Origin of the sequence: Palleronia sp. THAF1, assembly GCF_009363795.1 — a bacterium.
In the GTDB taxonomy this organism is placed as follows: Bacteria; Pseudomonadota; Alphaproteobacteria; order Rhodobacterales; family Rhodobacteraceae; genus Palleronia.
Window position 1 is genome coordinate 1,561,992 of sequence record NZ_CP045420.1, and the last position, 56,191, is coordinate 1,618,182.

The 56,191-nt window shown below is 64.0% G+C and carries 55 protein-coding genes and 2 pseudogenes (2 of these 57 only partly in view); 33 read left to right on the forward strand and 24 right to left on the reverse strand.

Annotated features, from left to right (window positions below):
• Positions 1–585, reverse strand: the beginning of a protein-coding gene (locus tag FIU81_RS07825; RefSeq protein WP_124113071.1) for an N-acetylmuramoyl-L-alanine amidase. It extends 696 nt beyond the left edge of the window; the window shows 585 of its 1,281 coding nt (coding positions 1–585); the start codon lies at positions 583–585; its stop codon lies beyond the left edge, outside the window.
• An 85-nt stretch (positions 586–670) separates the two neighbouring features.
• Positions 671–1,813, reverse strand: a complete 1,143-nt coding sequence (locus FIU81_RS07830) for a pyridoxal phosphate-dependent aminotransferase (protein WP_124113073.1) — start codon at positions 1,811–1,813, stop codon at positions 671–673.
• 128 nt (positions 1,814–1,941) lie between these two features.
• Between FIU81_RS07830 and FIU81_RS07835 the strand changes: the two genes are divergently transcribed.
• From FIU81_RS07835 to FIU81_RS07880, 10 genes are all read left to right on the forward strand, one after another.
• A complete protein-coding gene (locus FIU81_RS07835) occupies positions 1,942–2,676 on the forward strand; it encodes a DsbA family protein (RefSeq protein ID WP_124113075.1) in 735 nt (244 codons plus the stop codon).
• Between the two features lie 418 nt (positions 2,677–3,094).
• Entirely contained in the window at positions 3,095–4,138 is a 1,044-nt protein-coding gene (locus FIU81_RS07840; protein ID WP_124113077.1) for an AraC family transcriptional regulator, read from the forward strand.
• Positions 4,139–4,232: 94 nt separating this feature from the next.
• Positions 4,233–5,180, forward strand: coding sequence for a hypothetical protein (locus FIU81_RS07845; protein WP_124113079.1), 948 nt, complete (start codon positions 4,233–4,235; stop codon positions 5,178–5,180).
• A 67-nt stretch (positions 5,181–5,247) separates the two neighbouring features.
• A complete protein-coding gene (locus FIU81_RS07850) occupies positions 5,248–5,889 on the forward strand; it encodes a 2-hydroxychromene-2-carboxylate isomerase (protein ID WP_124113081.1) in 642 nt (213 codons plus the stop codon).
• An 84-nt stretch (positions 5,890–5,973) separates the two neighbouring features.
• Positions 5,974–7,749 carry an arylsulfatase gene (locus tag FIU81_RS07855; RefSeq protein ID WP_124113083.1) on the forward strand — a complete coding sequence of 592 codons (1,776 nt, stop codon included), beginning with the start codon at positions 5,974–5,976 and terminating at the stop codon, positions 7,747–7,749.
• Positions 7,750–7,816: 67 nt separating this feature from the next.
• Positions 7,817–8,650, forward strand: a complete 834-nt coding sequence (locus FIU81_RS07860) for a type 1 glutamine amidotransferase domain-containing protein (protein WP_124113085.1) — start codon at positions 7,817–7,819, stop codon at positions 8,648–8,650.
• Between the two features lie 41 nt (positions 8,651–8,691).
• Complete coding sequence (locus tag FIU81_RS07865) at positions 8,692–9,192, forward strand: hypothetical protein (RefSeq protein ID WP_124113087.1); 501 nt, start codon at positions 8,692–8,694, stop codon at positions 9,190–9,192.
• Positions 9,193–9,252: 60 nt separating this feature from the next.
• Positions 9,253–10,173, forward strand: a complete 921-nt coding sequence (locus tag FIU81_RS07870; RefSeq protein WP_124113089.1) for a formylglycine-generating enzyme family protein — start codon at positions 9,253–9,255, stop codon at positions 10,171–10,173.
• 38 nt (positions 10,174–10,211) lie between these two features.
• Positions 10,212–10,601, forward strand: coding sequence for a DUF4345 domain-containing protein (locus tag FIU81_RS07875; RefSeq protein WP_254696029.1), 390 nt, complete (start codon positions 10,212–10,214; stop codon positions 10,599–10,601).
• 206 nt (positions 10,602–10,807) lie between these two features.
• Entirely contained in the window at positions 10,808–11,794 is a 987-nt protein-coding gene (locus FIU81_RS07880) for an alpha/beta hydrolase (RefSeq protein WP_172971428.1), read from the forward strand.
• Positions 11,795–12,210: 416 nt separating this feature from the next.
• Here the strand turns inward: FIU81_RS07880 and tpiA are convergent, their stop codons facing one another.
• Positions 12,211–12,972, reverse strand: coding sequence for a triose-phosphate isomerase (tpiA, locus tag FIU81_RS07885; protein ID WP_124113095.1), 762 nt, complete (start codon positions 12,970–12,972; stop codon positions 12,211–12,213).
• A 99-nt stretch (positions 12,973–13,071) separates the two neighbouring features.
• On the opposite strand from tpiA, the gene FIU81_RS07890 reads away from it, so the two are divergent.
• Positions 13,072–13,977, forward strand: coding sequence for an isopenicillin N synthase family dioxygenase (locus FIU81_RS07890; protein ID WP_124113098.1), 906 nt, complete (start codon positions 13,072–13,074; stop codon positions 13,975–13,977).
• Positions 13,978–14,025: 48 nt separating this feature from the next.
• On the opposite strand, the gene FIU81_RS07895 is transcribed toward FIU81_RS07890, so the two are convergent.
• Together FIU81_RS07895 and dksA are read right to left on the reverse strand one after the other, a co-directional pair.
• Positions 14,026–15,132, reverse strand: coding sequence for an FAD-dependent oxidoreductase (locus FIU81_RS07895; protein WP_124113100.1), 1,107 nt, complete (start codon positions 15,130–15,132; stop codon positions 14,026–14,028).
• 69 nt (positions 15,133–15,201) lie between these two features.
• Entirely contained in the window at positions 15,202–15,624 is a 423-nt protein-coding gene (gene dksA, locus FIU81_RS07900) for an RNA polymerase-binding protein DksA (RefSeq protein ID WP_124113139.1), read from the reverse strand.
• A 204-nt stretch (positions 15,625–15,828) separates the two neighbouring features.
• Here dksA and FIU81_RS07905 point away from each other — a divergent pair, with 204 nt between their 5' ends.
• The 5 genes from FIU81_RS07905 (at position 15,829) to FIU81_RS07920 (ending at position 19,914) form a co-directional block, all read left to right on the forward strand.
• A complete protein-coding gene (locus FIU81_RS07905) occupies positions 15,829–16,671 on the forward strand; it encodes an AAA family ATPase (protein WP_124113101.1) in 843 nt (280 codons plus the stop codon).
• Positions 16,668–17,096: a GNAT family N-acetyltransferase gene (locus FIU81_RS07910; RefSeq protein WP_124113102.1), complete on the forward strand. Its 429-nt coding sequence runs from the start codon at positions 16,668–16,670 to the stop codon at positions 17,094–17,096. The genes FIU81_RS07905 and FIU81_RS07910 overlap by 4 nt, the downstream gene beginning before the upstream one ends.
• A 102-nt stretch (positions 17,097–17,198) precedes the next feature.
• Positions 17,199–18,566 carry a DUF2927 domain-containing protein gene (locus FIU81_RS07915; protein ID WP_413816229.1) on the forward strand — a complete coding sequence of 456 codons (1,368 nt, stop codon included), beginning with the start codon at positions 17,199–17,201 and terminating at the stop codon, positions 18,564–18,566.
• Positions 18,563–18,730 carry a hypothetical protein gene (locus FIU81_RS16695; RefSeq protein WP_172971429.1) on the forward strand — a complete coding sequence of 56 codons (168 nt, stop codon included), beginning with the start codon at positions 18,563–18,565 and terminating at the stop codon, positions 18,728–18,730. The genes FIU81_RS07915 and FIU81_RS16695 overlap by 4 nt, the downstream gene beginning before the upstream one ends.
• Entirely contained in the window at positions 18,730–19,914 is a 1,185-nt protein-coding gene (locus tag FIU81_RS07920; protein ID WP_124113106.1) for a vWA domain-containing protein, read from the forward strand. The genes FIU81_RS16695 and FIU81_RS07920 overlap by 1 nt, the downstream gene beginning before the upstream one ends.
• On the opposite strand, the gene FIU81_RS07925 is transcribed toward FIU81_RS07920, so the two are convergent.
• Positions 19,911–20,360 (reverse strand): MarR family winged helix-turn-helix transcriptional regulator, encoded by a 450-nt coding sequence (locus FIU81_RS07925; RefSeq protein WP_124113108.1) that lies wholly within the window; start codon positions 20,358–20,360, stop codon positions 19,911–19,913. The two genes, FIU81_RS07920 and FIU81_RS07925, sit on opposite strands and share 4 nt — an antisense overlap.
• 158 nt (positions 20,361–20,518) lie before the next feature.
• On the opposite strand from FIU81_RS07925, the gene FIU81_RS07930 reads away from it, so the two are divergent.
• The 3 genes from FIU81_RS07930 (at position 20,519) to FIU81_RS07940 (ending at position 22,505) form a co-directional block, all read left to right on the forward strand.
• A complete protein-coding gene (locus FIU81_RS07930) occupies positions 20,519–20,950 on the forward strand; it encodes an OsmC family protein (RefSeq protein ID WP_124113110.1) in 432 nt (143 codons plus the stop codon).
• 103 nt (positions 20,951–21,053) lie between these two features.
• Positions 21,054–21,740, forward strand: a complete 687-nt coding sequence (locus FIU81_RS07935; protein ID WP_124113112.1) for a M48 family metallopeptidase — start codon at positions 21,054–21,056, stop codon at positions 21,738–21,740.
• Positions 21,741–21,818: 78 nt separating this feature from the next.
• Complete coding sequence (locus FIU81_RS07940; protein ID WP_152460908.1) at positions 21,819–22,505, forward strand: hypothetical protein; 687 nt, start codon at positions 21,819–21,821, stop codon at positions 22,503–22,505.
• 1 nt (position 22,506) lies between these two features.
• Here the strand turns inward: FIU81_RS07940 and tal are convergent, their stop codons facing one another.
• The gene (gene tal / locus FIU81_RS07945; RefSeq protein ID WP_124113116.1) at positions 22,507–23,436 is read right to left on the reverse strand and encodes a transaldolase; all 930 of its coding nucleotides are present in this window, start codon (positions 23,434–23,436) and stop codon (positions 22,507–22,509) included.
• Between the two features lie 74 nt (positions 23,437–23,510).
• Between tal and xylB the strand changes: the two genes are divergently transcribed.
• Positions 23,511–24,935: a xylulokinase gene (gene xylB, locus FIU81_RS07950; protein WP_124113118.1), complete on the forward strand. Its 1,425-nt coding sequence runs from the start codon at positions 23,511–23,513 to the stop codon at positions 24,933–24,935.
• Here the strand turns inward: xylB and FIU81_RS07955 are convergent.
• Positions 24,932–25,345 carry a VOC family protein gene (locus FIU81_RS07955; protein WP_124113120.1) on the reverse strand — a complete coding sequence of 138 codons (414 nt, stop codon included), beginning with the start codon at positions 25,343–25,345 and terminating at the stop codon, positions 24,932–24,934. The two genes, xylB and FIU81_RS07955, sit on opposite strands and share 4 nt — an antisense overlap.
• A gap of 70 nt (positions 25,346–25,415) precedes the next feature.
• Here FIU81_RS07955 and FIU81_RS07960 point away from each other — a divergent pair, with 70 nt between their 5' ends.
• Positions 25,416–26,705 carry an O-acetylhomoserine aminocarboxypropyltransferase/cysteine synthase family protein gene (locus tag FIU81_RS07960; RefSeq protein WP_124113122.1) on the forward strand — a complete coding sequence of 430 codons (1,290 nt, stop codon included), beginning with the start codon at positions 25,416–25,418 and terminating at the stop codon, positions 26,703–26,705.
• Between the two features lie 54 nt (positions 26,706–26,759).
• Here the strand turns inward: FIU81_RS07960 and FIU81_RS07965 are convergent, their stop codons facing one another.
• Positions 26,760–27,452: an SIMPL domain-containing protein gene (locus FIU81_RS07965; RefSeq protein ID WP_172971430.1), complete on the reverse strand. Its 693-nt coding sequence runs from the start codon at positions 27,450–27,452 to the stop codon at positions 26,760–26,762.
• Between the two features lie 135 nt (positions 27,453–27,587).
• Between FIU81_RS07965 and FIU81_RS07970 the strand changes: the two genes are divergently transcribed.
• From FIU81_RS07970 to FIU81_RS17155, 3 genes and pseudogenes are all read left to right on the forward strand, one after another.
• Positions 27,588–30,602 (forward strand): hypothetical protein, encoded by a 3,015-nt coding sequence (locus FIU81_RS07970; RefSeq protein WP_152460909.1) that lies wholly within the window; start codon positions 27,588–27,590, stop codon positions 30,600–30,602.
• A 133-nt stretch (positions 30,603–30,735) separates the two neighbouring features.
• A pseudogene (locus FIU81_RS07975) lies at positions 30,736–32,244 on the forward strand (cation:proton antiporter); the annotation flags it as partial.
• Between the two features lie 179 nt (positions 32,245–32,423).
• Positions 32,424–32,573 (forward strand): annotated as a pseudogene (locus tag FIU81_RS17155) (hypothetical protein); the annotation flags it as partial.
• Between the two features lie 154 nt (positions 32,574–32,727).
• Here the strand turns inward: FIU81_RS17155 and FIU81_RS07980 are convergent.
• The 7 genes from FIU81_RS07980 to FIU81_RS08010 form a co-directional block, all read right to left on the reverse strand.
• Positions 32,728–33,246 carry a CarD family transcriptional regulator gene (locus FIU81_RS07980; protein ID WP_124112483.1) on the reverse strand — a complete coding sequence of 173 codons (519 nt, stop codon included), beginning with the start codon at positions 33,244–33,246 and terminating at the stop codon, positions 32,728–32,730.
• A gap of 181 nt (positions 33,247–33,427) precedes the next feature.
• A complete protein-coding gene (fdxA, locus tag FIU81_RS07985; protein WP_124112484.1) occupies positions 33,428–33,763 on the reverse strand; it encodes a ferredoxin FdxA in 336 nt (111 codons plus the stop codon).
• Between the two features lie 55 nt (positions 33,764–33,818).
• Positions 33,819–34,928 (reverse strand): Hint domain-containing protein, encoded by a 1,110-nt coding sequence (locus FIU81_RS07990; RefSeq protein ID WP_124112485.1) that lies wholly within the window; start codon positions 34,926–34,928, stop codon positions 33,819–33,821.
• Between the two features lie 185 nt (positions 34,929–35,113).
• A complete protein-coding gene (locus FIU81_RS07995) occupies positions 35,114–35,485 on the reverse strand; it encodes an RNA-binding S4 domain-containing protein (protein WP_124112486.1) in 372 nt (123 codons plus the stop codon).
• Positions 35,486–35,487: 2 nt separating this feature from the next.
• The gene (locus tag FIU81_RS08000; protein WP_124112487.1) at positions 35,488–38,382 is read right to left on the reverse strand and encodes a helicase-related protein; all 2,895 of its coding nucleotides are present in this window, start codon (positions 38,380–38,382) and stop codon (positions 35,488–35,490) included.
• A 66-nt stretch (positions 38,383–38,448) separates the two neighbouring features.
• A complete protein-coding gene (locus FIU81_RS08005) occupies positions 38,449–39,189 on the reverse strand; it encodes a hypothetical protein (RefSeq protein WP_124112488.1) in 741 nt (246 codons plus the stop codon).
• 136 nt (positions 39,190–39,325) lie between these two features.
• Positions 39,326–39,883, reverse strand: a complete 558-nt coding sequence (locus FIU81_RS08010; protein WP_124112489.1) for a tetratricopeptide repeat protein — start codon at positions 39,881–39,883, stop codon at positions 39,326–39,328.
• Between the two features lie 72 nt (positions 39,884–39,955).
• Between FIU81_RS08010 and FIU81_RS08015 the strand changes: the two genes are divergently transcribed.
• Positions 39,956–40,240: an SCP2 sterol-binding domain-containing protein gene (locus FIU81_RS08015; protein WP_124112490.1), complete on the forward strand. Its 285-nt coding sequence runs from the start codon at positions 39,956–39,958 to the stop codon at positions 40,238–40,240.
• Positions 40,241–40,269: 29 nt separating this feature from the next.
• Positions 40,270–41,172 carry an alpha/beta fold hydrolase gene (locus FIU81_RS08020; RefSeq protein ID WP_254696030.1) on the forward strand — a complete coding sequence of 301 codons (903 nt, stop codon included), beginning with the start codon at positions 40,270–40,272 and terminating at the stop codon, positions 41,170–41,172.
• 39 nt (positions 41,173–41,211) lie between these two features.
• Here the strand turns inward: FIU81_RS08020 and FIU81_RS08025 are convergent, their stop codons facing one another.
• The 5 genes from FIU81_RS08025 to FIU81_RS08045 all read right to left on the reverse strand — a co-directional run bounded on the left by FIU81_RS08025 (position 41,212) and on the right by FIU81_RS08045 (position 45,903).
• A complete protein-coding gene (locus FIU81_RS08025; RefSeq protein ID WP_124112492.1) occupies positions 41,212–41,802 on the reverse strand; it encodes a VOC family protein in 591 nt (196 codons plus the stop codon).
• Positions 41,803–41,812: 10 nt separating this feature from the next.
• Positions 41,813–42,529: a peptidase gene (locus tag FIU81_RS08030; RefSeq protein ID WP_124112493.1), complete on the reverse strand. Its 717-nt coding sequence runs from the start codon at positions 42,527–42,529 to the stop codon at positions 41,813–41,815.
• 164 nt (positions 42,530–42,693) lie between these two features.
• The gene (locus FIU81_RS08035) at positions 42,694–43,530 is read right to left on the reverse strand and encodes a transglutaminase family protein (RefSeq protein WP_124112494.1); all 837 of its coding nucleotides are present in this window, start codon (positions 43,528–43,530) and stop codon (positions 42,694–42,696) included.
• Positions 43,527–44,483, reverse strand: a complete 957-nt coding sequence (locus FIU81_RS08040) for an alpha-E domain-containing protein (RefSeq protein ID WP_124112495.1) — start codon at positions 44,481–44,483, stop codon at positions 43,527–43,529. Before FIU81_RS08040 ends, FIU81_RS08035 begins: the two co-directional genes overlap by 4 nt.
• 4 nt (positions 44,484–44,487) lie before the next feature.
• Positions 44,488–45,903 (reverse strand): circularly permuted type 2 ATP-grasp protein, encoded by a 1,416-nt coding sequence (locus FIU81_RS08045; protein WP_124112496.1) that lies wholly within the window; start codon positions 45,901–45,903, stop codon positions 44,488–44,490.
• Positions 45,904–46,075: 172 nt separating this feature from the next.
• Here FIU81_RS08045 and FIU81_RS08050 point away from each other — a divergent pair, with 172 nt between their 5' ends.
• From FIU81_RS08050 to FIU81_RS08080, 7 genes are all read left to right on the forward strand, one after another.
• Positions 46,076–47,095, forward strand: coding sequence for a ligase-associated DNA damage response exonuclease (locus FIU81_RS08050; protein ID WP_124112497.1), 1,020 nt, complete (start codon positions 46,076–46,078; stop codon positions 47,093–47,095).
• Positions 47,092–47,931 (forward strand): alpha/beta hydrolase, encoded by an 840-nt coding sequence (locus FIU81_RS08055; RefSeq protein ID WP_124112498.1) that lies wholly within the window; start codon positions 47,092–47,094, stop codon positions 47,929–47,931. Before FIU81_RS08050 ends, FIU81_RS08055 begins: the two co-directional genes overlap by 4 nt.
• Before the next feature lie 133 nt (positions 47,932–48,064).
• The gene (locus FIU81_RS08060; RefSeq protein WP_124112499.1) at positions 48,065–49,660 is read left to right on the forward strand and encodes an ATP-dependent DNA ligase; all 1,596 of its coding nucleotides are present in this window, start codon (positions 48,065–48,067) and stop codon (positions 49,658–49,660) included.
• A 76-nt stretch (positions 49,661–49,736) separates the two neighbouring features.
• Positions 49,737–50,237 (forward strand): fasciclin domain-containing protein, encoded by a 501-nt coding sequence (locus FIU81_RS08065; protein WP_124112500.1) that lies wholly within the window; start codon positions 49,737–49,739, stop codon positions 50,235–50,237.
• Between the two features lie 122 nt (positions 50,238–50,359).
• A complete protein-coding gene (locus FIU81_RS08070; protein WP_124112501.1) occupies positions 50,360–50,857 on the forward strand; it encodes a fasciclin domain-containing protein in 498 nt (165 codons plus the stop codon).
• Between the two features lie 123 nt (positions 50,858–50,980).
• Positions 50,981–52,771, forward strand: coding sequence for a M3 family oligoendopeptidase (locus tag FIU81_RS08075; RefSeq protein ID WP_124112502.1), 1,791 nt, complete (start codon positions 50,981–50,983; stop codon positions 52,769–52,771).
• A 96-nt stretch (positions 52,772–52,867) separates the two neighbouring features.
• Positions 52,868–53,803, forward strand: a complete 936-nt coding sequence (locus tag FIU81_RS08080) for a calcium-binding protein (protein ID WP_124112503.1) — start codon at positions 52,868–52,870, stop codon at positions 53,801–53,803.
• Here FIU81_RS08080 and FIU81_RS08085 read toward each other — a convergent pair.
• The 3 genes from FIU81_RS08085 to FIU81_RS08095 form a co-directional block, all read right to left on the reverse strand.
• Complete coding sequence (locus FIU81_RS08085; RefSeq protein ID WP_124112504.1) at positions 53,800–54,786, reverse strand: Gfo/Idh/MocA family protein; 987 nt, start codon at positions 54,784–54,786, stop codon at positions 53,800–53,802. The two genes, FIU81_RS08080 and FIU81_RS08085, sit on opposite strands and share 4 nt — an antisense overlap.
• Positions 54,787–54,837: 51 nt before the next feature.
• Positions 54,838–55,737 (reverse strand): RNA polymerase sigma factor RpoH, encoded by a 900-nt coding sequence (gene rpoH, locus FIU81_RS08090; protein WP_124112505.1) that lies wholly within the window; start codon positions 55,735–55,737, stop codon positions 54,838–54,840.
• A gap of 138 nt (positions 55,738–55,875) precedes the next feature.
• Positions 55,876–56,191 carry the end of an RluA family pseudouridine synthase gene (locus FIU81_RS08095; RefSeq protein ID WP_124112506.1) on the reverse strand. The gene runs 704 nt beyond the window's last position, so only the last 316 of its 1,020 coding nucleotides appear in the window; the start codon falls outside the window, past its right edge; it ends in the stop codon at positions 55,876–55,878.

A 56,191-nucleotide genomic window follows, 5' to 3' on the forward strand; every position in this document is an offset into this window, starting at 1 on the left:
CGGACGCTCACCGCGTTGGCGCGTGACCGGCGCGGGATGTTCGGATGGCAGCGGCAGAGAGAACAGTGCGCTTTCCGGCACCCCGGTTCCGGCAGTGAACTCTGCCTCGCTGACAGGCGCCAACTGCAACTTCAGCGCCGTGACGCCACCGCTGGTGCTTAGGCCCGCCGTCTCGATCGCCATGGGTTGTGCCAGATCGATCACCATCCGCGACCAGCCCTCGCGGAAGCGCCCGCGATACAGGTTAGACACCAGATCGGAAGACAACAGCGCCTGCAGGTCAGTGCCCGCGAAATCCACTTCGGAAAAGTCCAGAACCAACCGCCTTGGCGCATCCAGCGTGAAGACCCGCCACGGCACCGGCTGGCTAAGCGCCAGTTCCACCAGCAGATTGTTTCCGAAATCCGCGATTCGGCTGGACGCGGGATCGATACGGGCCAGCGCGGTCAGCGGCCCGTGGTCGGACCCTGCGCCCGCGCTGGGCACCTCGACGCCCCAATTTTCAGGGCTCCATTCATCGGCCGCACCTGCGCCATTCAGCAACAGAGCAGCCGTCAGGCCAATCGCCAGTCTTCGGAAATCCATCCGCCCATCGCCTCTTCCGCCTCGGTCGGGATCTTTGCGTCCCGGTTTGGATCACCATAGCAGAACAGGCCGAATCGCGAAAGGATTATCCGCCGCGCCGCGTCCACTCTGCCAGACGCTCCAGCCCTTCGGCGATGTCGGCGGTGCTGCGGGCGTAGGAAAACCGCAGATGCCGCCCACCACGCGCAGGATCGAAGTCCAAGCCCGGCGTCACCGCGACGCCCGCTTCGTCCAGAATACGGCCAGACAGGGCCAGCGCATCATCCGACAAATGGCTGCAATCGGCATAGACGTAGAACGCCCCGTCGGGCGGCGCGAAGCTGGGGAAACCGGCGCGCGCCAGACCGTCGATCATCAACTGACGGTTCGCCGCATAGACCGACAGATTGCCGCGCAACTCCTCGTGACAGTCAAACGCCGCCAGCGCAGCAATCTGGCTGGCATGGGGCGGGCAGATGTACAGGTTCTGCGCCAACCGCTCGACCCGGCGCACCATTTCCTCGGGCACCACCATCCAGCCGATCCGCCAGCCCGTCATCGAAAAATACTTGGAGAAGGAATTGATGACGATGCAGTCGTCGTCGATCTCCAACGCCGACACAGCAGGGCGGTCGTAGTGCAAACCGTGGTATATCTCGTCCGAGATGAAGGCCGTATCCGTCTGGCGGCAGCGCGCCATCAGTGCCGCCATCGCCTCCTGGTCCAGCATCGTGCCCGCCGGATTGCCCGGAGACGCCACGATCAGCCCGTCCAAGGCGTTGTCGATCTGGTCGGGGCGCGGCTGGTAGCGATCCTCTGGTGCGGTCTCGATTCCCCTCGCCTGCAACGACAGGGCCGTCAGAATGTGGCGGTAGGACGGATAGCCGGGCAGGCCCAGCCCCACTGTTTCGCCCGCGTCGAACAAAGCGGTGAACGCCAGAACGAACCCGGCCGACGCGCCGGAGGTCACCACCACCCGCGCCGGATCAAGCTCCACGGCATGCCAGTCGGCATAGTGCCGCGCGATCCGCGCCCGCAGTTCCGGCAAGCCCAGCGCCACCGTATAGCCCAGCGGACCCGCCGCCATCGCCGCCGTCAATGCTGCGCGCGCGCCCGCTGGCGCAGGCGTCCCCGGCTGGCCCACTTCCATATGGACGATGCGGCGGCCTGCCGCCTCTGCCGCACGGGCGCGCTCCATCACATCCATCACGATAAAGGCGTCCACATCGCCCCGGTTCGATTGTCGCATGGCCCCTCCTGCGTTCCGGTCAGACGTGGCCCCACGCGCGGCCCGGGTCAATCACGTTCCCGCGCCCGCCCTTGCGCTGAGCCGCCCCCTGCCCCACGATCTCGCGCGACACATTTCCGGAGACGACCATGTTCAAGCCCCTTGCCCTTGCGGCCCTGCTCGCCACCCCAGTCGCCGCCGATGGGCTGACCGACATGACAGACGCCGAGCGCGCCGCCTTCGGGGACGAGGTGCGCGCCTACTTGCTGGAAAACCCGCAGGTTCTGATGGAAGCGCTCTCTGTTCTGGAACAGCGCGAGCAGCAGGCACAAGCCGCCAGCGACCAAGAGCTGGTCGCCCAATTCTCCGAGCAACTGTTCAACGACGGCTATTCCTGGGTCGACGGCCCGGCCGATGCCGATGTGACCGTGGTGGAATTCATGGACTACCGCTGCGGCTACTGCCGCCGCGCCCACCCAGAGGTGCAACAGCTGCTGGACAGCGACGCCAACGTCCGCCTGATCGTCAAGGAGTTCCCGATTTTGGGCGAAGACTCGGTGCTCGCCAGCCGCTACGCCATCGCCACGCAGATCGCACTGGGGGATGAGGCTTACGGCACAATTCACGACGCGCTGATGACCCAAAACGTCGAGATGTCGGAGGCCGGTCTGTCCGCCCTCGCCACCGACCTCGGCCTTGACGCCGACGCCATCGCCGCTTCAATGGACGACCCCGAAATCGCCCGCCGCATCGCCGAAACCCGCGCCTTGGGCCAAGCCATGGGCATCAACGGCACGCCTTCCTTCATCATCGAAGACCAGATGCTCCGAGGCTACGTGCCGCTGGAGGGGATGATGGAAATCGTGGAGGGCGTGCGGGGGTGATATGCCGTGATCGCGTGCCGCTGAGCTACTGCAGCTCACGGCAGGGTCGAGCCCCTTTGCCAAATGCCATCCCGCAGCATCCTGCCGCTACAGAAAAGCCAGCCCATAACTCTCGGCCCGACGCTGCCCTGCGAGCGATAAGATGTCGCTGCGGCACGCCGAATGTTTGGGATGGAAGTGCCGGAATTTTGACCCCAACGCGAAAATGATGCGTCACTAGGAGCGATCCTTTGAAGGCTATTGCAGGAATTCGAACGCATCTCGTGCCGGACTCGATGCGCGTGAGTCGTTTCGGTTCACGGTGTCGGTCTAGACAGGTATAAGATCAGACTCGCATGAGCCGCGACGTCCTTCGGTCACGATACTGTCCAGCGCGCGGTCCGACGTCACTGTGTTGGGACACAACCGAGGCTTTTGGATGATGCGCATTCCCTCGCCTGTCGATGACTCGGGTCTGACCATGACCTATCCGGGTTTCGTCTTCCGGACGCTTCTAGAGGGAGGCTATCCGGCTGACACACTTCTGGCAGGGACGGGCCTCGATAGTCTGCAGCTTCAGGATCCGCAGTTCAGATCGGGATTTCCGCCACTGCGTCAGCTGCTGCTGAACGCCATCGCCGCAACCGGCGATCCGCATCTGGGCGTGACGCTCGCGCAGTCGTTTCGGCCGACCTATATCGGTCTGCCCGCCTATGCAGCAATGAACGCGGCACGGTTCAAAGCCGGGTTGGAGGTGCTGGAACGCTATTTCGCACTGAGTTTTCCGGCCATCGATCTGCGGCTTCTGGATCGTCTGCCCGGCGGCATGGCGGCGATCCGGGTGCGGTCCCGGTTTCCCTTCGACGACCTGGAATATTTCGGCATCGGCAGTGCGGTTGTGGCCATCGACGGTCTTCTGAAGGCGATGCTTGGAGAAGAGACCGTGACCGACAACGTCGAGATGGCGTTCGCGCAGCCCGATGGGTGGTTCGATATCGTGCCTCGTATCGCCTTCCCGGTCAGGTTCGGCACCGAGCGGACCCGCGTCGTGTTCCATGCAGAGCTGCTGGATCGGCCGCTGCCCGGGTCTGATCCCTTGAACCACGCCCGTCTGACGGCGCTCTGTGCGCAGGCGATGGCCGAAATGGCCCAAGCGGCCTCTCCCGTCGGGCAGGTCGAGGCGATCCTGACCAAGGCGGATCCCCTGTGCCCGTCACTGTCGCAGATCGCGGCAAAGCTTGGTTATTCCGAACGCAGTCTGCGGCGACACCTTCAGCAGTCCGACACAACTTTTCGTGCAATGCTCGATGAAATACGCGAACGGCGCGCCCGCGCGCTTCTGTCCGAGACCTCGATGCCGGTAAAGGGCGTCGCGGCCACGCTTGGCTTCGAATCACCGTCGAACTTTGCGCGGAGTTTCAAGCGGTGGACGGGCCTGACGCCGAATGCGTTCCGCGAACGGGTCGATCTTGGCCGAAATTGAATGACCTTTGGCCAAAGGTGATCCGACGCGACCGTCGCCGCTTCAACTGACAGAGATGTAATCTCTTCCCGAGGTGTTTCCGGGAGAAGGCGTGATGGCACGACGGCAATTCCGAGCGAAATCGGTGATCCATGGGTTATGCGCCCGTGCGGCGTTGTGCGGTCTGGTAAGCTGCGTGACGATGGGGGTCGCGCCCGCGGTGGCCGAAGTTACCAACAGCGATCTGATCGATGCCACGCCCGATGCGGGCCTGCCGCGCGCAGCCAACGGGCGGTCCGCCGATCTATTATCGGCCTTCTTCGGACTAGACGACTCTCTGCCTTTCCTGGCGCGGCTGATCTGCCGCGGCGCACTGGGCAAGGACGGAATGCCGGTCATCTTCTCGACCGAGATCGACCACGAGACGTTGGAGGCGGGGGATTTTCGCGTCACGACCGCATCGGGCGCGGAAGGCCAGATGCATTGCGTGACACTTCTGCCGGCGACCGATGCGGGCGAGTTGCGCACCGTTCTGTTGGTAGGCGCGTTCGGCGATGCAAAGACGGACCCGCCAGTCGCGGTCGAAGTCGTAGGTCATCTGCGGTCACTCGACGGTGCGCTGGAGTACCGTGGCGCGCGGGTGGACGTGACCCCTCTCGCACCCGGACCCACGCTGGTGCTGGCCGAGATCGTGGACGACAGCGCGCGCGATCTGGGGCTTGGTCTGCGCCGCACGCAGGGCAGCCGCTGCCCGACCGGGGACACCCTGCAGGCCGTGCGGGCGGTCTGGGCCGGAGGTGTGACATTGGAAAACGGCGATGAGCCGGGCGAATCCGAGCGGGACTTGTACCGGGTTACGGTGCGCGCAGCCGACGGGACCGAGCGCGAAGTTACGCCCGCCGCGCTCGCCGACCTGGGAGACGGAGACAACAACCACCTTCTGTGCCTCGATACCGCGGATACGCCCCTGTCCGTTTCGTTTCCCGCAGGCGTGCTGACCGATCCCAACCACGACCTGAACCCTGCAACTTCGGTCGCCGTATCCAACCCATCGAGAAACTAACTCGCGGCGTGCGCGCACATCCGTTCTTCCAAGCACAGCCACCGACCCATTTTGCGGAGACAACCCCATGACCCGAACCGTCGATGTCTTTTGGTCGTTCAGAAGCCCGTTTTCCTATCTTGCGACCCCCGATCTTCTGAAGCTTCGGGACGATTACGACGTATCCGTGCAGTTCCGACCAGTTCTGCCGATCGCGGTCCGCGCGAAGGAGTCGCTGTTCACCGATGATCCGCGGCGTGTGCGATACATCATGCTGGATATGGTGCGGAGGGCCGAATTTCTGGGCATGCCGTTCGGGCGGCCCTCGCCCGATCCGGTGGTGCAGGACCTGAACACCTTCGAGGTCGCAGACGAGCAACCGTACATCTATCGACTGACCGGTCTGGGCATCGAGGCAGAGCGGCGCGGCAAGGGGCTGGACTTCGCATTTCATGTCGCCGCCCTGATCTGGAGCGGAACGCCAGGCTGGAACGAAGGCGATCGGCTGGGCGAGGCGACTGCGAAAGCGGGTCTGGACCTGGCCGAGATGGAGGCGGCGCTCGCAGCGGAGGATCCCATGCCGCAGATCGAGGCCAATCAGGCTGCGCTGGATGCTTCGGGCCATTGGGGCGTTCCGACCATGGTGTTCGAAGGCGAACCTTTCTTCGGCCAGGACCGGGTCGAGACCCTGCGCTGGCGCTTGGACCAAGCGGGACTGGCAAAGGGATGATCCGCAATGCGCAGTTTGAAACAGATCGCTGGCAGGAACAGCCGCTCGCTATTCCTCTTTCGCGACGTACCGGGGGCATTTGACATGAACAGATCCATCAGAACCGTGCTTGTCGCGTCGGCCGCCTTGGCCTTCGCGGTCCCGGCGGCCCTGGCGCAGGAAAGTCGTCCGAACATCCTTGTGGTGCTGTTCGACGACGTGGGTTTCACTGGGTTCGGGGCTTACGGCGGGGATGCGAATACACCGCGAATCGACGCTCTGTCGCAGTCGGGAACGCTCTTCTCGCGCTACTATTCGTCTCCGTTCTGCGGGCCCAGCCGGGCGATGCTCATGACGGGGCAAGACAACCACGAGACCGGGATGGGCACTTTGGTCGAGACGGTGACCCCCGGCCAGCGAGAATTGCCCGGATATTCCATGATCTGGGACGACGGCCAGCAGACCATCGCGAGCCGTCTCTCCGAGGCAGGTTACCGTACCTATGTCAGTGGCAAGTGGGGGATCGGCGCGAAGGGGGCGAACCTGCCCAATCGGTTCGGTTTCGACCGGTCCTACGTGATGGATTCCACCGGCGGCAGTAACTACGATCATTCGCACTACCTGCCCGGATACCAGGACGTGGCGTGGTACGAGGATGGCGAGCCTGTGCGCTTGCCCGAGGATTTCTATTCTTCGCGCAACCTCGTGGATCAGATGATCGAATACATTGATGAAGGCGGCACGGATCAGCCCTTCTTCGGCTTTCTATCACTGCAAGCCGTCCATATCCCGGTGCAGGCTCCCCTGGAATTCATAGATCGATACGACGGCATCTTCGATGTCGGCTGGGATGTGATGCGCGAGGAACGGTGGCAGCGCGCCATCAATCTTGGCCTTGTTCCCGACAGCACGACCTTGGCCCCCGTGCATGAGGATCATCGCGCTTGGGACGACCTTACTCCGCAGGAGCAGCGGATCGCCGCGCGCGAAATGCAGGTGAACGCGGGCATGATCGAGGCTGCGGATTACCACATCGGCCGCCTGCTGGATCATCTGGAAGAGACAGGCCAGCTGAAGAACACCATCGTCGTCGTGACCTCGGACAACGGACCCGAAGGCGGCGTGACCCGGCTTGAAAACCCTGTCGCCAATCTGGCGCTGAACGGGATCCGCGCGCTCGAGGGCTATGATACCTCACCCGACAATGCCGGTCTGCCGGGCAGTCTTGTGGCCATCGGGCCGGAGTGGGCGTCGGTCTCGGCCTCTCCGTTCAACCTGTACAAGTTCTATTCCAGCGAAGGCGGGCTGCGCGTTCCGCTCGTCATCGACGGACCGGGCATCGCGGCGATCGGCGTGCAAGACGGTCTGGTTCACGTAACTGACCTGATGCCGACGCTTCTGGACGCCGCAGGGGTCGCCTATGACCCGGCTGCGATCTACGGGCAAAGCATGCTGCCGTTGCTGGCAGGGGACACCGTTGAGGCACGCGGCCCCGAGGACAGTTTCGGCGTCGAGGTCAGCGGCAACGCGGCGCTTTATCGTGGCAACTGGAAGCTGGTGCGCCCGGCGCTGCCACGAGGAGACTTCACTTGGCGGCTGTTCGACCTGCCCGTCGATCCGGGTGAGACCACGGATGTCGCAGACGAAAATCCCGAACTTTTCGCCGAACTGCGCGCCGAATACGACGCCTATTCCCAAGAGAACGGCGTACTGGACCTGGGAGCAGAGGATTACGCCGAAAAGCAGTTGTTCAGCAATCTTCTGGACAAGGTGATCGGCAAATACTGGGCCTATCTGGCCGCCGTCGTGCTGATGCTGCTGCTGTCGGTCTTCGCCCTGTACCGGCTGGTCCGCGTGCTCATGCGACGTCGGACCGCCTGATGGAATTTTAGAACCGATGGACCCGCCTCGGGACCGTCACCCACCCCCTTACCTTGGAGAGTCTGTCATGACCTGGATCGTCGTTCCCATTCTTGTCCTGGCCCTTCTGGCCATCCTGATCTACCTGTATCTGCCGCGCATCCTGAACATGCTGGGCATCCACAAGCATTATACGATCCCCGATTTCGACCTGAAGGGACGCCGTGCGCTGGTGATCTGCACCAACCACGACAAGCTGGATCCGTCGGACAAGAAGACCGGCGCGTTCGGGTCCGAATTCACCGTGCCTTACTATGCCTTCGTCAACGCGGGACTGGAGGTGGACATGGCGTCCCCCAAGGGTGGTGAGATCCCGATCCAGCCGGGCTCGTGGTCCTGGCCGTTGGCAAGCGACGACGACAAGCGTTTCATGGCCGACAAGAAGGCGATGCACGATCTGCACAATTCGAAGGCGGTCGCTGACTTGGACCCCGCGGATTACGACGCGATCTTCATGGCCGGTGGCTGGGGCGCCGCCTACGACCTGATGCAGAGTGAGGAACTGAGCGACTTCGTGACCCGTGCGAACGCCCAAGGCAAAATCCTGGGCTCGGTCTGCCACGGCGCGCTGGGGCTGTGTGGCGCCACCGGTGTAGACGGTGAGCCGCTGGTAAAGGGGCGCCGCGTTACGGGGGTGACCAACAACCAGATCAACACTTTCGGCATCGCGATCACCCCCAAACACCCCGAGGAAGAGCTGCGCAAGCTGGGCGCGATCTATGAGTGCCAGCACGCTTTTCGGGACCCGTTTGCGACGCATACCACCATCGACGGCAACCTGATCACCGGCCAGAACCAGAACAGCGGATACGAGGCGGCACACCGTATTCTGGAAAAGATGGCCACGCAGCGCAACGTCTGACATGGGCCTGCACGTTCAGATGCCGAGGGCGAAGCCATGGCATGGACCGCACCCCCAACTTCGCGTGGGGACCCGTGCAGCGCGCTTCTTTCGGGCTGATCTATGGCGCGATCCTTGTCCTCAGCCTCTTGATGGCGATGGACGAGGTCCGCGACGGCGCATTCGAGGCGGCCCTTGTCCTGTTCGGTTCGGTCCTTGCAGTGACCCTGGCCAAGATCTTCGCCGAGGTGTTGTCGCACGCGATGGAGACGGGCGAGCGCATCCTTACAGCCAAGGCCTTCCGCACCGCCTGGCGGCACAGCCATCCGACTCTGCTGGTCGCGAATGTGCCGACGGCGATCTTTGCTGTGGCCGGCCTTGACTGGCTGGACGTTTCGACCGCCACCGCACTGTCGCAAGCCTTCTGCATACTGGTTTTGGTCGTGCTGGGCGCGCGTGTCGGTTGGGTCATAAATCATAGCTGGTGGCTGCCCATCGGCGGTGCGGCCTTCGCAGGCAGCGTCGGTGTCGGGCTCGCCGCGATGAAATACGCCATTCACTGAAGCCTGCGCGGCCTTGCACCAGCCACACCGGTTCAAAGTGCCATTTTATGGAGCGTTTGAATGAGACGGGTTCGGAAATCACTCATAGGCGGGGGTATCCTGACCGCGGTTCTTGCAGCCACCGCAGTTCTGGCGCTTTCGCCGCGCGGGGGCAGTTCATCCGGGTCGGGGTCCACGTGCGGATTAAGCGCGTCCCAACTCGGCGGCTTCGTCACTATTCCCGGCGGCGGCTTTGTCATGGGGGTTGATCCGCACTATCCCGAAGAAGGGCCGCCACGGCGTGTGCTTGTCTCGCCCTTCTTGTTACAGGAACACGAAGTCACGAACGCCCAGTTCGCAACCTTCGTCGCCGACACGGGCTACTTGACCGAAGCCGAGCGCAACGGCGGATCGGCTCGGTTCAGCGAGACCGATACACCCCAGCGGATTTTGTCCTGGTGGTCGCTTGATCCCGCCGCGACCTGGCGCACGCCGGACGGTGCTGGATCGGACCTGACAGGGCGAGATCTGCACCCCGTAACGCACGTCACGCTGAACGACGCCCGGGCCTATGCCGACTGGGCGGGCGGTCGCCTGCCGACCGAGGTGGAGTGGGAATACGCCGCGAGCCACGGTCTGTTCGATCCCATGGACCCCGAATCCGGCGTCCGCGCGCCCGACGGCACCCCTCGGGCCAATGTGTGGACGGGTCTCTTCCCGATCATGAACTCGCGTCGCGATGGGTTCGCGGGCACCGCGCCGGTGGGGTGCTACGAGGCTGGTCTGACCGGAGCCTTCGACATGATCGGCAATGTCTGGGAATGGACGGATACGCCCTTTGGCGCCGCCCAGCCCCGGGTCACGATCAAGGGTGGGTCGTTTCTGTGCAGCGAGGACTACTGCCAGCGGTATCGCGTTGCCGCGCGCGAAGGCATGGAACGCGACTTCAGTACCGCGCATGTCGGATTTCGGATCGTGAAGGACATGGGACAAGGGAAATGAAGGAAGGGCCGCGGATATCGATTGATCTGGCGAGGCGGATGTTCCTGATGGCCTTCGGCGTCGGACTTGTGCCGGTCGCCTTGGCCTACGGGGCCGTGCCGGAGCAAAGCCTGACGTGGCTCTACGGCCTTGACGCGCCGGATTCGACCACGCGGCATTTCTTCCGCGCGATCATGGGTCTTTACCTGGCGATGATCGCCTTCTGGCTGGCCGGCGCCGCACACGCTGCCCTGCGGATGGCAGCCCTGTGGTCGGCCTTCGTCTTCGTCACCGGCATTGCCAGTGGCCGTTTGCTCAGCCTTGCACTGGACGGATGGCCGCGGCCGATCCTGCTGATCTATCTGGTCTTAGAAATCGCGCTGGCCGCCGTAAGCCTGACGCTCATCCTTTGCGGGCCCGGACGCGCGACCGCTGAGGACGCGGGGTGACCGGCACATTCGCGATCCCCGAAAGAGGAATGACATCAGTCTGACAATGTAGCGGAATCGTCAGCGGAGGTATTTTCGAGATGATCCTACGTCGCCTCCTTACTTTGTGCCTATCCCTTGCTTTTCTTTCGGGGTGTGCGGGCAGTCCTAAGCAATTCCTCGCTCCAAATGCGGAGGTCGGACGGGCCGATATCCAGAGGATCTACTTGGCGACGGACCGCATTCTGGCCCCCGATCTGTCGGGCACGACGCAGCGCGGCGGCGCGCTGTCCTTTGCGCAATATGATGACACGATACCACCGAGCCATCGACCGGGACTTGTGGAATATTCGGCGGCCAACCCAGATCCGAACACCAGCTTTACTGTAGCCGGGGCTCGGTCGATCGGGTCGCTGCCAGAGCTTGCGGGCAAGGTGCAAGACGCGGCGGGCCCGCTCGGGCGTCCGATCGACAGTCCGGTGGTCTTTGTCCATGGCTTCAACACATCCATGCAGGACGCTGTCTACCGCCATGCGCAAATCGCCCATGATTACGGCCTGAATGGTCCGCAGGTGACCTTTTCATGGCCGTCGATTCAACGGCCCTTGGGCTATGTGCGCGACAAGGACAGCGTCCTGATCGCCCGAGATCATCTTGCGGAACTGCTGATCGCACTGGCGCGGGAAAATCAGAATGTCTTCGTCTTCGGCCATTCCATGGGCACGCAACTTGTCGTCGAAACCTTGCGGCAACTGTCGATTTCGGGGAAGCGCGACGTTCTGGCCGGGATCGGCGGCGTCATCCTCGTGTCGCCGGATATCGACCTTGATCTGTTCGAAGCCCAGCACGAACGCATCGATCCGCTTCCCAGTCCATTCGTGGTCATGACATCCGAAAACGACTACGCGCTGCGCTTCTCGTCCTTGCTGACGGCGCAGCCCGAGCGGCTGGGGTCGGCCCGCGACCGCAGCCGTCTCGCCGCGCTGGATCTGCTGGTTCTCGATCTGTCGGGCCTGCCCAATTCCCGCGACCACTTCCTGGCGGCCACGTCGCCTGCCGTCATCGACATCGTCACCGGTGCGCGCACAGATGTTCTGACTGGGCGGATCGCACGTAGCGGGGTAATCGACATCGCTGCGTTTCAGACCGCGACCCAAGACGACGTTTTACATGCAGGCGCTTTCCTGAAACCACCCGAGGCGCCTACCGACTAGGCCTTCGCAGTAAACGCGCCCGCGCATCGTTTTCCTCTTCGCCATCTCGTCAGTTCTCTTATCGAAAACGAGGATGACCTTGGATTCCAGCTTCCATCAGTTTCCGATTTCTCAAGGAGAGCCGCATTGCCTTGGTCGACCGAGTAACTCGAAGTTTCCTTGCTTAGACGGATAGCCTGCAGACTACCTTCTCGTGGGGGGGCTGGACCCGCCGAGATGGTTCGACGCTTGAAACGGGACGACCGCTACCCACTCTTTCATCCGCCTTACCTCGCAGATACCGTGTAGATCGCGCACGTGCGGCTGACGGCGGCTCCGCCCCGCACAGCGGACCCTCTCTCCTCTGACAAAACCGCAATCGCTTTTCACCCGCGTCCCACTTACAGGTCCAAAACCTGCGCCGTCAGTATCTCAGCCTACCCCTTCGCCGTATCCAGCGCCGCGATGATCCCGCCGAAGTCGTCGGCCTTCAACGATGCACCGCCCACCAACGCCCCATCCACGTTCTCGACCGCGAATATCTCGGTGGCGTTCGACGGCTTCACCGACCCGCCATACAGCACGCGCACGGACTTGCCGACGCCTGCGCCGAAGCGTTCGATCAGGCGGGAGCGGATCATGTCGTGGACCTCTCCGATCTGGTCCGTGGTGGGGACCTTGCCGGTGCCGATGGCCCAGACGGGCTCATAGGCGACGACCAGATTGTGGCCCGTCGCCTGTTCGGGCAGCGATCCGGCCAACTGCCCTTCGATGATGGCGATGGTGTTCGCCGCCTCGCGTTCGGCCAGCGTTTCACCGACGCAGACGACGGCCATCAGACCGGCCTCCCACGCGGCCTTCGTCTTGTTGCGCACGATCTCGTCGGTCTCGGCGTGGTCCGCACGCCGTTCCGAATGGCCAAGGATCACGGCGGTGGCGCCAGCGTCCTTCAGCATCGCAGCCGACACGTCTCCGGTATGCGCGCCGATCTCGTTCCAGTGGCAGTCCTGACCACCCACACTGATTTTAGTGCCCTCTGCCGCCTGCGCCATCCTCTGCAACAGCGTCGCGGGCGGGCACAGCAGGATGTCGGACGCGGCGCTGCCCTGAGCGTCGGCCAGGGCCTTCACCTGATCCAGCGCGGCGGCGGTGCCGTTCATCTTCCAGTTTCCGGCGGCAAGGGGGGTGCGGTCGGCCATGACGTTTCTCCTGCAAATGTCCCTGACTGACCTAGCCGCTTTCGCCCGAAGGCAAAACGGATTATCGCGGGCCCAAGTCCGACCGCGACAGGAGCCGCCATGATCCCCGCCATCGACGCCACCCGCCTGCACGCCCCCGATACGCTGCAAGCGATGCACCGCGCCGCGACCGAAACCGGGTTTCTAACGGTCACGAACACCCGCATCGGGCGCGACGGGGTGGATGCCGTGATCGCTGCGTACCTCGACTTCTTCCGCCTGCCCCACGCTGAAAAGGCGAGGATCGACATGGCCGCGACAGGTTCGAACCGCGGCTGGGGCGCGCCGGGGGCCGAGCGTGTCGACCCAACCGCCAACCCCGATTACAAACAGGTCTTCGACATGGGGCTGGAGCTGGACGCGAACGATCCCATGGCCGCGCATGGGCTCAAATACTACGCTCCCAACCGTTGGCCCGAGGGGATGCCCGCGTTCCAGGCGACGGTGGAAGCCTATTATGCACAAGCCCGCGCCACCGCGCTGGACCTGCTGCGCGCGCTCGCCGCCGCCATCGGCCAGCCGTCGGATTACTTCGACGACAAGTTCGACCGCCCAATGGCCCTGCTGCGCGGCAACTACTACCCGCCCCGCCCCGCCAACGCAGGCGCGCGCGACTTCGGCATCGCGCCGCACACCGACTACGGCTGCCTCACGCTCCTGGCGACCGACGGCACCGCCGGGCTGGAAGTGCAGACGCTGGACGGCACGTGGGAGGGCATCAGCGCCGCCCCCGGCACCTTTGTCGTCAACTTCGGTGAAATGCTGGAGATGTGGACGAACGGCACCGTCCGCGCCACGCCCCACCGGGTCATCGGAACGCAGGCAGAGCGCGTATCCGTCCCGCTGTTCTTCAACCCGAACTACGACACGAACGTCGCCCCCATGGGGTCGGGACAGACGATCCTTGCAGGCGATCACCTGTCGAAGCGCTACGACGAGACGTATCTGCACCTGACCAAGGCCTGAGGGGCTCTGCCCCGCCTGCGGCCCCCGAGGTATTTCCAGAACGGTGAACTAGGGCTGGGTCACATCGTGATCGTAGAGCCACGACAGGCGTTTCAGCATCAGGCCGGGCGCGGCGGCGTTCAGCCCGCGCAGCACGGTGTGGGCAGCCCACCGCATCGGCCCGGACAGGTGGTAGTTGCGCGCGTTGGCGTTGGCGGCCTCGATGGCGCGTGTCGTGCGGTCGCGTCGGGCGTTCTGCCATTGCGGAAGCGTGTGGGCGTCGAAAGCCGCGGCAAAGGTCCAGGCGTCTTCCAGCGCAAGGTTCGCGCCTTGCGCCAGAAACGGCAGCGTCGGGTGTGCGGCGTCGCCCAGGATCGCGACACGGTCCCGCTGCCAAACCTGCGCGACGGGGACGCGGAACAGCCCCCATAGATAGCAGGCCTCGATCCGCTCTAGATTCGCGCGGGCATCCGGGAAATCGGCGAAGAGCGCGCGGAAGCGGTCGGGATCGCCCTGCTGTCGCCAGTCGGCGGCCGTCCAATCCGCGCGTTCCTCGATCCCGACGAGGTTCACGCGACCGTCGGTCAATGGATAGCAGACCAAGTGCCGCCCCGGCCCCATGTCCACGCGGGACTCCGGCATCGCATCCCCCGGCACGATCGCGCGCCACGCCACCTGCCCGGTGAAGAACGGCGCGGATGGGCCGTTAAGCGCCGGCCGCACGACCGAATGCAAACCGTCCGCGCCCAGAACGAACTCTGCGTCTTCGGGCGCGCTGTTCACCACCAGCCCGTCGCCCTTCATCGATACGTCACAGCCAAGACGAATCCGCGCTCCAGCGTCCGAAGCCGCCGTCACCAGCATCTTGGCCAGTGCCGCGCGGTGAACCAATCGGTAACGACGTTCGCCCAACGGCATTCGCAACAAGACACGCCCCGATGGCCCATCGGCCAGCACGACCGCGCGGCTGGACAGGCTTATCGCCTCTAACCCGTCGCGCAGTCCCAGCGCGGCCAGCACTGCCTCGCCATTGGGGCTGATCTGCAGACCGGCGCCGACCTCGGCCATCCGCTCTGCGCGCTCCAGCATTTCCACCTCGTGCCCGCGCTGCGCCAAGGCCAGCGCGGCGGTCAGCCCCGCGATCCCGGCGCCGACGATCTTCACCTGCCTAGCCATGCCACCCCCTTCAAACGCAAACGCCGGAGCCTTTCGGCCCCGGCGCTGCAATTCTATCGCCAGACACGATCAATCCTCGCGGTGGACCTTCTCACGCCGCTCGTGACGCTCCTGCGCCTCTAGGCTCAGCGTGGCGATCGGGCGGGCGTCCAGACGCTTCAGCGAAATCGGCTCTCCGGTCACCTCGCAATAGCCGTACTCGCCGCTTTCCACCCGGCGCAGAGCCGCGTCGATCTTGGCCACAAGCTTGCGCTGGCGGTCCCGCGTGCGCAGTTCCAGCGCGCGGTCGGTCTCTTCCGAGGCACGGTCGTTCACGTCGGGGATATTGCGGGTGCCGTCCTGCAGGCCTTCGATGGTCGACCGGCTTCCGTCCAGAAGCTCTTCGCGCCATTCGATGAGCTTGCGGCGGAAATACTCAAGCTGACGCTCGTTCATGAAAGGCTCGTCCTCTGCGGGGCGGTAATCCTCGGGCAGGAAGGTTTCGACCTTCATCATTGTAACTCCCAGTTGGCTCATATGCCCTGCCTCTTTGATGCGGCTGGCTTATGACGTGGCGAATATCCGACCGATTAGGCCTTGTCACGCATCAACTTTTGACTAATCCCACATGACATACTGCGTTGTTACCGCAGGGACGCTTGCACCGCCTGCGCCCTACCCCTAGGCCTGATGCCGTCACGCAGCAGGATCGAACACATGCGCTTTCAGGGCACAGACGACTACATCGCCACGCAGGATCTGACGATCGCGGTCAACGCCGCCATCACCCTGCAACGCCCCCTTTTGGTGAAGGGAGAGCCCGGCACCGGCAAGACGGAACTGGCGCGGCAGGTGGCCGAAGGTTTGGGCCTGCCGATCATCGAATGGACGGTGAAATCCACCACCCGCGCGCAACAAGGTCTGTATGAGTACGATGCCGTTGGCCGGTTGCGTGACAGCCAGCTGGGCGACGAGCGGGTGAACGATGTCTCCAACTACATCCGCCGTGGCAAGCTGTGGGAGGCGTTCGACCGCGACGACCGCTGCGTCCTGCTGATCGACGAGATCGACAAGGCCGACATCGAGTTTCCGAACGATCTGCTGCAAGAGCTCGACCGGATGGAATTCCACGTCTACGAGACGAATGAGACCGTGCGCGCCCGCGTCCGCCCCATCGTCATCATCACCTCGAACAACGAAAAAGAGCTGCCCGACGCCTTCCTGCGCCGCTGCTTTTTCCACTACATCCAGTTCCCGGACATGGAGACGCTGAAAAAGATCGTCGCCGTCCACCATCCCGACATCAAGGACAAGCTGCTGACCGTGGCGCTGACCAAATTCTACGAGGTCCGCGAACAGCAGGGGCTGAAGAAGAAGCCGTCGACGTCGGAAGTAATCGACTGGCTCAAGCTGCTTCTGGCCGAAGATCTGAGTGCCGAGGACCTGCGCCGTGACGGCGGCGATGCCTTGCCGAAACTACACGGCGCTTTGTTGAAGAACGAGCAGGACGTGGCGCTATTCGAACGGCTGGCCTTCCTAAAGCGGCGCGAGGGGCGGTGATCCGCCCGCTCGCCCCCGCAGACCGCCCGGCGTGGGAGCCGCTTTGGCGCGATTATCTGGCGTTCTACGGCACAACGCTTCCACCAGAAGTCTATGACGCGCAGTGGCAACGTCTGATGACCGGGCATCCCGTCGCGGGCCTGATCGCGGAAAAGGATGGACTGGCCATCGGCATCACCCACTTCATTTTCCATTCCCACGGATGGAAGACGCGCGATGTGTGCTATCTGCAGGACCTCTACGTCACCCCTGATGCACGCGGCACTGGCGCGGGGCGTGCGCTGATCGAAGGCGTCTACGCCGCCGCGGACGCCAACGGCACGCCGGATGTCTACTGGCTGACCGCGCAGGACAACGCTCCTGGTCGCCGTCTGTACGACCGGGTCGGCAGCCTGACGCCCTTCATCAAATACGCGCGGCCCTGACCCGAAAATGTGACCGCGAAACACCGTCAGCGACAATCCGGCACCCCGGCCATTCGCCGGTTGGCTTTTCCGCGTCAAAGGCGTTCACTGCGCAGGATGTTTGTGCGTATCCTCCTTGTCCCGCTTTTGCTGGCGCTTGCCGCCTGTGGCGCCGCCGATCCGCCTCAGGCGCGGCGGGCCACGCCCGATATGATCGCATCGCTTCCGGCGATGAAAAGCTTTGGGGCCGCACGCGTCACCCGGCCCGCACGCTCGAACGCAGAGATCGCACGGGACTTCCTGGACCTGTCATTCATGCTCGAATCGGGCCGTACGTTGCCGGTTCTGACACGGTTCGAAGAGCCGATTTCCGTTCGGGTCACTGGCCCCCGCCCCGCCAATCTGGATACGGACCTGTCGCGCCTTCTGGCCCGCATCCGGTCAGAGGCCGGGATCACGATCACCCGCGTGCCGGCAGAGGCCGACGCCAACATCACCATCGAAATCGTGCCCCGCGCCAAGCTGCAACGCACCGTGCCGGAAGCCGCCTGCTTCGTCGTCCCGCGCGTCACATCGTGGGATGGCTTCCTGCGTAACCGCCGCTCTGGCCAGATCGACTGGGCGACGCTGGAACGGCGCGAGCGGCTGGCGATCTTCATCCCCGGCGACGTGCCCCCGCAAGAGGTGCGCGACTGCCTGCACGAGGAACTCGCTCAATCGCTTGGGCCGCTGAATGACCTGTATCGCCTGACGGATTCGGTCTTCAACGACGACAACTTCCACACCGTCCTGACCGGCTTTGATATGCTCATCCTGCGCGCCACCTACGCGCCAGAGATCCGGTCCGGCATGACCCGCGAACAGGTCGCCGCCGTGCTGCCGCGTGTGTTGAACCGCCTGAATCCACGTGGCGCTGGTGTCCGGGCCCAGCCGCGCGGTGCCACATCGCGCGCCTGGATCGACCAGATAGAAACGGCGCTCGGCCCCCGCACCCGGATGCCCAACCGCCGCGCCGCCGCGCGTCGCGCCGTCGGCATCGCGCAGGAAGCAGGCTGGCGCGACAACCGGCTGGCGTTCTCGCTGTTTGCTCTTGGCCGCCTGTCGTTGGCGACCGACGCGGACCTGGCACTTGGCTCCTTCCTGCAGGCCGCCGGTATCTACGGCTCGGACCCGACCACCCGCATCCACGGCGCGCATATCGCCATGCAACTGGCCGCCTTCGCGCTGTCTTCCGGCCAGCCCGGTGCCGCCATTTCCATCGTGGATGCAAACACCGATGCTGTGATCGCCGCCGAAAACGCATCGCTGCTGTCCACGCTCTTGCTGGTGAAGTCCGAAGCGCTGGCCCAACTGAACCGCCCCGCCGAGGCCGCTCGCCTGCGGGCAGAGGCCTTGGGCTGGGCGCGCTACGGCTACGGCGACGCCGACGAAGTGCTGCGCCGCGCCGACGAAATCTCTTCCATCGTGCCACAAACAGAGAGCCGCTCATGATCGTTTTCGCAGGTATCGTCGCGGGCCTTGTCGGCGGGCCGGTCATCGCAGGCCGCCACGGCGGCAAGCGTGCGGACAAGGTGCAATACGCGCTGGCCATGGCCATTGCAGGCGCCCTGATCGGCCTGATCGTCACGCTGATCGTCGAGAACACGATCGCCTGATGTTCCTGCCCTTCTTCGAACAGCTACGCCGCCACCGCGTCCCGGCCACCCTGCGCGAATTCCTCGACTTCCTTGGAATCATGGACGCGGGCATCGCGACCTACGATGTGGACGCCTTCTACTTTCTGGCCCGCACATCGCTGGTGAAGGACGAGCGTCACATCGACCGCTTCGACCAGGCCTTCGCCGCCAGCTTCGCGGGGCTGGAGCATATCTCGACTGAAGAAGTCCTGAACGCAGTCGACCTCCCCGCCGACTGGCTGGAAAAGCGCGCCGAGAAGATGCTGACACCCGAGGAACGCGCAGAGATCGACGCACTTGGCGGCTTCGACAAGCTGATGGAAACGCTGCGCAAGCGGCTGGAAGATCAGAAGGGCCGCCATCAAGGCGGCAGCAAATGGGTCGGCACCGCCGGCACCTCTCCGTTCGGGGCTTACGGCTACAACCCCGAAGGCGTGCGCATCGGCCAGCACGAGTCGCGCCACCGCAAGGCCGTGAAGGTCTGGGACAAGCGTGAGTTCAAGAACCTCGACGAAGACGTCGAGATCGGCACGCGCAACATCAAGGTCGCCCTCAAACGGCTGCGCCGCTGGGCTCGCGACGGCGCGACAGAAGAACTGGACCTGCCGGGCACCATCCGCTCGACTGCGAACAACGGCTACCTCGACGTCAAGACCCGCCCCGAACGGCGCAACGCCGCGCGCGTGCTGCTGTTTCTGGACGTCGGGGGCTCGATGGACGACCACGTCAAAGTCGTGTCCGAGCTCTTCAGCGCGGCGAAAGCCGAGTTCCGCCACCTCGAACAGTTCTACTTCCACAATTGCCTGTACGAAGGCGTCTGGCGCGACAACCGCCGCCGCTGGGACGCGCAGACTCCCACGTGGGAGGTCCTGCGCACATACGGCCCCGAATGGCGCTGCATCTTCGTAGGTGACGCGGCGATGTCCCCCTACGAGATCGCGATGCCGGGTGGTGCCAACGAACACTGGAATCCCGAGGCTGGTGCCACATGGTTACAACGCGCCCGCGACCAGTGGCCTCATCACCTGTGGATCAATCCGGTGCAGCAGCGTTATTGGGCCTATACGCAGTCCACCCAGATGATCGCCGAAATCTTCGGTGCCGACCGCATGGTCCCGATGACGCTGGACGGCCTGAGCCGCGGGATGCGTGCGCTGACCTAGACCGACGCGTTCATGGCGTCGCGCAATGTCGCAAGATCACCGCGAAGACGGTTCACATCGTCTAGTGACATGCCCGTCGCATCCAGAACGCAGGCCGACACATTCGTTGCCCGTTCTGCCAAGGCCCGTCCCTCGCCGGTCAGCGAAATATCGACGCGCCGTTCATCCTCTGCGCTTCGCCGCCGATGGATCAGCCCCTGCCCCTCCAGCCGCTTCAGAACCGGCGTCAGCGTCGATGTCGCTAGACCAAGCCGCGACCCGATCTGACCCACGGAAACCGGTGACACGTCCCACAGGACGGTCATCACCAGGTACTGCGGATAAGTCAGACCCAAGGGGTCGAGCAGAGGTTTGTAAACGCGATTGAAGGCTTGGTTCAGCGCATAAACATCGAAGCACAGCATGTCTTCGGGCGTCAGGCAGGTGTTATGCTTCGTTCCGTCCATGCGCCAAAGCTAGGTCGCGCACAAATAGATCGCAACCTTGATATTCTGTACACCGGTTTATGTCGTGCGATACACAATCGCAGCCACCGCAAATTCCTGCGCGGAACGCGACGGGGTCACCTACGTTGGCAGCGTGAAGCATTCAAAGGAGTTACGACATGATCAAGAAAACAGGTAGCGCGAACTGGAAGGGTGGACTGAAGGACGGTGACGGAACCGTGTCCACGCAAACCGGCGTACTGAAAGAAGCGAACTACGGCTTCAACTCCCGGTTCGAGGGTGGCACCAACACCAATCCCGAAGAACTGATCGCCGCGGCCCACGCCTCGTGCTTCTCGATGGCCTTCTCGATGATCCTCGGCCAGCACGACCTGACGCCAGAAAACGTCGACACCAAGGCCACCGTGCATCTTGAGGAAGTCGACGGCGGCTTCGCGATTACCAAGATCCATCTGGACATGACCGCCAGCGTTCCCGGTGCGGATCAGTCCACGTTCGATGAAGCGGCCAATACCGCGAAAGAGAACTGCCCGATCTCGAAGGCGCTGGGTGGCGTCAAAGCGATCACGCTCGACGCCAAGATGGTCTAGGCTCCACAAGCTTGACCAACCGCGGCCGCCCCTCGGGGCGGCCGTTTTCGTTTGCACAGAGTGTCACGTTGCACCCCACCCCGCGCGGCCCCATCTTCATCCCATGCTGAAGTTCACACCGATCCTGCTCGCGATCCTCTACGCCCTCGCCATGTACCGCTTCTCGGTCTGGCGCACATCGAAAGAGCTGGATGGCAAGTCCACCGAACTGGCCGACGGGCACCTGCGCGACCTTTGCGACCGCATGGCCAAGGCGCTCGACCTGGAGCGTATCAAGGTCCACATCTACGAGATCGAGCCTGTCAACGGCCTTGCCGCCCCCGATGGGCGCATCTTCATCACGCGCGGTTTCTACAATCGCTACCGCTCGGGCGAGGTTTCGGGCGAAGAAATGGCCAGCGTCATCGCGCATGAACTCGGCCACGTCGCCCTAGGCCACTCGCGCCGCCGCATGATCGACTTCTCGGGCCAGAACGCGATCCGCGCGGCCCTGATGATGGTGCTTGGCCGCATCATTCCCGGCGTCGGCGTCTGGATCGCCAACGGCCTGATGTCCCTGCTCTCCGCCCGCCTGTCCCGGCAGGATGAATACGAGGCCGACGCCTACGCCTCTGCCCTGCTGGTCAAGTCCGGCATCGGCACCAGCCCGCAGAAGTCGCTGTTCACCAAGCTGGAACGCCTGACAGGAGGCGCGGGCGGCAGCACGCCGGCCTGGCTGCTTTCGCACCCCAAAACCGAAGAGCGCATCGCCGCGATAGAGGCGAACGAACGCAAGTGGGTGCAGGGTTAGATCACAACAACGGCCTGTCATTGCATGACCGCTGCCCGCTGATCACATTATCTGCAACGTCCTGTTGCACCAGAGGTCATGATGTTTCGTACAATCTTGTTTCCAGTCGTCGTCGCCCTTTTACCGGTCGCAGCGAGCGCCCAGGTCAACCCTCCGACCCACGCGCCGATCATCGAAGAGCCGCCCCTTCCCGGCGTCGTGCAGGGATGCGGGTTCTACAGTGTCCTTGGGTCTGCCCGGTCTTTAAGCGACGCATTTACCCTTCAGGACACTTTGGGAGCGATCGGATCGGGGGCCCATGACAATCGATCCATTCCTCAGTTTCGCGATGGCTACTACAGCGTGACGTACGGCCCATTTGCCAACGAAGCCCTCGCTGCCGATAAAGTCTCTGAATGGCGTGACCGGGTGCCCGACGCCCACGTGAAATATGGATGCGTCGACGGCGTACCGGGCCAAGCGTCGGCCCTGCCGATCTCTAGGGGGCACTACGTGCGCGAAGGTACCCTTTGTGACAACGCACCCAACGCCGCCATCCGGGTCTACGATGGCGCCGGTATCAGCGGCTCTGCCACGCGGGACTGCACGCTTGACGTGACAGAGGTCGATGGCCCTCTTTATGGCGGCACCAACACTTGCACCGATACATACGACGGCCAGCGCAGCGCCTCTGCCCTTTCCGTTCGCGTGCTCTCGGCCAATCGCTTCCGGTTGGCCGAGAATGGACGGATCGAAGGCGACTACCGCCTGTGCAGAGAAGGCTAGCCTACGCCAACCGGTCAGAGATCAGCTTCTCCAGCTTCACATAGTCCGCATGGAACTTGCGGATGCCCTCGGCCAGCTTTTCGGTAGCCATCGCATCTTCGTTCATCTCCCAGCGGAAGGTCGGCTCGTCGATGGCCTCTGCCGTGCCGCTGGCCGATCCGGCGGTCAGCGCGCGGGACAGATCGCCCTGATCCGCGTCCAGCTCGTCCAGCAGGTCCGGTGAGATCGTCAGCCGGTCGCAGCCCGCCAGCGCCTCGATCTGGCCCGCGTTGCGGAACGACGCGCCCATGACCACCGTGTCGATACCGTTCGATTTGTAGTGATCGTAGATCGCGCGCACCGACTTCACGCCCGGATCGTTGGCGGGCGCGTAGCCCTCGACGCCCTCGGCCGCCTTGTACCAATCCGTGATCCGCCCCACGAACGGGGAGATCAGGAACGCCCCCGCATCCGCACAGGCCTTGGCCTGTGCCATGGAAAACAGCAGCGTCAGGTTGCAGTCGATCCCGTCCTTCTGCAACCGTTCGGCGGCGCGGATGCCTTCCCAGGTAGAGGCCAGCTTGATCAGGATACGATCCTTCTCGACCCCGCGCGCCGCATAGGCGTCGATGATGGATTTCGCTTTGGCAACAGAGCCTTCCGTGTCGAAGCTCAACCGCGCGTCCACTTCCGTCGACACGCGTCCGGGCACGATCCCCGCCAGTTCCGCGCCGACGGCAACCGTCAGGCGCTGCGCGATTTCAGAGACGTCGCCGCCCTGACCCACCGCATCGCTCACGGCATCGGCGAAGTAATCCGACCCCACGGCTTTAAGCACGATGGACGGATTCGTCGTGCAATCCTGCGGCTTCAGTCGGCGGACGGCGTCTACGTCGCCGGTATCGGCGACCACGACGGTCATATCGCGCAGTTGATCGAGCTTGCTGGTCATGTCAGGGCCTCGGTTGTTAGCGTTCGACAGACAGGTAGAGTGAAACGCCTGCGCGGACCAGAGGGGGAAACGGCATGTATCTGGGGATCGATCTGGGCACCTCTGGCCTGAAAGCGCTTTTGTGCGACGGCGCAGGCACGGTTCTTGCCGAGGCGCGCGCAGGCTACGACGCCGATGTTCCAGGCCCAGGCCTGTCCGAGCAAGACCCGCAGGTCTGGGCGCAGGCCATGCGATCTGCCGTGCGCGAACTCCGCGCCCGCGTGCCCGCCGTCACGATTGATCTGCGCTGCATCGGCCTGTCAGGCCAGATGCACGGCCTGCTGGCGCTGGGTGCCGACGATGCCCCCCTACGTCCCGCGATCCTGTGGAACGACTCACGCGGGGCAGACTGGTCGGCTAACGCTCCGACTGAAACGCTGGCGATCACAGGCGTCGGCCCCATGCCATCGTTCACCGCAGCCAAACTGCGCTGGCTGCGCTACGCGGAACCGCTGACACATCGCAACATCGCGCGCATCGTCCTGCCCAAGGATTGGCTGCGCCTCTGGATGACGGGCGAGTGGGCGACCGACCCGTCCGACGCCGCAGGCACTCAGCTTTATGATCAGGGCGCGGGCGCGTGGTCCAAGACGATGGCGCAGGCCGTCGACCTCAATCCCGACGCCCTTCCCCCCATCATCGCCTCCGACACCATCGCCGGACAACTTCGGCCAGAGATCGCCCGCGACCTTGGTTTGCCGGTCGTGCCCGTCGTTACCGGTGGCGCGGACACACCCGTTGGCGCGCTCGCGGTCGGCTGCACAGGGCCGGAACACGCGATGATCTCGCTGGGCACGGGTGCGCTGGTGATCGCAGGGGCGGACAGCTACACCGCCCCCCCGGTGCCCAGCGTCCACCACTTCGCCCATGCCCTGCCCGACCGCTTCTACCGCATGGGCGCTCTGCTGAACGCGGGCTCTGCGCTGGACTGGGTCGGGCGGGTGACGGGGCAGACCGCCGCCGCGCTGATCGGCACGGTGGACACGCGCGGCTGGACCGGCCCCGGCGCGGTTCTGGCGTTGCCGTACCTTGACGGAACCCGAACGCCGCAAGGCGACGGTGCCGCCCGCGCCGCGCTGACCGGCATCGGACGAGACACCGGCCCCACCGATATCATGGCCGCGATGATGGAGGGCGTGGCCCTCGCACTCGCCGACGCCGTCGACGCACTGGAAACCACCGCACCTGTCGCGACGCCGGTCGTCATCGGCGGCGGCACGCGGTCCACCGCATGGATGTCGATGCTGGCGACCATCCTTGGCCGCCCCGTCGAGATCGGAGCGTCCCACGGATCGGCCATGGGCGCGGTGCGGCTGGCGATGCTGAGCGACGGGGTGGACGCCGCGAAGGTGCTGATCCGCCCCGAAACGCGCACCATCGCGCCGCTGCCCGGATCAACAGACCGCATCGCAGAGGCGCGGGCGCGCTTCGCCGCAGCCTGGCCTTCGGCGCGGGCCTAGGCGGCGAACACGCGATCCATGTCGCGGAAGCCCTTGATCTCTATGGGGTTCCCCGATGGGTCGCGGAAGAACATCGTCCACTGCTCGCCCGGCTCACCCTGGAACCGCACCGACGGCGCCAGCACCCAATCGGTGCCCGCAGCCTGCAAACGATCCCGCAGAGCCTCCCATTCCGGCAAATGCAGCACCAAGCCGATATGCGGCATCGGCACCATGTGATCGCCGACCTTCCCGGTGTTCGTGGTCGCGAAGGGCGTGCCCAGATGCAGCGAAAGCTGGTGGCCGAAGAAGTCGAAATCCACCCAGGTCTCTGTGCTGCGCCCCTCTGCGCAGCCCAGCGTACCGCCGTAAAAGGCCCGCGCCGCGTCAAGATCGGTCACGTGGATCGCCAGATGAAAGGGTGTCAGCATCGCCATTCCCGCGTTGTGTGCGCGCCGATCCTGCCCTAGCGTCCGCCGCGATTGAAGAGGAGAACTTCACATGACCGACCGCACCCCCGGCTTCGACACGCTGCAAGTCCATGCAGGCGCCCGGCCCGACACCGCCACCGGCGCGCGCCAGACGCCGATCTACCAGACCACCGCCTACGTCTTCCGCGACGCCGAACACGCCGCCGCCCTCTTCAACCTGCAGGAAGTCGGCTACATCTACTCGCGCCTGACGAACCCCACCGTCGCCGTGCTGCAGGAACGCATCGCGACGCTGGAAGGCGGCGTGGGCGCGGTCTGCTGTTCTTCGGGCCACGCCGCGCAGATCATGGCGCTGTTCCCGCTGATGCAGCCGGGGCGCAACATCGTCGCCTCGACGCGCCTGTACGGCGGCACGGTCACGCAGTTCACCCAGACTATCAAGCGCTTCGGCTGGTCCGCCAAGTTCGTCGACTTCGACGATCCGCAAGCCGTGGCCGACGCCATCGATGACGACACCCGCGCCATCTTCGGCGAGGTCATCGCCAACCCCGGCGGCTGGATCATGGACATCGACTCTATCGCCAAGGTGGCCGACGATGCCGGCCTGCCGCTGATCGTCGACAACACGACCGCCACCCCCTACCTGCACCGCCCCATCGAACACGGGGCCACGCTGGTCGTCCATTCCACCACGAAGTTCCTGACCGGCAACGGCACCGTCACCGGCGGCTGCGTCGTCGATTCGGGCAAGTTCGACTGGTCCGCCTCGGACAAGTTCCCATCGCTCTCCGCGCCCGAACCCGCCTACCACGGCCTGAAGTTCCATGAGACCTTCGGCCCGCTCGCCTTCACCTTCCACGGCATCGCCATCGGCCTGCGTGATCTGGGTATGACGCTGAACCCGCAGTCTGCGCACTACACTTTGATGGGGATCGAGACGCTGTCCCTACGCATGGAGCGTCACGTCGAGAACGCAGTGAAGGTCGCCAAGTGGCTGGAGCAGGACGACCGCGTCGACTATGTGACCTATGCGGGGCTGGAGTCGTCGCCCTACAACGATCTGGCGAAAAAGGTCTGCCCCAAGGGCGCCGGCAGCCTGTTCACCTTCGCGGTGAAGGGTGGGTACGACGCCTGCATCAAGCTGATCGACGCCGTCGAAATCTTCAGCCACGTCGCCAACCTCGGCGACACGCGCAGCCTGATCATCCACTCGGCCAGCACCACGCACCGCCAGTTGGAAGAGAACCAGCAGCGCGCCGCAGGGGCCGACCCGGAAGTCGTGCGCGTCTCCATCGGGATCGAGAACGCCGAAGACCTGATCGCCGATCTGGACCAAGCGCTGACCAAAGCCACGGCCTGAACGAAGCGCGCCCCGGACACCCTCCGGGGCGCGACATTAGCTTCTCCGGCTAATCTACTGTTCTTCGATCTCATAAACGACGGACACACTGGCCTGCACGTCCAGCGACCCCCGCGCCACCGGCACGTCTGACGCCATCCGCGCCTCCATCATCTGCGGGCGTGGCGACATCTGGGCGCCGCCTTCGCGCAGTTCAACGATCGCCCCCAGACCGACTCCGGCAGCCCCCGACATCAGCGCCGCCTTGCGCGCAGCATCGGCAACCGCCGCAGCCAAAGCGGCATCCTCCGCCGCTTGTGGATCGGAAAGCTCCCAGCTTAGACCGTCGAACGTATTGCCGCCCGCCGAAACCGCGCGCGACAGCACAGCCCCCAGACCGTCCAATTCCCGCACCGTCACGGTCAAAGACGATTCGGCGCGATAGCCGGTGATGCGCGGCCCCTCATCCGTCTGCACCTGTGACCGATCCGCGTAGACAGGCCGCAGCGACAGGGTGCCGGTCTGAATGTCCCGCGCTTCGATCCCATCGTCGATCAGCCCGACCAGCACGGGGGCCAGCGCGTCGGACATGCCGCTGACCGCCGCATCCGGCGTGTTTCCATCGGCCACCACGCCCATGCGCACGACGGCCACATCAGGCTCGACCGAAACTACTCCCTCGCCCATCACGGCAAGCCGCCCATCCTGCGCAGAAGCCGCGCCTGCCAGACCAACCATCAGAGCCGCTGAAACCATTAGCATCCGCATTTGTCGTCCTTTCGCTATGCTCCACGGCAACCTAGCCGGGCGCGAATTTCTTTCCATGCGCAAGAACCTGCGTTACAGCGGTCAAAACGGGCGCCGACGGGTGGCCCTTTACCGGCTATGTGCTAGACCAGAACCATGAAAAACGAATACGCGCTGGATTTCGCGCCCGATCGCGTGACCCTCCTGTCGGGGACAGGAAAGAAGCAGACATCGCTGGGCGAGGTCGCATTTGACGACCCGCATTTCGGCACCCGGCTGGAGGACCTGCGCAAGGAGGTCGAGGCAGACGGCGACGCGCCCCTGTCACCCACCCTGCTGATCCCCCACTCCGAGGTGCTGTTCCACTCGATGAAAGTGGACGAAGGCAGCGACGACGAGGCCCGTGCCAAGGCCGTCGCGGCGGAACTGGAGGGCATGACCCCCTACGCCGTCGAGGATCTGGTCTTCGACTGGAAGGCCACCAGTAAAACGCAAGTGCAGATCGCCGCCGTTGCCCGCGACACCTTGGACGAAGCCGACGATTTCGCGGCACAGCACGGTTTCGGCCCCGGGGGTTTCTCGACTCCCCCGAATTCCGACGCCTTCCGCGGTCAGCCCGATTTCGGACGCTCGGCCCGGCCGATGCCCGAACCTGTCGTGGTTCCAGAGCCGACGCCCGAGCCTGAAGCGGTGGCCCCTTCGGCCCCCGCATCCGAGGCCGTCGAAGGAGTTGTGGACGAAAAGACCGACAGCACTCTGTCAGAGACAGTCGAGGCCGCACCATCCAGCGAAAAGACCGGCGTCACACCGGAAAGCGCCGGTACGGACACTCCGGGCACTGCCGACCTGATCCCATCGGACCAAACCACGGAAGTTCCCGTCACCACGACCAAGGACGAAGTGGCGAAGCTGGCCACGAAAGCGACCGAAGCCAACGATACGGCACCAAACGATGCGCCGCAGGACACGGCCCCCTCTGAACCGGCCCCCGCGCAGACTACAGAACAGCTCAAGTCCACGCAGCCCCCGCCACCGCCCGGTGCGGCGAAAGGGTTCGCATCCCGCCGCGTGGCAGAGTCCGGCGGCAAAACACCATCCGGCCAAGACGCTTCCCGATTAACGGAAATCGCATCGCGCATCGCGATGCTGCCGGACGGCGGCGCGGGGCCGAAAGCGCCGCTGACGCCCGACACGGGCAAAACGTCGCCCAGCAAGTCAGCGCCCGTTCTCGCCGCCGCCACAGGCGCGGCCGCAACTGCTAGAACGGCGGCTCCACTTCGCGGCGCACCGGGTCCCGCGGCGCCCACTCCCACCGTGCGGCGCGTCGATCCCCCGCAAGACGGGGCGGCCCCGACCCCCGGCAGCGCGCGTCCCCGCCCGGCCCTGTCCGAAGCAGAGGCGCTGACCGTCTTCGGCATGCGCGAATCCCGCCGCTCGCCACTGGCCACCTTCCTGCCCGTCCTGATCGGACTGGCCGTCGCGATTGTTCTGGCTGTGCTGATCTGGTCGATCTTCTTCTTCCTGAACCCCTCCGAGCAGGACACCTCCGCGCTGGACGACACAGTGATCGCCGCCGAACCAGCGCCCGACGCTGCAGTCTCGCCGCCTGCCCCAAGCGACATGGCCGACGTAATGCCGGACGCGATTCGTCCGCCCGGTCCCGAATCGGACTCTGTCGATCAGATCCCGGACGCAGAGGGCGACACAGTGATCGCCGCCCTGCCGGAGGCGGAATTGCCGAACGAAGAGGCCCTCTCACCAGAGCCGGAAGAGACGCAGCCTCTCGTCATCGTTGAAGAGACCGTCCCGGAGGCGCCCGAAGCGGACACGCAAGAGACTGCGGAAGTCACGCCGGAAGATGAGCCTGAGCCAGAGATCGCCGCCCAGCCGGACCTTCCCGAACCGCTGCCCGACGATCCCCTGCGTCGGTCCGCCGATGCCCCTGAAGAAACGCGCTACGCTGCCACCGGCGTATCGACCGCGATCCCCAACGCACCAGCAGCGCCGCAAACGACACCGGCGGACGTCGACGCGGCCCCGGTGTCAGACTCGACCGTCGAATTGCGAGAGGCGGTGCCCGCCCCCGCCGCACCCGATTTTGTCGCTTTCACGCCACCCGCTGCCCTGTTGCCGCCGCCCGCCGCCGACGCCCGCTTCGAATTCGGACCCGACGGCCGCATCGTCGCCACACCCGAAGGCGCGCTGACCCCGCAAGGCGTGCGCATCACGGCGGGCCCCCCTGCCATTGAGCCACCATCCGCTCCGAACCGTCCCGAACCGGCAGCCACGCCGCAGGTGGAAGTGGAAGAAGATCCGCAGCCCGAAGACGCGCCCGCCGACCAAGACGCAGAGGCGGTGACGATCACCGAACCCACGCCCCTGCCCGATGACGAACAGGGCCTGGAAATCCCGGTGACGGAAGGCGCGCCCGCCGCCACCCCCCCGGCCCGTCCCGCCGATGATCAGGCAGCACTGGCAGAAGACGACCCTGTCGAGGCAACGCGCGTGGCCCTTGGCGGCACCGCCCTGTCCGCTCTGGCCGACATCACGCCGCGCCCGCGTGCCGCCACGCTCGGCACGGCTGAACCACTGGAACCGACTCAGGTCTCGCTGCTATCCCCCCGCGCCCGTCCCACCGATCTCACCGGTGAGCCGGAGGCCATCGAAGAGCCTGACGCCGAAGCCGCCGCCGAAACAGCTGCCGCCATCGAAGCAATCCTGCCGGAAGCGGTCGAAGAACCTAACCCAATCGTCGCCACCAGCCCCTACGCCGTTGCCAGTTCATTGCTTCCCGTCGGACGCCCACGCGGCTTCACCGACCGCATCGCCCAGCAGCGCGCCCAACGCCAGCAACAGCAGCAGCGTCAACAGGCAGAGCCGGTCCAAGTCGCCACCGCCGCCGCCGTGGTCACACCGCGCAACCCGACCCAAGGCTCTGTCGCCTCGCGCGCCACAGAACCGAACAAGATCCGCCTGAACGACGTGAACCTGATCGGCGTCTACGGCACCAGTTCCAATCGCCGCGCCTTGGTGCGCCTGCCGAACGGCCGCTTCGTCAAGGTGCGCGTCGGCGACACGGTAGACGGCGGACGGGTCAGCGCCATCGGCGCCGACGCGCTACGCTACGAAAAACGTGGGCGTTCCATGACTTTGACCATGCCCTCGGGGTAGGTTTACGGACACTCCGGGCTAGGTAGCGCGCCACACCGACAGCGACGGAATGCCCATGGAATCCTTTCTCTTCCAAGCCCTGATCTATTTAGCCGCCGCCGTCATTTCGGTGCCCATTGCCGCGCGCTTCGGCATGGGATCGGTCTTGGGCTATCTTGCCGCCGGTATCCTGATCGGCCCGGTGTTCGGGCTTGTCGGGTCTGAAACCGAAAGCCTGCAGCACTTCGCAGAGTTCGGCGTGGTGATGATGCTGTTCCTGATCGGGCTGGAACTGGAACCGCGTGCCCTGTGGAACATGCGCCACCGCCTTCTGGGCCTAGGCGGCGCGCAGGTGCTGGGCACCATGGTTCTGGTCGCGGGTGCCGCGATCCTGCTGGGCGAGCCAACCCGCGAGGCCATCGCCATCAGCATGGTGCTGGCCCTCTCCTCTACCGCCATCGTGCTGCAAACCCTGAACGAAAAGCAGCTGATGCAAACCGCCGGGGGGCGCTCCTCCTTCTCGGTGCTGCTGACGCAGGACATCGCCGTCATCCCGATGCTGGCCCTGCTGCCCCTGCTGGCAAGCGGCGCGCACAGCCCCAGCGGATACGACGACAGCCACGGCGGCAGTGAAACCGCGGCCGGCGCGGCGGACACCGCTGCCGCCAACGCCGAACGCGTATCCTCGATCATCGAAAACCTGCCCGGCTGGGGCATCACCCTGATGACCATCGGTGCCATCGCGGCGATCATCATAGCCGGCATCTACGGCACACGCCCCATGTTCCGTTACATCCATCGCGCGCGTCTACGAGAGCTTTACACCGCACTCGCGCTGCTGATCGTCATCTCAATCGCCTACGTGATGACATTGGTCGGCCTGTCCCCTGCCCTTGGCGCGTTCCTCGCAGGCGTGGTGCTGGCCAACTCCGAATTCCGGCACGAGCTTGAGTCGGACATCGAGCCGTTCAAGGGCCTGCTTCTCGGCCTCTTCTTCATCACCGTCGGCGCGGGCATCTCCTTCCCGCGCTTCTTCGAGACTCCGTTCATCATCCTTGGCCTGACGCTGGGCCTGATGCTGGCAAAGGGCGCTGTTCTTTATACCCTTGCCCGCATCTTCAAGCTGCACCGCCGGGATCGCTGGCTGTTCACCCTTGGCCTCGCCCAGGCCGGCGAATTCGGCTTCGTCCTCACCTCTTTCGCGCTGCAAACGGGTGTCCTAGGCTCGGAGATGAGCGAGCTTCTCCTGCTCATAGTCGCCATGTCGATGCTGCTGACGCCCCTGTTCTTCATCATCTGGGAGCAGATCACCAAGCGCATGGCCGAAAGCGACGGCGCCGCCGCGCATCCCCACGACGAGATCGACGAGCAGGCCCCCATCATCATCGCCGGTATCGGCCGCTTCGGACAGGTCTCGAACCGGATGCTGCAACTGGCGGGCTACGCCACCGTCGTGCTGGACGAGGATCTGGACACCATCCAACTGCTGCGCAAGTTCGGCTTCAAGGGCTACTTCGGCGACCCGACCCGCCCCGAACTGCTGCACGCCGCGGGCCTTGATACCGCCAGCACGCTGATGGCCACGATGGACGACCCCGACGCGGTCACGTCGCTGGTCAGCTACGCCCGCAAGGCCCGCCCCGACATCTTCATCGTCGCCCGCGCCTACGACCGCAACCACGTCTACCAGCTGTATCGTGCAGGTGCCGACAAGATCGTCCGCGAAGTCTTCGACAGTTCCTTGCGTGCAGGCCGCTACGTGCTGGAAAACAGCGGCCTGTCCGAACACGAGGCGTCCGAGCTGGAACGCGCCTTTTTCAAGATCGACCGCTCCGCCCTGCGCGAACTGGCGGAACTGTGGAAACCCGGCGTGCCCATCTCGAAGAACGACGCCTACATGCAGCGCGCGCAAGAGCTGAACGCCGACCTCGAATCGGCCCTGTCCGCCAAATACGACGAACTCCGCGACCAGCGCGTGACGGGCGGGGATGACGACGACGATGAAGAAGAGGACGAGCCGGGCGGGACCCAGCGGACTGCCTGACGTCCGACATCGCCAGGGAACCGCGCTAACCTCTACCATAGCAACGAAAAAAGCCGCGCCCTTTCGGACGCGGCTTTCTAACCTCAAACGACCCTACATTGATCAGGCGGCAGCGGCCTTGCGCTCGTCGAGCACGGCATCCAGCTGCGCTTTCGCTGCCTCTTCATCGCCACCGGACACGGCGGCGATTTCGCGGATCAGGCGTTCCGTTGCAGCTTCATACAGCTGACGCTCGGAATAGGACTGCTCGCGCTGGTCGTCGGTGCGGTGCAGGTCGCGCACCACTTCGGCGATGGCGATCAGGTCGCCGGAATTGATTTTCTGCTCGTACTCCTGAGCACGACGGGACCACATGGCCTTCTTGACCTTGGCCTTGCCCTTCATGGTCGTCATCGCCTTCGTAACCACGTCGGGCGATGACAGCTGGCGCATACCAACCTCTGTCGCCTTGTGCGTCGGCACGCGCAGGGTCATCTTGTCCTTCTCGAACGAGATCACGAAAAGCTCAAGTTCGAGACCCGCAATCTCTTGCTTCTCGATAGAGACGATCTGGCCCACGCCATGCGCGGGATAGACGACGAAATCGTTCGGACGGAATTCAGGCTTCTTGGATTTGCTCATGGCAGACGGTTTTCCTTTGGCAGTCCCCAGGTAATCAAGCCGCAAGAAAGACGCCGGGACCAAACACATTGCCCCGTCGCCTCAAGCGGTTGCCCGCTCGAATCTTGTTGCTGTTCTGGCACCATATCATAAAAATGGCCCCCGCGAAAGCGGGGTGTGCCGCACCGCGGCGCGGGGCGTATCAGCCGCCCTCGCCCGCCGCTTCGGAGAACAGCTCCATCTTGCCTTCCTTGCCGTCCATCTCTTCGGCGGTGGGCAAGGGATCCTTCTTCGTCACGATGACGGGCCAGGCTTCGGAATACTTGCGATTGAACTCCACCCACTTCTCCGCCTCCGGATCGGTGTCCGGGCGGATCGCGTCGGCGGGGCACTCAGGCTCGCACACGCCGCAGTCGATGCATTCGTCGGGGTGGATCACCAGCATGTTCTCGCCCTCGTAGAAACAATCCACGGGGCATACCTCGACGCAGTCGGTGTATTTGCAGGCGATGCAGTTGTCGTTGACGATATAGGTCATGCGCAGAAGTCCCGGTCCGGTGTCGACGTCGGCATAAACCGGGACCAGGGCAGGTTCAAGCCGCGCAGGCCACCCGTCCGGCCATCGCGCGCGAAAGGTCAGAGCGGCCGATCACCGCCCGCGCACGCGGACCGTACACCTGTTCCACGTCCACATCCAAAAGAACGGTCATCAGGCCCGGACGCTTGGCGAACAAAGCGGCCCGCGACTGCGGCGATAGGGCGCGCAGCGCCATCGGTCCCGGATAGAAGCTTTCTGTCTGGCAACCGTCGGCGATCAGCAGTTCATGCTGCGCGCACATCAGATGCACATACTCCACACGGCGCACACCCTGCGCCACACGGGCGCCGGTTCCGGGGTGTTCGGCAAGATGCTTGGCGCGCACCAAACGATCATCGTGAAGTACCATGTGCTGCGGAGATACCAGCAAATCGGCCGTCTCGCCGTAGGCACCCTGACGCAGACGGATGGGGCGATGCCCAGAGTCCTGCCCTTCAAGATCGTGGGCGGAAGATCCGGCCCAGACAAGCGGTTGCGGGCCGTGGTCCACGGTCTGCACCAGATCGCCAGCCGTCAAGGTTTCCACGGCGCGGTAGCCCTGCGGGGTCAGGATCGGCGTTCCCGCAGCAAAACAGACCGCGTAGTCGATGACGAGGCGGTCCCCATTCATTCCCGCATAAGAGTTTGTTCCGTTCGTAAGATTTCCAAGCGCGATCTCACGCAGCGGCCCTGCCTCCAGCGCGGCCGAGTCGGCATTGGTTGAAAATTCGGGCGCAAGGAAGGTGTTGCCGTTCACATCTTGGAACACCACGGCCGTGATGTTGGCCGTCGTTCCGTCTGAATAGGTAATAACAGCATCGTAGACCACGGACGCATCGAACTCGGCCGTGTAGCCATTGGCGAGCTCGGTGCCGGTGCCCTGCTGCAAAACGAAGTTCTCGGCGTTGGCGCTTGCGTTGTTGTTCTGATCATAGGCCGTCGCGGTGCCGGTAGAGAAGCCGTTCGATCCCGGCGAAAACTCATAGACGCTGTTCAGGATCGGGTCACCCGGCGACCCGTAAGAGGTGTTTTCCAGAATGCTCGCATTCTCGGCCGCCGTGTTGCCTTCGGTCGGGTCGATCGAGGCGAAGTTGCCAAGATAGATCACGTTGAATGTTGTCGGCATTTCCTGCTCCTTCGATCCGGTCGCACGGAATCTAAGTGCGATCTAAATCATCCTGCATCTGCGCACAACTCTACCGTGCACCGTTAAACGTTAAGGACATCTATCAACGACGAATTGGGCACGAATGTGTCAGGGAAATGATAGATCAAGGCATCTGACGATTGTGCGTCGAATGGAAACAGTGCTCAGCTGTCTTCCGGCCCAATGCGATCCATCTGTCGCCGGTCCCGCTTGGTGGGCCGTCCACCCTTGTCATAGCGCGGCGCTTGCGGCTGACGCGGCGGTCGGGGTGGCGAATGGTCGGTATACAGCGCCTGCGCTTCGGGCGCCGGGCCGCGCCGCGTTCCATGCGCGACGACATCGACCACGCGCACGGCATCGCCTTGGCTGAAGGTCAGCCGATCGCCCACCCGCACGCTGGCAGAGGGCTTCGACACCCGCGTGCCGTTCACCCGTATGCCGCCATCGGTCACGGTCTTCGCGGCCAGACTGCGCGTCTTGAAGAAGCGCGCGTGGAACAGCCACTTGTCCAGCCGGATTGCGGGCGTCGGCTCCAAGCCTAGTCCTTCTTCAAACCCATCAAAGCCTCTGCGAACGGGTTCGAGGGGTCGATGGGCTTGTCCTTTTTCGGCGGGCGGGACTGGGCGTTCTGGGGCGCACGATTGCCCTGCTTGCCCTTGCCGCCTTCGAGCTTGCCGCGTCCTTTGCCCTTGCCACGGGGGCGCGCGCCATCGGCCTTCTGGCCCTGCGGCTTCGCACCTCTGGGCCGCTCGTTCTGCCGCCCGCGCCCGCCCCACGTGAAGGTGTAGAACACTTCCATCTCGGCAGGCTCCGCCGTCTCGGCTCCCTCGGGCGTTCCTTCGGCATCTGCATCCGTCACCGCAGCAACGCCATCATCCGCACCGGTGGTCGGCGCAGGCGTTTCTGCATCCGGCGCACCGCTCAGAGGGGTGGCACCGGCATCCGGGGTCTCGGCCACCTCGGCGCTCGGGGTCTCGGCTTCGGCGCTGGCCTCGATGGCGGCCGGTTCAACAGCCGCATCTTCGACCTTCGGCGCGTCTGTCGCTGGCGTTTCTTTCGGACCGGCGACCTTGGGCCGCTCGCCCTTCTCGGCGTTGTAGCCCAGACCGTCCATCAGCTTGGCGAACTGCTCCAGCGTCGTGCCGGAAATCGACAGCATGTCCGGCGTCGCCTCGAACCCGGCGCGGCTGTCCTTGGCGCGCAGAAGATCGGCCAGACGCTCCAGCATATCGATGCGGATCGCACGCTCGCCCGCGGCACGGTAGCCGCCCATCGTATACGTGCCATTGGGAACGTCAGGCACGACCGGGATCGTCACCAGACCCGGCGGCGGGCTTTCGGGATATTCGTCGAAGCCCTGCGCCAGCGACCACAGCAGCAGTCGCAACCGCGTCGGCGCGGGCTTCAGCAGTGCAGGCAGGAAGATGGTGAATTGCCCGAAGCGCACGCCATGCTTGCGCAACGCACCGCGCGACGCCTGATCCAGATCCTTCACTTCGTTCGCCACGTCAGACCGCGGGATCACGCCCATCGCCTCGACCAGCCGGAAGGCGAAGCCCTTGGCCAAGCCGGCCAAAGCCTCGTCCTTCTGCATGGCGAACAGCGGCTCGAACTGCGCGTCGATCTTGCGGTCGATGAAGTGCTGCAAGCGACGCGACACCTTTTGCATGACCTCCGGCCCGGCCTCGTCATCGACGAAGGCGATCACGCGCGGCTTCAGCGGCTCGTCGCCTTTCTCCAAGCGACCTACGGCCTCGGACCCCCACATCAGGCCCCCCTGCTCGGTGAAATCGAGCTCGGTGTCGGGCGCGTTGTAGAATCGGTCGGCACGCAGATGGAACTGGGGCGCAAGCGCGGCGACGCTAGCCTGTCGCAGCGTCTTGGCCTCGTCCGGGTTCGCGGTCGAGTCCTGCCGGAACCGGAATCCCTCGATCCGCCCCACATGCTGACCTTCGACGGTCACTTCACCCTTGTCGTTCACTTCGGCCACCATGGCTTCCTTCTGCTTGAGCCGGCGCAACAGCACGGATGTGCGCCGATCCACGAATCTTTGCGTCAACGCCCCGTGCAAGGCGTCCGACAACCTGTCTTCTACAGCGCGCGTCGCCCCACGCCAATGGTCCGGGTCATCAACCCACCCCTTGCGCTGCGCCACATAGGTCCATGTGCGGATATACGCCAATCTTTTCGACAAAGTGTCGATATCGCCGTCGGTCTTGTCGATCCGCTTGACCTGCCGGGCCAGCCAATCATCCGGCACGCGGCGCAGGTCATGCAGAAAGCCGAAGATCCGCTCCAGCATCGCCGCGTGCTCGCCCGCGCTGATGCCCCGGAAGTCCGGGATGCGACACACGTCCCACAGCAATTCGACCGACGGCGCAGAGCGGCAGGCATTCGCGATGTCGGGGATCGCCGCCAGCGTCTTGAGCGCTTGCAGATCGTCCGCCTCACGCGCGCGCTGCAGGCGCTCCACGGTCGGCTTCTCTTCAAGACTGCGGATCAGAGCCTCCGGCGTGCCCATCTGCAGCTTCGAGTTGCGCCACTGAACGTGCTTGATCGGCGCGAACTTGTGCCCAGTGATCGCCTCTGCCACGCCATCATCCAGCGGCGGCGCCTCGCCCGTCACTCCGAACGTCCCGTCGTTCTTGTAGCGCCCGGCCCGCCCGGCAATCTGCGCCAACTCATTGGGTTGCAGATCGCGCATCCGCCGCCCATCGAACTTGCGGGTCGAGGAAAAAGCCACATGGTCGATGTCCAGGTTCAGACCCATCCCGATGGCATCCGTCGCCACCAGGTAATCCACGTCTCCGTTCTGATACATCTCGACCTGCGCGTTGCGGGTCCGGGGCGACAGCGCGCCCATTACCACCGCCGATCCGCCCTTCTGGCGGCGCAGCAACTCTGCAATCGCGTAAACGTTATCGACAGAGAACCCGACGATGGCCGACCGAGGCCGCATCCGGCTGATCTTCTTCGAACCTGTGTACATCAGCGTCGAGAATCGCTCTCGCCGCACGAACTGCGCCTCTGGCACCAGTGCGGCAATGGTGCCGCGCATCGTCTCTGCCCCAAGGAACAACGTCTCATGCGTGCCACGCGCGCGCAGCAAGCGGTCGGTAAAGACGTGCCCCCGTTCGGGATCGGCACACAGCTGGATCTCGTCGATGGCCATGAAGTCGGGGCCGATGCCAAGCGGCATCGCCTCGACCGTGCAGACCCAGAATTGCGCGCGGTCGGGCACGATACGCTCTTCGCCCGTGACCAATGCCACGACGGACGGGCCGCGTAGTGCCACGATACGATCATAGACTTCGCGCGCCAAAAGGCGCAGCGGCAGGCCGATCACGCCGCTGCGGTAGGCCAGCATCCGCTCGATGGCGTAGTGGGTCTTGCCTGTGTTCGTAGGGCCAAGGACCGCAGTGATCCGTCCCATGGCTCATCCTTTTTCCGCTCGCCCCTAGATGCGGGGCGCGCGCCGGGATCGCAAGGGGGCGCTGTGCTAGAAGCCCGGCAGGATATCCAGCAAGCCGCGACGGTCGAAGCTCGATCCGCCCTTGTCGCCGAAACCGACGGTCGCCTGCACGCCGATGTAACCTTCGTCAGCCGATCCGATTCCGGGCAAGTCGCCGTCGGCCACCCCCAGCTCTGCACCGATGGAAAAGCTTTCGGTCACATCGTAATCCGCCGTCAGTCCGAAGCGCGACGCATCGGCGCCATCGTCCAGATTGGCCCGATCCAACCGCGCACCGACTTGCAACGACGGCAGCACGCGGTAGCCGCCCTGAATACCGAAGGCGCTGCCGGACACATCGTCCGCCAAGCCCATCAGATAGCCCTCGCCAGAGATCAGGCCGGTGTCGAACGCGCCCTCGATCCCGTAATGCGTGCTGTCCAGAGACCCGAAGCCATCGTGGCCCGCGAAAACGCCCAGCGTCACGCCGTCGGGCAAGGAGTAAAGTCCATGCACCGTCGCGTTGACGCCGGTGTCATCCAGCAACCCGGCCCGGTCGAGGCCCAGATCGAACTGCGCCCCAAGGCCCGAATATCCGATCCCGATTTCCAACGCGCCTTCCAGCGACGTGCGCGACAGGACTTCTTCGTCACCGTTCACAACAACATCGTCCAGGAACCGCTCATGCCCTAGCCGCAGCTCGCCGCTCGTCACCTCGACCTGCGCGCGCGCCTGCCCGAATGCCAGAACAGCAAGGGCGGTAAAGCCCAGTATCTTCGTGAGTTTCATGTCTGCCTCAATCCGCCTTGGCCCGCCTCTTTGTGCAGGTCTCGGGCCGACTAGATCACGCGACGGGCCACGCGTGAATCGGGTTTAATGAATTGTGGAAGAGATGTTGTTTTCGGGGAACAGAAGGGCCGCGCCGCTACAGCGTCCGCCCGTCGACCTCACGTTCCAGGCGCGGAATGGCCGCCTCTGCCTCCGGGCTGGCGGGGTAGTAGCGGCGGACTTCGCGCCAAGCGGTCAGCGCGCCCTCAAGTTCGCCGATCTCTTCGAACATGATGGCCAGCCCCGTCATCGCCCCGAAATGGCGGGGGTTCAAAGCCAGCGCCGTTTGAATATCGGCCAGCGCGGGGCCGTACTGGTCGGCGCTGAAGTAGGCCGTGGCCCGCGCGTTGTAGGCTTCGGCGAACTCCGGCGCGTGATCGACCAAGGCGGACAGATGGCCGATAGCCGTCGTCGTATCGCCCTCTTCCAGCGCCGAGCGCCCGCGATCCAGCAAAAGATCCATCGACGGCGACCCCGACTGGGACCACTCGTCCACGATCTTGCTGGCGATCTGCAACGCGTCCTGACCTTCGGCCACTTGCAGCGCCGCGAAAAGGTCGGCCAAGCGATCCTCTTCGGCTTGCGCGGACGCCAAGCCTGCGCAAACGATCCATGCCGTGACGGCAGATTTGAGATTCGGGATAAACCAAGCCATATCTTGATCGAGACTAGCGGATGGGCGGACGATTGCACCCCCTTCCAAAACACAAATGCAGGAGCACAGACGATGAGCGAGATGATCGACGCGGCAGTGAAAGAACTGAACCAGAAGACCGGCGGCAGCTTCGACGGCTCGGCCAAGTTCGTGGTAGAGGATGAAGGCACCATCATGCTCGACGGCGAAGGCGCCCGCGCCGCGGACGAGGACGCCGAAGTCACCATGACCGCCGACTCGGACACCTTCCGCGAAATCTTCGAAGGATCGCTCGATCCGACCTCCGCCTTCATGTCCGGCCGCCTGAAGATCGACGGCGACATGGGGCAGGCCATGAAGCTGGCGCAGACGCTCTAGGGGTGCAGCAAGCCCCCCTTCATCTGGACGTGTCCGCGGCGCCCGCTGCGACGCAGGCACATTGGCTGACCACGACCGACGGGCTGCGCATTCGCGTGGCCCATCTGTCGCCGGATACGGCGCGCGGCACCGTCCTGCTGTTTCCGGGACGTACCGAATACATCGAGAAATACGGTCAGATCATCGCGGATTTCGCCGATGCCGGTCTGGCCTCGATCATCATCGACTGGCGCGGTCAGGGTCTGTCCGACCGCCTGCTGGCCGATCCGCTATCGGGCCACGTGCGCGCGTTCAACGACTACCAGTATGACGTGGCCGCGCTTGTCGCCCACGCGCAGGAATTACGCCTGCCCAAACCGTGGTATCTGCTGGCGCACTCCATGGGCGGGGCCATCGGCCTGAAGGCCCTGATCGACGGCCTGCCAGTCGAACGTGCCGCCTTCTCGGCCCCCATGTGGGGCTTGCCGCTCTCCACCGCGCTGCGCCCCGCCGCCTGGACCATGAGCCACGTGGCCAGCGCCGTCGGCCTGCGCCACCTCTATTCGCCGGGCACCAGCGCCGTGTCCTACCCGAATGAGACCAACTTCGACGAGAACGTGCTGACCCACGATCGGGATCAGTACGCCACGATGGCAAAGCAAACCGAGACGTACCCCGAACTGGCCCTCGGCGGTCCGTCGCTGGGCTGGCTCGCCACATCCCTGCGCGCCCTGCGCTGGATGGCCGGCCGCCCCAACCCGGCGACACCAACGCTGACGATCCTTGGCACGTCAGAAGCCATCGTGGACCCCGCCGCCATCCGGTTGCGCATGGCGAATTGGCCCAACGGCACCCTGCTGGAAATCGACGGCGGCCACCACGAATGCCTGATGGAGACGCCTGACAGGCGCGAGAAGGCGATAAGCGCGATCCTGGATCACTTCACGGATTAATTGAAACGGCAGCAGTCCAACGAAAGACCTTACCTATCCCTAACCGTGCCAGCGAATACGTCGACGCATCCGCCCGCCTGGATCGACGATAGACATGTCCAATTCAGGCGCACCTCGACGTAATTCCAATCCGTCGACCTTTGCCACCCGCCGCGCTAGTCGGCTGGCCTGTGGGTGAAATAACGTGGCGCTCGACAGCCGTGCAAACCGCGGGCGTTGCCGCCGCCCAGGCAGACCGTCTTTCCGAAGGATTGGCGGCACCGCCCCCTTGAACCCAAAGAAAAAAGGCATTTCGGGATCGCGCGACAGGGTAGCGATTTCAATCGTTACGCCCTGAGGCAGGTAGTCCGGCTGATACGCAAAGACCTCTGTCGGAGCAGCCCCACGCCAACACAGTCCCAACCGGCAAGAACGTCCGACAAGTCCGGCCCGCCTCGCAGCAACGCCAATTTCTGAATCATCGAACCATAGATATTCAAGGAACACGTCATCCAAACAGGCACAAAGATTACGTGTCCCTTGGCCCGGATGCGCCCGACGGTAGCTCGCGCGCAATCCGTCCCGCGTCAGCGCCTTCCGCGCCGAAGCCTCTGTGGGCATGATGACAAAGGCGTGGTCCAGAGTGGCCATGCCAAAAGCCTTAGATCTCGATACCGCGGAAGCCGTCGCGCAGGGCCTGGCTCCAGGCCTGCGACATGCTGGCGAAGACCTGATCGTCCGCCTCGATCCGTCGCATTTCAGAGATCATCATCTTGTCCGTCTCGATCACGCACAGATCCAGCGGCAGCCCGACGCTCAGGTTCGAGCGCAGCGTCGAATCCATAGATAGCAGCACGGCCTTCTTGGCATCCGTCAGCGTCGTTCCCGGCTCGACCACGCGGTCGAGGATCGGCTTGCCGTATTTGTGCTCGCCGATCTGCAAATATGGCGTGTCGTCCGTCGCCTCGATGAAGTTGCCCTCGGGGTAGACAAGGAACAGCCGGGGCGCGCCGCCCTTGCGCTGGCCCGCCACGATCATTGACGCCCGCGCGCTGGCGGCCTTCGCGCCCATCTGGCCCGCCACGTGGGTAGACACTTCGGACAGGGTCCGGCCCACCATCTCGACCACTTCCAGCATCGTGCCCGCCGTCATGATTGACGGCGCATCGGGGTCGGAAATCGCTTCCTCCAGCTTGGCGAGCGTGGTCTGCGTGACCGATAGCGACCCCGCCGTCATGATCGCAATCGCCCGCTCGCCCGGATCGACGAAGGTGAACATCTTGCGGTAGGTCGAAATGTTGTCGACGCCCGCGTTCGTGCGGGTATCGGACAGCAGGACAAGCCCGTCGTCGAGCAGCAGTCCAACGCAGTAAGTCATGGATGAGTCGCCTGTGTCTGTTCTGGCAAAACCTATGCTGCGCCGCGGTGTGCAGCAATGGTCGATACGCTGCGTCAACAGCATGGTGCAGTCACCGAATTTTCGAGAAGCGAAGCAGCTGAGTCCTGGCTCAGTTGCGCCGCCCCGTCATCCTTAGGTCACGCTTAGCTCTGCGATTGCGACTGCTGCTGCCCCTGCTCGACCACTTGCACATCCACGTCCAGCCGTTCGTCCCCGCCGCCCAGCGCGCGGCCCCTGATAGGCGCGGCGAGGTGCGCGTCGATGCCAGAGCCCAATCGGACGTACTTGTCGTCCGGGCAGACGCCGTTGGCCGCGTCGAAGCCGACCCAGCCCAGACCGTCAATGAAAAGTTCCGCCCAGGCGTGGCTGGCTTGATGCGTTTCCCCGTCAGATGTCGCGTGCAGGTAGCCCACCGCGTAGCGGCCAGGCATGTCCAAAGCGCGGGCCATGGCGATGACCGCGTGGGACTGGTCTTGGCAGACGCCCTTCCCCAGTTCCAACGCTTGCGCTGCTGTCGTGTCCGCCTCTGTCGCGCCGGGGGTGTAAACGATGTTTTCCCGAACAGCCGTTGCGATGGCATGGGCCCGGTCCAAGTCGCTGTCGATCCCATCGGTCGCCGTCATGGCCAGATCGCGCAGGTCGCCGTTCAGGCGCGTCGCTTCGGTATGGCGCAGGTAGGCGGTGGGCGGCACCTTTTCGCGCAGGCCCTTCAGCACGCCGGTCAGGTCGGTCGTCTCGACCTCTCCTTCGACCACGATGGCCATGGACTCCACGTCGCGCAGTGTGACCGTCTCGATCCAGTCGCCCGCCCCGTCGCGGAACGCGGCGCCGCGTGTGGCTGGGTGGCCATCGACGGTGACGGACCATGACGATACCGACTGACCGTCGAACTCTGTCGGCCACAGTCGCAAGGACTGTACGACCGTGCGTTTCGGCGTGTCATACGCGTAGCTCGTGCGATGCGTGATCTTCAACTTCATCGCGCTTCTCCGTTCAGGTAGCTTGACGTGATCTCGTTGTTCAGCGCGATCACGTCCTGCAATTTACCTTGCAGGAATTTGTGCAGACCGGAATCGAAGATCTCTTCGATATCCAAGGCCTCCAGCTCGGCGATTTGCTTGCGCGCCAGACTCGTCGCCCCGGTCGAGCGACCGTAGGTCTGGGCCAGATGCTCCATATGCCACACGATGCCGTCCATCGACGCCATCAGCGAGCGCGGGCTTTCAAGGTTCAGCACAAGGAAGTGGACGATCTTGCGGGCCGTCACTTCGCCGCCGTACACCCAGGCGAAGGCACGCTGCGCGTTCATCGCGTGCAGCACGGTGCGCCACTGGTAGTTGTCGATCCCAGACCCAACCATAGAGACATCGGGCAACAGCACGTAGTACTTCACGTCGATGATCCGCGCGGTCGAGTCCGCGCGCTCAAGGTAGTGACCGATGTTCATGAAGTCCCAACCATCGTTGCGCAGCTGGGTCGCCTGAATGGCACCGCGCATGTTGGCGATGTGGCGCAGGGCGAAGTCGCGCATGTCAGAGGTGGACAGGCGCGAGCGTTCCATCCGCGCCAATTGGGTCATCTCTTCATGCGCGTCGTTGATCGCCTCCCAGACCTGCGTGGTCAGGGCGGTGCGCACGATGCGGGCGTTCTCGCGCGCCGCATGGATGCAGGACGCGACCGACGACGGATTCTCGCGGTCGAAGAACATGTGCGTCTCGACGTTCCGCGGCACGGCATCATCGCCGTAACGCGCGCGGTAGGCCTCGCGCGTGCCGGACGCGCGCAGGATAGAGTCCCACTCGTTGCGGTACCCCCCGCCCACGTCGGGCAGCAGCGCGTTGCGCGCGGCCACTTCCAGAAGACGGGCATTGGTTTCGGCGCGCTCCATGTAGCGGGCCATCCAGTAGAGGTTGTCTGCGGTTCTGCTCAGCATGTTCTCAGTTCCCCGCCATGACCCAGGTGTCCTTGACGCCGCCGCCTTGGGAGGAGTTCACCACAAGCGACCCTTCCGTCAGCGCCACCCGCGTCAGCCCGCCCGGCACCAGCGTCACGTCCTTGCCCACAAGGCAATAGGGCCGCAGGTCCACGTGACGCGGCGCGAAGCCTTCGTCCACAAAGGTCGGGCAAGTCGACAGAGCCAGCGTCGGCTGGGCGATGTAGTTGGATGGGTTGTCCTCGATCTTGGTGCGGAAGAACGCGATCTCTTCCTTGGTGGATTTCGGCCCGACCAACATCCCGTAGCCGCCCGATCCGTGAACTTCCTTCACGACCAGTTCGCCCAGATTTTCCAACACATACTTGCACTCGTCCGCCTTGGCGCACTGCCACGTGGGTACGTTCTTCAGGATCGGTTCTTCGCCTAGGTAAAAGCGCACCATTTCGGGCACATAGGTGTAGATTGCCTTGTCGTCGGCCACCCCTGCGCCCGGAGCGGAACAGATCGTCACACCGCCAGAGCGGTAGACGTTCATCAACCCCGGCACGCCCAGCATCGAATCCGGGCGGAAGCACAGCGGGTCGATGAAAGCATCGTCCAGACGTCGGTAGATCACATCCACCTTCTTCGGGCCTTCCGTCGTGCGCATCCACACGAAGTCGCCCTCGACGAACAGGTCATGCCCCTCGACCAGCTCGATCCCCATCATGTCGGCCAGGAAAGAATGCTCGTAGTAGGCGCTGTTGAAGTGGCCCGGCGTCAGGATCACGCAGGTCGGCTCTCCCTCGCATTTCTTGGGCGCAACGCTGTCCATCGTGCGCTTCAGCTCGGCGGGATAGGTCTCGACCGGGGCGACGCGGTTGTCGTGGAACAGCTGCGGGAACATCCGCATCGTGATCTCACGGTTTTGCAGCATATAGCTGACGCCCGACGGCGTGCGGCAGTTGTCTTCCAACACGAAGAACTCGTCCGGTCCCGTGCGCACCAAATCGATGCCGACGATGTGGCTGAACACTCCCTGCGGCGGCGTGAAGCCGGCGACCGCGACCTCATAGGCGTCATTCATATAGACCAGATGGCCGGGGATCTTGCCCGCGCGCACCATCTCGCCTCGATTGTAAACGTCGGCCAGGAAACAGTTCAAAGCCCGCGCGCGCTGCTTGATGCCGCGCTCCAGCTTGGCCCATTCATCCGCGGCGAAGATGCGGGGAAACATGTCGAACGGAATCAGCCGGTCGGGATTGCCGCCCTCACCGTAGACCGCGAAGGTGATGCCGATCCGCCGGAACAGCGCCTCCGCCTCGGATTGCTTCATCCCCCGCAGATCGGCGGGCATGTCACGCGCCCAGGCTTCGATTCCACTATACGGCGCGCGCACGGCGCCGTTCTGATACATCTCGTTGAAATACTCCGGCATCGGTGGCCGCGTCCCTTCGTTTTGTTAACGACTATCCTAGAGCGCACTGCGACAACCACAACCAACAGCGGACCGGATCGGGGCATTTGCCCAAGGATTAAGCAAGTTGAGAGCAGATAGCCGCACGTGACGCCCACTCGTCCGCCGCGGCTAGGGCCCTATTCTCCACCTCATGGCCGACCCAGTGCTCACCTTCACCGACCGCGGCATCTATTGCCCCGCCGCCGACGTCTACATCGACCCGTGGCGCCCGGTGGACCGCGCGTTGATCACACACGGCCACGCCGACCACGCACGCGACGGCATGGGCCGCTACCTGGCAACCGAAGCCGCCGCCCCAGTCATGCGCCACCGCCTTGGCGACATCGCGCTGGAGACCATCCGCTACGGCGAACAACGCCGCATCGGCGATGCGCTTATCTCCTACCACCCCGCGGGCCACGTGCCCGGATCGGCGCAGATCCGCGTCGAAGTGGGTGGTGAGGTCTGGGTCGCCTCCGGCGATTACAAAATCGAGAACGACGGTCTCTCTGAGCCGTTCGAGCCTGTGCGCTGCCACGCCTTCATCACCGAATGCACCTTCGGCCTACCTGTCTTCCGCTGGGATCCGCAGCCACTGGTTGCCCAGCAGATCAACGACTGGTGGCGCGCCAACAAGGCCGCGGGCGTCACCACGATCCTTGCCGCCTACGCCCTTGGCAAAGCGCAGCGCCTGCTGTCCGCCATCGACGCCGACATCGGCCCCATCCTGACCCACGGCGCGGTCGAGAACACCAACGAAGTCCTCCGCGCCCAAGGGTTGAGACTGCCCGACACCATCCGCGTCACGCCGGAATTGAATCCAAAAGACTACCCCGGAGCGTTGGTCCTCGCGACACCCTCGGCCCTCGGCACCCAATGGGCGCGACGCTTCGGCGTGTCGTCTCAAGGCTTCGCCAGCGGATGGATGGCTCTGCGCGGCGTCCGCCGCCGCCGCGCCGCAGATCGCGGGTTCATCCTGTCCGACCACGCCGACTGGGCGGGTTTGAACACCGCCATCGCGGAGACGGGCGCCGAACGGATCTTCGCCACCCACGGCTACACCTCGATCTTCCGCCGCTGGTTGGAAAGCCAAGGCTACGAGGCCGCCATTGTCGAGACCGAATACGAAGGCGAGGCCATCGACGCAGACGAACCGGAGGCCTCGACATGAAGGAAACCCTGTTCAACGGCATGGCCCGCTATGTCTCACGGCCCATCCTTGGGATGATCCCGTCGCAGAAGCTCTTGCGCCAGATGGCTAACGTGCAGTCCGCCTTTGCCCCCACCCCCAGCGGCGTGGACATGACCCCCGAAACCTACGGTGGCATACCGGGCCTGACGTTCCGCCCCGAAGGCGACACCGTCACCCGTCCGCGTCTGCTCTACCTGCACGGCGGTGGTTTCACCCTGTGCTCGCCTAAGACCCACGCCGCCCTGATCGCGCGCCTGGTCCACGCCAGCGGATTGACCGCCTTCGCGCCTGACTACCGGCTGGCCCCCGAACACCCTTTCCCCGCCGCCTTCGATGATTCCGAAGCCGCCTTCGACGCCTTGCGCGCCGGTGGCCCACTTGCCGTTGGCGGCGACAGCGCGGGCGGCACGCTGGCCCTTCACCTCGCCCGAACCCGCGATCCTGACCGGATGGTCCTGCTGTCGCCACTGGCCGACATGCACCGCGTCGCCACCGATGCCGATTACAGCCGTGAAAGGCTGATTCATCCAGCATGGAGCGCCCGCCTTGGTCCCGCGCTCGGCCATCCCGACCCACAGGACCCCCGCCTCTCTCCCGTCCGCGCCGATCTCTCCAGCCTACCGCCAACAATGATCCACGTCGGCGCGGGCGAGATGCTGGAGCCGGACTCCCACGCCGTCTCCAAGGCCGCGCCCAATGTGCAGGTGCAGGTCTTCGACGACGTGGCCCACGTCTGGCAACTGAACGCCGGTCTCAGCGACTTGGCCGACGCCTCGCTGGACGCGCTTGGTACGTTCCTGAGCGCCGCCGAATGATTCGTCCCGACACAAGCTGTACGCTGGCTGTACTTTGTCCCGACATCGGCCCGACTTTTGCTGCACATCTACCCGACGCGCGGCGTACATCTACTGCACGTTTGCTGCACAACCGCTGCATGGGGGGTGTACAATGAAACGGTTCACCCAGCTTTTCACCGCGCTCGACCAGACGACCAAGACGAACGCCAAGGTCGACGCCCTCGCCGCCTACTTCAAGGACGCGCCAGAGGACGACCGCCTGTGGACCATCGCCCTGCTGTCGGGCCGCCGCCCCAAGCGCGCCATCACCGCTAACCTGCTGCGCGGCTGGGCCGCCGAAAAAGCCGGTATCCCCCTGTGGTTATTCGAGGAATCCTATCCAATCGTCGGCGATCTGGCCGAAACCATGGCATTGGTCTTGCCCGACGCCACCCGCGACTCCGACCGCACCCTGACCGACTGGATCGGCACAGTCCGCGCGTTGGCGGGTGAAGACGAGGCCACCAAGAAGGCCGGTATCCTGGACGCGTGGGACCAACTCCCCGCCAGAGAGCGCTTCGTTTTCAACAAGTTGCTCACCGGCGGCTTCCGCATGGGCGTCAGCCAAAAGCTCATGACCCGCGCCCTGTCCCGCGCGACCGACATCCCAGAGTCCGATCTTGCCCACCGTCTCATGGGCGAATGGACCCCGGAAAACACCAGCTTTGAAACCCTCATCCGCGCGCACGACCCGGAGGTGGACCTGTCCAAGCCCTACCCGTTCTACCTTGCCTATCAACTGGACAACGGCCCCGAAACGCTTGACTCGCCGCCCGAGGATTGGGCCGCCGAACGCAAATGGGACGGCATCCGCGGCCAGCTTGTCCTGCGCGGCGGACAGCACTTCCTGTGGTCCCGCGGCGAAGAGCTGATGACCCACCGCTTTCCCGAATTCGCCCGCCTGACAGACTACATCCCGCCCGGCACGGTCATCGACGGAGAGGTGCTGGCTTGGGGCGACGATGCCCCCATGTCCTTCAACGCACTGCAAAAAAGGATCGGCCGCAAGACCGTTCCGAAGAAGCTTCTGACCGAAGCGCCCGCCATCCTCTACGCCTACGACCTGCTCGAATGGCAGGGCGAAGACATCCGCCAGCGCCCCTTTTCACAGCGTCGTGCCCTGTTGGAAACTCTTTCAGCCGACCTGCCCCCGGACGCGCCGTTAAAGGTTTCGCCACTTCTGTCGTTCAAGACGTGGGATGCGCTGACAGAAATCCGCGCAGACAGCCGCGCCCACCAATCCGAAGGCCTTATGCTGAAGCGGAAAGACGCGCCTTATCGCGATGGGCGCAAGAAGGGCGACTGGTGGAAATGGAAGGTCGATCCGCTGACCATCGACGCGGTGATGATATACGCTCAGCAAGGCTCTGGCCGCCGCGCAAACCTGTTCACCGATTTCACATTCGCCGTCCGCGACGGTGACGCGCTCGTGCCCTTCACCAAGGCCTACTCCGGTCTCACGGACGCCGAGTTCCGCAAGATCACCGCTTGGGTCCGCAAGAACACGTTGGAACGCTATGGCCCCGTCCGGCAGGTCACGCCAGAGCACGTGTTCGAAATCGCATTCGAAGGCATACAGGAAAGCCCCCGCCACAAATCCGGTGTCGCCCTGCGCTTTCCGCGCATGTCCCGCTGGCGGCACGACAAGCCCATGTCAGAGGCGAACACGCTGGATGACCTGAAGCAGATGCTCGCCGCATACGGTTAACGCGGACCTGGCGGTGTTCTACATCGTTACGGTTCAGACAGCAGTGTTCCGTCCCGTAACCAGTGGAGACTTCCCCATGCCCCGCCTGCCCCTCATCGCCGCCGCAACCATCTTCAGCCTTTGGGCGCCCACCGTTATGGCCGAAAACCACGACGAGATGACGACCCTCGCTGAAACCGCGAGAGACACGGACGGTTACCAGACCTTCCACGACGCCGCAGAGCGGGCCGGTCTGATCGAGATGCTGACCGACGAAGGCCCGTTCACCATCCTCGCCCCGACAGACGCTGCCTTCGACAACATCGACACCGACGCCAGCAACGTGCTGACCGACGAGAACACTGATGCCCTGAAGGCGCTGCTGATGGCACACCTGATTGATGGCGTACTAACCAAGGACGAATTGCGCGCCGAGACAGAGGTGACAACGCTCGACGGCTCTACATATACGGTCGAGGTCGACGAAGGCGGGGAAGAGATCCGTATCGGTGATGCAAGGGTCATCACGGCAGACGTCGCCGCAACGAACGGCACCATTCACGCGATCGATACCGTACTGTCGGGCAACGGCGACTAAGGTTCGCCCAAGATCGCGCAGACTGTCGCACTGTGGGCGAATGTCGCAGGACCGCTTTGCCCAGTTGCCCGTTTCGTACCCGACAGCAACGAAACGTTGTCCGCAAACTGGAGAATTTAACGATGCTACGTACTCTTACCGCAACGACCCTCGCCGCCACCGTCGCCGGTTCCATGGCGTTCGCCGCCGCGCACGAAGAGAAGATGAACATCGTCGAAACCGCGCAAGACGCCGGTAACTTCACGACGCTCATCACCGCCGTCGAAGCCGCAGAGCTTGGCGACACGTTGACGGGCGAAGGTCCGTTCACCGTCTTCGCACCGACCGACGAAGCGTTCGACGCCCTGCCCGACGGCACCGTCGAAGAGCTGACCATGGATGAGAACCAGCAGCAGCTGACCGATATCCTGACGTACCACGTCGTGCCGATGGCTGCGATGTCCGGCGACCTGTCCGACGGTCAGGAAATCGAAACCGTCAACGGTGAGATGCTGACCGTATCCATCGACGGTGACACCGTCATGATCGACGGCGCGACCGTGACGCAGGCCGATATCGAAGCTTCGAACGGCGTGATTCACGTGATCGACACCGTGCTGATGCCCGGCAGCGACATGTAATTTCGCTTCCCAAGCGTAATTCGGAAAGGGTCGCCTTCGGGCGGCCCTTTTCTTATGTGCGGTCGCCTTTCGCCGCCGCCGCCCGCCGCCTATGTGTAGGTCAAACGCATCGAAGGAGACACCATGCTCGACGCCCCCGCCCGCGACCTTGGCCAATTGCCCGAATGGGACCTGACCGATCTATACACCGCCCCCGACGCGCCTGAGATCGCGCGCGATATGGATTGGCTGCGGGATGAATGCGCCGCGTTCTCCAACGATTACAAGGGAAAGCTGGCCGATCTTGATGCAGACGCGATGTTGAACTGCGTTCACCGGTACGAAAAGATCGACACCGTCGGCGGGCGCATCATGTCCTACGCCGGTCTGCGCTACTACCAGCAGACCACCGACCCAGAGCGTGCAGCTTTCCTGTCCGATTGTCAGGACCGCATCACCACCGACACCGCGCCACTGGTCTTCTTCTCGCTGGAAGTGAACCGGATCGACGACGCCAAGCTGAATGCGCTGTTCGACGCGAACGCCGATCTGGCCCGCTATCGCCCCGTCTTCGACCGCCTGCGCAAGATGCGCCCGCATCAGCTGTCGGATGAGTTGGAAGAGTTCCTGCACGACCAATCCGTCGTCGGCGCGACCGCGTGGAACAAGCTGTTCGACGAGACCATCGCCGGTCTGGAGTTCGAGATCGACGGCGAGGTCATGGGGATCGAAGCCACACTGAACCAACTGACCGAGCAGAACCGATCGAAGCGCGAGGCCGCCGCCCGCGAGTTGGGTCGCGTGTTCAGCGAAAACGCCCGCACCTTCGCCCGCATTCACAACACCTTGGCGAAGGAAAAAGAGGTCGAGGATCGCTGGCGCAAGATGCCCACGCCGCAGACCGGCCGCCACCTTGCCAACGATGTGGAACCAGAGGTCGTCGAGGCCCTGCGTAACGCCGTCGTCGCCGCCTACCCGCGCCTGTCGCACCGCTACTATGAGCTGAAGCGCAAGTGGCTGGGCCTTGACCGGATGGAGGTCTGGGACCGCAACGCGCCCCTACCGATGGAGAGCGACACCATCGTCAACTGGGATCAGGCGCGGTCCATGGTGATGGACGCCTATTCCGACTTCTCGCCCAAGCTGGCCGACCTTGCAGAACCCTTCTTCGACCGTGGCTGGATAGACGCCGCCGTAACCCCCGGCAAAGCGCCCGGTGCCTTCGCGCATCCAACGGTGACGGACGCGCACCCCTACGTGATGCTGAATTACTTGGGCAAACCACGCGATGTTATGACGCTCGCCCACGAACTCGGTCACGGCGTGCATCAGGTGCTGGCCGCCGATCAGGGGGAGATGCTGTCCTCTACCCCGCTGACGCTGGCCGAAACGGCGTCCGTGTTCGGAGAGATGCTGACCTTCCGTAAGCTGCTCGCCGGGGCCACGACGCAGGCCGAACGCAAGGTTCTGCTGGCTGGCAAGGTCGAGGATATGATCAACACCGTGGTGCGCCAGATCGCGTTCTACGACTTCGAGTGCAAGCTGCACGCCGCCCGCGCCGAAGGCGAATTGACGCCGGACGAGATCAACGCGCTGTGGATGTCGGTGCAGGCCGAATCCTTGGGCGATGCCTTCGACTTCATGGACGACTACCAGGTGTTCTGGGCCTACATCCCGCACTTCGTCCACTCGCCCTTCTACGTCTACGCCTATGCCTTCGGCGACGGTTTGGTGAACGCGCTCTACGCCGCTTACGAGGACGGCGCACCGGACTTTCAGGACAATTATTTCGAGATGCTGAAAGCTGGTGGCTCCAAGCACCACTCCGATCTGCTGGCACCTTTCGGTCTGGACGCCAGCGATCCGGCATTCTGGGACAAAGGTCTGTCGATGATCGAAGGCATGATCGACGAACTGGAGGCCATGGAAGACTGACTTCCGGCACCACATTGGGATATCGTCACGCGTTAACCCCATTTTCAGCACAATCTTGCAACAGGGTCTGCGGGACACAATCCGGAGACTCTTACCATGTATGGGTTCGACCTGAACACGATTATGAACGCCGCCTATGTCTTCGGCGTGCTGATGCTGTCGCTGATGGATTTCAGCGATACGTCGGATGATGATGACAGCGATAACGATACGCCGCCGGATACCCCCGATATCGTCCCGCTCGATCCCTTCTTGGGCACCGACGGGGCCGACAATATCTTGGCCGAGGACGATACCCCTTTCGACTACTCGCTTGGTGAGGGCGATGACACTCTGGTCGCCGGTGCAGGCGATGATGAAATCCGGGGCGAGAGCGGCAACGACTCTATCGATGCCGGTGGTGGCAACGATCAGGTCATCCTTGGTGCGGGCGACGATCTTGCCCTTGGCGGCGAAGGTTCTGACAGCATCACCGGCAGCAGCGGCAACGACACCGTCTTCGGTGGCGATGAAGGCGATCTGCTGCGCGGCGCGTCGCAAGATGACAGTTTGCTGGGCGAACAGGGCGACGATACGCTGTCCGGCGATGACGGAAATGACGTCGCAGACGGCGGCAGCGGCGCGGACTCTGTTCTCGGCGGGACTGGGAACGACACGCTGAGCGGCGGTCGTGGCACCGACAACGAAGCCGACGGCGTGGATACGCTGGATGGCGGCGACGGCGACGACGACCTGACCCTTCGCGCAGGGGATCAGGGAACAGGCGGCAGCGGGGCAGACACCTTCCGGTTCGACACCCTGCCATCCGATACGGAAGACGACCCGACAGGCTTGATGCAGGTCACCGACTTCAATGCGTCGGAAGATCGGCTGGTTATCGAATTCGACGCAGAGACAGAACCGGGCGACCTGACCGTCACCGCGCTGGAAGATGGATCAGGTTCCATCATCTCGCTGGGCGGCGTCGAACTCGCACAGGTGACAAGCACAGACGCCATCGACCCCGAAAGCATCGAATTGCGCGGCGTCTAACCCCCGGCGATGGCTCGGTCGATCATCGCTTGGGTTCCGCGGGCCTGCTCCAACGTCCACGGATAATGCGCACCCGTGCGCGCGCTTTCGCAAAACGCTTCGACCTGCAGCACGTATTGGTTCACGCCGGGCCACCGTTCCACCGTTCGCGTCATGCCCTGCGTGCTCGCAGGCCGGGTGTGGCGAGTCTCCAGCAGCAGCTCGGCTTGATCAAAGACATTGGCATTGAACGGCGCGGTCAGTTCCAGCGTGCCGTCCTCTCCGTGAAAAACCATCCGCTGACGCGGCGCCATGCGGGTCGAGACGATGGCGTGGTAGGTGAAATCCGGGAAACTGGCGTTGACCTCGGCAAAGGTATCGAAGTCATGTTCCATCCGCAGTGAAGACGTCAACGTGTCCGGCTCCTGCCCCGTCGCGAAGCGCACCGAACCGAAGGTGTAGACACCGATATCTCGAAGGCCCCCGCCGCCCATGTTGGGTTGGTTGCGCACATTCTCGGGGTCTGGATTGTTGTAGGTGAAAACCGCTTCGACGTGGACGAGGCGACCGATGGCATCCTGCGCCAGCAGGGCTTTGGCGCGTTGCCACTGGGGATGATGCACGATCATGTAGGCCTCTGCGGCCAACTTGCCTGCGGTATCGCGGGCAGCGATCAGCGCATCGAAATCATCGGAATGCAGGGCGATGGGCTTCTCACAAAGCACATGCTTGCCCGCTTGTAGCGCCTTCACCGCCCACTCCACATGCAGGTGGTTCGGAAGCGGGACATAGATCGCGTCTATGTCGTCAGCGGCCAAGAGAGCGTCGTAGTCGGTTTCGACCCGCAGGTCGGGCACGCGATCCACGAAGGGCGCGGCCTTGTCTGCGGACCGGGTCGCCAAGGCGACATGGCGGCTACCACGCGCCATGTGCAGCGCCGGGGCCATGTCTGACTGTGCGAAATCGGACGCGCCCAGCACGCCCCAGCGAATTGGATCGGTCATATGGTCTCTCCCCTTTATCGGGGAGAGACTAGGGCGCGATGCCGATGACGGCTACGCCTCTTCTTCCATCATACCCTTGTCGGCTGCGAGTTCGGTCATGCGCTTTTGGAGCTTGTCGAACGCGCGCACCTCGATCTGACGAATGCGCTCGCGACTGACGTCGTAGACGCCCGACAGCTCCTCTAGCGTGACCGGCTGATCCTTCAGACGGCGCTGCTCTAGGATATCCTTCTCACGGTCGTTCAGAACATCCATCGCCTGCGTGAGCAGGGCGCGGCGCGTCTCAAGCTCGTTGCGCTCGGCGTAGTCACCGGCCTGGTCGGCGCCCTCATCCTCTAGCCAGTCTTGCCACTGCGCGGACCCTTCACCATCGGCCGAAATCGTCGCGTTTAGCGATGCGTCCGAACCCGCCATGCGACGGTTCATCGAGATCACTTCAGCCTCGGTCACGCCCAGATCGGTGGCGATCTGCTTGACGTTTTCGGGGCGCAAGTCGCCCTCTTCCATCGCGCCTAGACGAGCCTTCGCTTTGCGCAAGTTGAAGAACAATTTCTTCTGCGCGCTGGTCGTGCCCAGTTTGACCATGGACCAAGACCGCAGGACGTATTCCTGAATACTCGCGCGGATCCACCACATCGCGTAGGTCGCCAGCCGGAAGCCCTTTTCGGGGTCGAACTTCTTGACCGCCTGCATCAGGCCAACGTTGGCCTCGGAAATCACCTCTGCCTGCGGAAGACCGTAACCGCGATATCCCATCGCGATCTTGGCCGCGAGGCGCAGGTGTGACGTAACAAGCTGGTGCGCGGCATCGGTATCCTCATGCTCGACCCAACGCTTTGCGAGCATGTATTCCTGATCCGGCTCCAGCATCGGAAACTTGCGAATTTCCTGCATATAACGGTTCAGGCCCTGCTCTGGGCTTGGTGCCGGAAGATTTGCGTATGTTGCCATAGGACCTCCTGTCGGGCCATCGTGACCCTGACGCATATTTGGTGAACTGATCGGTTCAGTTCAAGTGTTCATACATTCAATTCCCTAACGGATCATGAGCGCATCGGGGTTCATGGCTGCGTCAATCGTTCAGGTGATTCACAGGGTTGTGTCAGGCAGAAGCTCAACCAAAGCCCCAAGATCGCGCGGCAAATCACTGGTAAACAACATTTCTTCACCGTTCGGGTGGGTGAACCCCAGCGTTGTCGCATGTAGCGCCTGCCGGGGAAAGGCGTTCACGGCACGCGCGGCATTCGGGCCGATCCGCACAGAGGCCGTGCGGCTACCGCCATAAACTGGATCGCCGACCAGGGCATGGCCGACGTGGCGCATGTGCACCCTGATCTGATGCGTCCGCCCCGTTTCCAGACGGCACGAGACCAGGGCCACGGACTGATATTTTTCCAGCACGGTG

Coding starts and splice junctions, on each gene's coding strand:
- FIU81_RS07860 (WP_124113085.1), top strand. CDS start 7,817: ATGACCTGGATCGTCGTTCCCATTCTTGTCCTGGCCCTTCTGGCCATC.
- FIU81_RS07930 (WP_124113110.1), top strand. CDS start 20,519: ATGATCAAGAAAACAGGTAGCGCGAACTGGAAGGGTGGACTGAAGGAC.
- FIU81_RS07890 (WP_124113098.1), top strand. CDS start 13,072: ATGATCCCCGCCATCGACGCCACCCGCCTGCACGCCCCCGATACGCTG.
- FIU81_RS07865 (WP_124113087.1), top strand. CDS start 8,692: ATGGACCGCACCCCCAACTTCGCGTGGGGACCCGTGCAGCGCGCTTCT.
- FIU81_RS08000 (WP_124112487.1), bottom strand. CDS start 38,382: ATGGGACGGATCACTGCGGTCCTTGGCCCTACGAACACAGGCAAGACC.
- FIU81_RS07925 (WP_124113108.1), bottom strand. CDS start 20,360: ATGGACGGAACGAAGCATAACACCTGCCTGACGCCCGAAGACATGCTG.
- FIU81_RS08070 (WP_124112501.1), top strand. CDS start 50,360: ATGCTACGTACTCTTACCGCAACGACCCTCGCCGCCACCGTCGCCGGT.
- xylB (WP_124113118.1), top strand. CDS start 23,511: ATGTATCTGGGGATCGATCTGGGCACCTCTGGCCTGAAAGCGCTTTTG.
- FIU81_RS07895 (WP_124113100.1), bottom strand. CDS start 15,132: ATGGCTAGGCAGGTGAAGATCGTCGGCGCCGGGATCGCGGGGCTGACC.
- rpoH (WP_124112505.1), bottom strand. CDS start 55,737: ATGGCAACATACGCAAATCTTCCGGCACCAAGCCCAGAGCAGGGCCTG.
- FIU81_RS07960 (WP_124113122.1), top strand. CDS start 25,416: ATGACCGACCGCACCCCCGGCTTCGACACGCTGCAAGTCCATGCAGGC.
- tpiA (WP_124113095.1), bottom strand. CDS start 12,972: ATGGCCGACCGCACCCCCCTTGCCGCCGGAAACTGGAAGATGAACGGC.
- FIU81_RS08050 (WP_124112497.1), top strand. CDS start 46,076: ATGGCCGACCCAGTGCTCACCTTCACCGACCGCGGCATCTATTGCCCC.
- FIU81_RS08030 (WP_124112493.1), bottom strand. CDS start 42,529: ATGACTTACTGCGTTGGACTGCTGCTCGACGACGGGCTTGTCCTGCTG.
- FIU81_RS07835 (WP_124113075.1), top strand. CDS start 1,942: ATGTTCAAGCCCCTTGCCCTTGCGGCCCTGCTCGCCACCCCAGTCGCC.
- FIU81_RS07940 (WP_152460908.1), top strand. CDS start 21,819: ATGATGTTTCGTACAATCTTGTTTCCAGTCGTCGTCGCCCTTTTACCG.
- FIU81_RS07905 (WP_124113101.1), top strand. CDS start 15,829: ATGCGCTTTCAGGGCACAGACGACTACATCGCCACGCAGGATCTGACG.
- FIU81_RS08025 (WP_124112492.1), bottom strand. CDS start 41,802: ATGGCCACTCTGGACCACGCCTTTGTCATCATGCCCACAGAGGCTTCG.
- FIU81_RS07980 (WP_124112483.1), bottom strand. CDS start 33,246: ATGAGCAAATCCAAGAAGCCTGAATTCCGTCCGAACGATTTCGTCGTC.
- FIU81_RS08055 (WP_124112498.1), top strand. CDS start 47,092: ATGAAGGAAACCCTGTTCAACGGCATGGCCCGCTATGTCTCACGGCCC.
- FIU81_RS07955 (WP_124113120.1), bottom strand. CDS start 25,345: ATGCTGACACCCTTTCATCTGGCGATCCACGTGACCGATCTTGACGCG.
- FIU81_RS07870 (WP_124113089.1), top strand. CDS start 9,253: ATGAGACGGGTTCGGAAATCACTCATAGGCGGGGGTATCCTGACCGCG.
- FIU81_RS08005 (WP_124112488.1), bottom strand. CDS start 39,189: ATGAAACTCACGAAGATACTGGGCTTTACCGCCCTTGCTGTTCTGGCA.
- dksA (WP_124113139.1), bottom strand. CDS start 15,624: ATGAAGGTCGAAACCTTCCTGCCCGAGGATTACCGCCCCGCAGAGGAC.
- FIU81_RS08080 (WP_124112503.1), top strand. CDS start 52,868: ATGTATGGGTTCGACCTGAACACGATTATGAACGCCGCCTATGTCTTC.
- fdxA (WP_124112484.1), bottom strand. CDS start 33,763: ATGACCTATATCGTCAACGACAACTGCATCGCCTGCAAATACACCGAC.
- FIU81_RS08040 (WP_124112495.1), bottom strand. CDS start 44,483: ATGCTGAGCAGAACCGCAGACAACCTCTACTGGATGGCCCGCTACATG.
- FIU81_RS07840 (WP_124113077.1), top strand. CDS start 3,095: ATGATGCGCATTCCCTCGCCTGTCGATGACTCGGGTCTGACCATGACC.
- FIU81_RS07850 (WP_124113081.1), top strand. CDS start 5,248: ATGACCCGAACCGTCGATGTCTTTTGGTCGTTCAGAAGCCCGTTTTCC.
- FIU81_RS08015 (WP_124112490.1), top strand. CDS start 39,956: ATGAGCGAGATGATCGACGCGGCAGTGAAAGAACTGAACCAGAAGACC.
- FIU81_RS08060 (WP_124112499.1), top strand. CDS start 48,065: ATGAAACGGTTCACCCAGCTTTTCACCGCGCTCGACCAGACGACCAAG.
- FIU81_RS08045 (WP_124112496.1), bottom strand. CDS start 45,903: ATGCCGGAGTATTTCAACGAGATGTATCAGAACGGCGCCGTGCGCGCG.
- FIU81_RS16695 (WP_172971429.1), top strand. CDS start 18,563: ATGATCGTTTTCGCAGGTATCGTCGCGGGCCTTGTCGGCGGGCCGGTC.
- FIU81_RS07855 (WP_124113083.1), top strand. CDS start 5,974: ATGAACAGATCCATCAGAACCGTGCTTGTCGCGTCGGCCGCCTTGGCC.
- FIU81_RS07965 (WP_172971430.1), bottom strand. CDS start 27,452: ATGCGGATGCTAATGGTTTCAGCGGCTCTGATGGTTGGTCTGGCAGGC.
- FIU81_RS07970 (WP_152460909.1), top strand. CDS start 27,588: ATGAAAAACGAATACGCGCTGGATTTCGCGCCCGATCGCGTGACCCTC.
- FIU81_RS07920 (WP_124113106.1), top strand. CDS start 18,730: ATGTTCCTGCCCTTCTTCGAACAGCTACGCCGCCACCGCGTCCCGGCC.
- FIU81_RS08035 (WP_124112494.1), bottom strand. CDS start 43,530: ATGAAGTTGAAGATCACGCATCGCACGAGCTACGCGTATGACACGCCG.
- FIU81_RS08085 (WP_124112504.1), bottom strand. CDS start 54,786: ATGACCGATCCAATTCGCTGGGGCGTGCTGGGCGCGTCCGATTTCGCA.
- tal (WP_124113116.1), bottom strand. CDS start 23,436: ATGACCAGCAAGCTCGATCAACTGCGCGATATGACCGTCGTGGTCGCC.
- FIU81_RS08065 (WP_124112500.1), top strand. CDS start 49,737: ATGCCCCGCCTGCCCCTCATCGCCGCCGCAACCATCTTCAGCCTTTGG.
- FIU81_RS07830 (WP_124113073.1), bottom strand. CDS start 1,813: ATGCGACAATCGAACCGGGGCGATGTGGACGCCTTTATCGTGATGGAT.
- FIU81_RS07845 (WP_124113079.1), top strand. CDS start 4,233: ATGGCACGACGGCAATTCCGAGCGAAATCGGTGATCCATGGGTTATGC.
- FIU81_RS08075 (WP_124112502.1), top strand. CDS start 50,981: ATGCTCGACGCCCCCGCCCGCGACCTTGGCCAATTGCCCGAATGGGAC.
- FIU81_RS07935 (WP_124113112.1), top strand. CDS start 21,054: ATGCTGAAGTTCACACCGATCCTGCTCGCGATCCTCTACGCCCTCGCC.
- FIU81_RS08010 (WP_124112489.1), bottom strand. CDS start 39,883: ATGGCTTGGTTTATCCCGAATCTCAAATCTGCCGTCACGGCATGGATC.
- FIU81_RS07875 (WP_254696029.1), top strand. CDS start 10,212: ATGTTCCTGATGGCCTTCGGCGTCGGACTTGTGCCGGTCGCCTTGGCC.
- FIU81_RS07990 (WP_124112485.1), bottom strand. CDS start 34,928: ATGCCGACAACATTCAACGTGATCTATCTTGGCAACTTCGCCTCGATC.